The following is a 55,491-nucleotide window of genomic DNA, read 5'->3' on the forward strand; positions in this document are numbered from 1 at the left end:
GGCTGGGGCGGTGGCCCCGGTGGCGGCCAGCAGGGTGGCGGCGCTCCGGCCGAGGACCCGTGGGCGACCGGCGCTCCCGCCGGTGGCAACCAGGGTGGCGGCGGCTGGGGCGGCGGCTCCGGCGGCGGTGGCGGCTACTCGGACGAGCCCCCCTTCTAAGGGCTCGCATCCACACTTCTTGATCACACAGGAGAAACACCATGGCGAAGCCGCCTGTGCGCAAGCCGAAGAAGAAGGTCTGCGCTTTCTGCAAGGACAAGGTCACGTACGTGGACTACAAGGACACGAACATGCTGCGGAAGTTCATTTCCGACCGCGGCAAGATCCGTGCCCGCCGCGTGACCGGCAACTGCACGCAGCACCAGCGTGACGTCGCCACGGCCGTGAAGAACAGCCGTGAGATGGCGCTGCTGCCCTACACGTCCACCGCGCGCTAAGGGAAGGGTGACCAACTCATGAAGATCATCCTCACCCACGAGGTCTCCGGCCTCGGTGCCGCGGGCGACGTCGTCGACGTCAAGGACGGTTACGCTCGCAACTACCTGATCCCGCGGAACTTCGCGATCCGCTGGACCAAGGGTGGCGAGAAGGACGTCGAGCAGATCCGCCGCGCTCGCAAGATCCACGAGATCCAGACCATCGAGCAGGCCAACCAGGTCAAGGCCCAGCTCGAGGGCGTCAAGGTCCGTCTGGCCGTCCGCTCCGGCGACTCCGGCCGTCTCTTCGGTTCCGTCACCCCGGCCGACGTCGCGTCCGCGATCAAGGCTTCCGGTGGCCCCGAGGTCGACAAGCGCCGCATCGAGCTGACCGCTCCGATCAAGACTCTGGGCGCCCACGAGACGTCCGTGCGTCTGCACCCCGAGGTTGCCGCCAAGGTCAACATCGAGGTCGTCGCGGCCTGATCGCTGCGCTCGGTTTGAGCAGCTGAGAGCTTGGCTTGAGCAGCTCTGAAAGGGGCCGCACCGTCGCCGGTGCGGCCCCTTTCGCGTGGCCGGAGCAGGACCGGTGCGGCACCGCGGCATGTTTCACGTGAAACGGTCAGCGGTCACGGGTCAGCGGGTCGCGCCCGTCACGATCCAGCGGCCCGAGCGGGTACGCAGCCACAGGGTCAGCATGCGGACCGTCATCATCAGCGTCATCGCCGCCCACAGCGCGGTGAGTCCGCCGCCGAGTGTGGGCACCAGCAGGGCCACCGGAGCGAACACGGCCAGGGTGACGACCATGGCCCCGGCCAGATACGGCCCGTCGCCCGCGCCCATCAGGACTCCGTCCAGGACGAAGACGATCCCGCAGACGGGCTGGGACAGCGCCACCATCAACAGTGCGGGCAGTGCCGCGTCCTTGACCACGGAGTCGCTCGTGAACAGCGGGAGGAAGAGCGGGCGGGCGGCCACCACGAGCAGGCCCAGCACGACACCGGTGGTGACGCCCCACTGCACCATGCGGCGGCAGGCCTCACGCGCTCCCTGGGCGTCGTCCGCGCCGAGATAGCGGCCGATGATGGCTTGCCCGGCGATCGCTATCGCGTCGAGAGCGAAGGCCAGCAGGCTCCACAGGGACAGAACGATCTGGTGCGCGGCGATGTCGGCGTCGCCGAGATGTGCCGCGACCGCCGTGGCGATCATGAGGATCGCCCGGAGCGACAGCGTGCGCACCAGGAGCGGAACGCCTGCCTGGGCCGAGGCCCGGATACCGACGGTGTCCGGGCGGAGCGAGGTGCCGTGCCGACGGGCTCCCCGGACGACGACGCTCAGATAGACGGCCGCCATGCCGAGCTGGGCGATGACGGTTCCCCAGGCCGAACCGGCGATGCCGAGCCCGGCGCCGTAGACGAGCCCGACGTTGAGGGCGCCGTTGGCGACGAAGCCCGCGATGGCGACGTACAGCGGGGTCCTCGTGTCCTGCAGTCCGCGGAGCACTCCCGTGGCGGCGAGGACGATGAGCATGGCCGGGATGCCCAGCGAGGAGATGCGCAGATACGTCGTGGCGTACGGAGCAGCGGTCGTGGAGGCGCCGAGGAGGTCCACGATGCCAGGGGCCAGGGGAAGGACGACGACGATGACGCCGATGCCGAGCACCAGCGCCAGCCAGATGCCGTCCACGCCCTGCCGGATGGCCGCCGGCAGATCGCCCGCGCCCACACGCCGGGCCACGGCGGCCGTGGTGGCGTAGGCGAGGAAGACGAAGACGCTCACGGCGGTGGTGAGGAGAGCGGAGGCGACGGCGAGACCGGCGAGCTGAGCGGTGCCGAGATGGCCGACAATCGCGCTGTCGGCCATGACGAAGAGAGGCTCGGCGACGAGTGCACCGAAGGCCGGGACGGCCAGCGCGACGATCTCTCGGTCGTGCCGCCGGCGGGTGACCCTGGGTATCTCGGGAGCCTGTGTCATGAGCACTAATCTAATCGTCCACAGGTAAGAGATGCAATTGGTGACTGACCCTTACGTCTCCTTGTGGGGTGTGTCCTTTCGTGTGTCGTTCGAAGCGATCTTGGTCCTACTGGGGAAGTTTTTCTTCTGCACAGCCGGTGGACCGTAAAAGTGCAGGTCAGGCTCTTCCGTCGGGCGAGATAGAGGGCTTGTTCACAGCGCTGTCCACCGGGTCGTGCACAGGTTTCGGCGAGTTCTCCACAGCATCGGGGCCGTCGTCCACATGGCCTGTGGATAACCAGATTGGCTGACGGTGCCGAGAGGCCTACCGTGGTCCGGCGCCCGCTCCTTCCCCCGGCCCGGGAAGCGTCCTTTCCTCGGCCCTGGAATCGTCACAAACCTGACGCGTCCGAACCGGAGTTGGGCCTCTTATTTGTCAGTGTCGTGCCGTACAAAAGAGGACACGGCGAGGTCCGCCGTGCGGACGGGAGGAGGTGGCTCGGTGAGCATTTCCGAGCCCTTGGACGATCCGTGGGCCGACAGCGGACCCAGTGATCGTCTGCCCGCCTCCCGTCGGCGCGGTGAGGGTGGCCGGGGTCGTGGCGAACAGCACGACCGGGGCCGGGAGAACGGCGACTGGGACGGCGGCGGATCGTCCTTCGAGCGGGTGCCGCCGCAGGACCTGGATGCCGAGCAGTCGGTGCTGGGCGGCATGCTGCTGTCCAAGGACGCCATCGCCGACGTCGTCGAGATCCTCAAGGGCCACGACTTCTACAAGCCCGCGCACGAGACGATCTACCAGGCGATCCTGGACGTCTATGCCAAGGGCGAGCCGGCCGACCCGATCACCATCGCCGCCGAGCTCACCAAGCGCGGCGAGATCAACAAGGTCGGCGGTGCGTCGTACCTCCACACCCTCGTCCAGACGGTGCCGACGGCGGCGAACGCCGAGTACTACGCGGAGATCGTCCACGAGCGTGCGGTGCTGCGCCGCCTGGTCGAGGCCGGTACCCGTATCACGCAGATGGGATACGCGGCCGACGACGACGTCGACGAGATCGTCAACCGCGCCCAGGCCGAGATCTACGCCGTCACCGAGCAGCGCACCAGCGAGGACTATCTGCCGCTCGGCGACATCATGGAGGGCGCGCTCGACGAGATCGAGGCGATCGGCTCGCGCAGCGGCGAGATGACGGGTGTGCCGACCGGGTTCACCGACTTCGACTCGCTGACGAACGGTCTGCACCCGGGCCAGATGATCGTCATCGCGGCCCGTCCCGCCATGGGTAAGTCGACGCTCGCGCTGGACTTCGCGCGTGCCGCCTCGATCAAGCACAACCTGCCCAGCGTCATCTTCTCCCTCGAAATGGGCCGCAACGAGATTGCGATGCGTCTGCTGTCCGCCGAGGCCCGCGTCGCCCTGCACCACATGCGGTCCGGCACGATGACCGACGAGGACTGGACCCGGCTCGCCCGCCGTATGCCGGACGTCTCGGCCGCCCCGCTCTACATCGACGACTCCCCGAACCTGTCGATGATGGAGATCCGCGCCAAATGCCGGCGCCTGAAGCAGCGCAACGACCTGAAACTGGTCGTCATCGACTACCTCCAGCTGATGCAGTCCGGCGGTTCCAAGCGCGCCGAGAGCCGTCAGCAGGAGGTCTCGGACATGTCCCGTAACCTCAAGCTGCTCGCCAAGGAGTTGGAGATCCCGGTCATCGCGCTGTCCCAGCTCAACCGTGGCCCCGAGCAGCGCACCGACAAGAAGCCGATGGTCTCCGACCTGCGTGAGTCCGGCTCCATCGAGCAGGACGCCGACATGGTCATCCTGCTGCACCGAGAGGACGCCTACGAGAAGGAGTCCCCTCGCGCGGGCGAGGCCGACCTGATCGTGGCCAAGCACCGAAACGGCCCGACGGCCACGATCACGGTCGCCTTCCAGGGCCACTACTCCCGCTTCGTGGACATGGCCCAGACCTGATTCCGGGCGGACCGGAAGACGGGGAAATGGATTCGACGCCCGCGGCCCGACCAGGTGGACTGTGCGCATGACGACACCTCAGGAAGATCTGCTCCCCGCCACCCGACGCGCCTTGCTGCACCGCGTCGCCGTCGCGCAGGCCGAAGGGAGGGCGCCGTCGCTGGTCGCGGCCGTCGTGCGGGGCGGGCGGGCCGTGTGGCACGGGGCGCGGTCCTCAGTGGACGGGCACGCTCCGGACGAGAATGTGCAGTACCGGATCGGGTCCATCACCAAGACCTTCACCGCGGTTCTGGTGATGCGCCTGCGTGACGAGGGCCTGCTCGACCTGGGTGATCCGCTGGAGAAGCATCTGCCGGACACCGGGGCGGGAGAGGCGACGATCGCCGAACTGCTCGCGCACACCGCCGGGTTGGCGGCCGAGTCGCCCGCGCCCTGGTGGGAACGGACTCCCGGCTCCCTGCGCCCCGACCTGAGCGATGTGCTCGGCGAGCGCCCCCTGCTGCACCCCGTCGGCCGCCGGTTCCACTACTCCAACCCCGGCTACACCCTGCTCGGCGCGCTGGCGGAGAAGCTGCGCGGTGCTCCCTGGGAGGAGGTGCTGCGCGCCGAGATCCTCGAGCCGCTCGGCCTGCACCGTACGAGCGCCCAGCCGCAGCACCCGCATGCGGGCGGATGGGCCGTGCATCCCTGGGCGGACGCGCTGCTGCCCGAGCCGCTGGAGGACCTGGGCCGGATGGCGCCCGCCGGGCAGCTGTGGTCGACCACGGGGGACCTCGCGCGGTTCGCAGCATTTCTGGCCGCGGGGGACGACCGCGTCCTGAGCGCGGAGTCGGTCCGTGAGATGCGGACCCCGGCAGCCCCCGCCGAGGCGACGGACGTACTGGACGGGGTCACGTACGGCCTCGGCATGCAGCTCCAGCGCCGCGACGGCCGGCTCCTCGTCGGTCACTCCGGCTCGCTCCCGGGCTTCCTGGCGAACCTCCTCATCGGCGTGGAGGACGACGTGGCCGCCGTGGTCCTCGCGAACTGCACGAGCGGGCCGTCGCTGGGAGCGGTGGGCGCCGACCTCGTCCGTATCGTCGCCGAGGCGGAACCGCGGATCCCCGAGCCCTGGCGGCCGCTGCGGGAGGTCGACCCGGCCGTCCTGGAGCTGGCGGGCCAGTGGTACTGGGGGACCAACGCCCACGCCCTGCGGGTGACCGCCGACGGCCTGCTCGCCCTGGGCCCCCTGACCGGCAACGGCCGACGGGCCCGCTTCCGCTCGAACGGCGACGGCACCTGGACGGGCCTGGAGGGTTACTACGCCGGGGAACTGCTACGGCCCGTACGGCGCGCGGACGGGACCGTGAGCCACCTTGACCTCGGGTCGTTCGTGTTCACGCGGCAGCCGTACGACATGGAGGCCCCGGTGCCCGGCGGGGTGGACCCCGACGGATGGCGGGGCATCGGCTAGGCCAGAGACGGCCGGGGGTGTGTTTCACGTGAAACACACCCCTGAGTCCCATTCCGGTCCCGGCTTTCAGAGCTTCAGCTTGAAGCCCTCGTGTGAGGCGTTGAAGCCCAGCCGCGCGTAGAAGCGGTGGGCGTCGGTGCGCGTCTTGTCGGACGTCAGCTGCACCATCGCGCACCCGAGCTGCCGGGACGTGTCGATCGCCCACTGGATCAGCAGGCCGCCCAGCCCGCTGCCCCGCTCGTCGGCGTGGATGCGCACGGCCTCGATGAGCGCGCGGGTCGCCCCCTTGTGGGAGAGCCCGGGGATGATCGTGAGCTGGAGGGTGCCGATCACGCGGTCCTCGCGTACGGCGACGACCAGGTGCTGGTTCGGATCGGCCTCCAGGCGCGCCAGCGCGGCACGGTACGGGGTCAGGTCGTCGGGTGACTCGCGCTGGGCGCCCAGTGGATCGTCGGCGAGCATCGCGACGATCGCCGGAAGGTCGTCGGCGGTCGCGTGCCGTATCTCAAGATCTCCCATGCCCGCACCCTACGCGGGCACGTTGAGGGACTCCACGACCCGGACCAACGGGGCCAGTTCGGGGTTCCTGGAGGCGTCGTCCAGGGCCTCGCGCAGGGCGGCGTCGTTGGTGGGCCGCGCCTCCTCCAGCAGGCGCAGACCAGCCTCGGTGACGTTGGTGTAGATGCCGCGCCGGTCGGTGGGGCACAGATAGCGCTCCAGCAGGCCGCGGTCCTCCAGTCGGGTCACCAGGCGGGTGGTGGCGCTCTGGCTGAGTACGACCGCGTCGGCGACCTGCTTCATCTGCAGATGGCCGCCCTCGCCGTCGTGCTGCCGACTGAGCACATCCAGCAGGGAGTACTCGCGCACGCTCAGGTCGTGCTTCGTCTGCAGGGCGCGCTCGATGTGCGCCTCGATCCTTCCGTGCAGCGCAGAGAGGGCGCACCAGCCCTGGGCGAGGGCGGTGAGCGCGGGGTCCGTCGCTGTCATGGGCGTTTTCCTCCGTCCGGAGCGGCTGCCTCAAGGATAGAGCAACCTCGCAATAGTGCGCGCTTGCAATTATCAGGCGTCTGCAACTATTGTGGACGCAGTCAAAGCGCTCCTGCAATCGTCTGGGAAGGTTCACCTCCTCATGCCTCTCGCGCTTCTGGCCCTCGCGATCGGGGCCTTCGGAATCGGAACCACCGAGTTCGTGATCATGGGGCTCCTCCCCGAGGTCGCGAGCGATTTCGGGGTCTCCATCCCCACGGCGGGCCTGCTCGTGACCGGCTACGCGCTCGGCGTGGTCATCGGCGCCCCGCTGATGACCGTGCTCGGCACCAAGGTCGCGCGCAAGCGGATGCTGATGCTGCTGATGGGCCTCTTCATCGCCGGAAACCTGCTCTCCGCGGTGGCCCCCGCCTTCGCGGTCATGCTGATCGGGCGCGTGATCGCCTCGCTCGCCCACGGCGCCTTCTTCGGCATCGGCTCGGTCGTCGCGGCCGGACTGGTGGCACCGCACAAGAAGGCCGGCGCCATCGCCATGATGTTCACCGGCCTGACCGTCGCCAATGTCGTCGGCGTCCCGCTGGGCACGCTCATCGGCCAGCACGTCGGCTGGCGCGTCACCTTCGGCATCGTCGCCGCCCTCGGGGTCGTCGGCCTCGCCGGCATCGCCAAGCTGGTGCCCGAGCTGCCGAAGGCCGAAGGTGTGCACCTGCGGCACGAGCTGGCCGCCTTCAAGAACTCCCAGGTCCTGCTCGCCATGGCGATGACCGTCCTCGGCTTCGGCGGCGTCTTCGCGGCCATCACCTACATCGCGCCGATGATGACCCACATCGCGGGCTTCGCCGACGGCTCGGTCACCTGGCTGCTGGTCCTGTTCGGTCTCGGCATGGTCGGCGGCAACCTCGTCGGCGGGAAGTTCGCCGACCGCGCCCTGATGCCCATGCTGTACGTCTCCCTGGGCGCCCTGGCGGTCGTCCTGGCCCTCTTCACACTCACCGCCCACAACAAGATCGCGGCGGCCGTGACCATCGCCCTGATCGGCGCCCTCGGCTTCGCGACCGTCCCGCCGCTGCAGAAGCGCGTCCTCGACCAGGCACACGGCGCACCGACGCTCGCCTCGGCCGTGAACATCGGCGCCTTCAACCTGGGCAACGCCCTGTCCGCCTGGCTCGGCGGCCTCGTGATCGCGGCCGGCTACGGCTACACGGCCCCCAACTGGGTCGGCGCCGCTCTGGCCGCGGCCGCCCTGGTCCTCGCCGTCCTGTCGTCGGCCCTGGAACGCCGCGGCGGCACGCACAGCACCGTGGTCGCCTCCCGGACACCCGCCGGACAGCAGACCTCGGTCCACCACTGAGCGCCTCGGACCACGGCCGCGGCGACCCCGATAACCCCCCAAGCCCCAGTAACACCGACGACCTATGCACCACCCGAGGTCCCAGCAACACCCAAGGAGGACGCCCCATGAGCACCACCGCCGTCGCCCCGCTGTCCATCGAGGACGCCGAACAGCTCGTCGCCACGGCCCGTCGCGCGGCCGAGGACGCCGGAGTCACCGTCAGCGTCACCGTCCTGGACGCCGGCGGCCATCTGCTCGCCTTCCGCCGGGACGACCGGGCCGTGCTGATCTCGGGCGAGACCAGCACCCGCAAGGCTTACACCGCGCTCCAGCTGAACGCGCCCACCGCAGACCTGGTCGACGCCGTCCAGCCGGGCGGCCTCTTCCATACCCTGCCCACGGCCCTCGACCGTCCCCTGCTGTTCATCGCGGGCGGTGTGCCCCTCCACCGGGACGGCCGGCTGATCGGCGCCATCGGCGTCGGCGGCGGCGCCCCGGAGCAGGACCACGGCTTCGCCACGGCGGCTGTACGGGCGCTTGCCTGATCGCACGGCCGCAGGCCCCCTCCCGGACGGAAAGACGCCGGCTCTGCCACATCGGTGGTGGAGCCGGCGTTCGGCGTATGTCGATGCAGCCGTTTCAGCCCGCCGCCACCGTCAGCGGGGCGAATCGCCGGGTCCAGTCCCCCGGGAGGTCCGGGATGCCGTACGTCATCACGGAGTTGAACGCCACGGAGGCCAGCCCTCGCGCCTTGGCCCAGGCCAGCAGTTCCTCATGGCGTACGTCGATGTCGGTGCGCAGCGGACGGTCCGTACGGGCCGCCAGCGAGGCGATGAGCGCCTGGGCGGTCTCGGTGTCCCGGGCGATCAGCGGACCGACGACATGGGTGTCCATGTTGGGCCACGCGGCCGTGTAGCCGATGATCCGGCCGTTCTCCTCGGCCACCCGCAACTGATCGGCGAAGGCCGGCAGCCGGGTGATGAGGGGGGTGCGGTCGGCGCCGAACACCTCCTCGTCGAGAAGCAGGATCGAGGGGAGGTCCTCCGCGGTGGCGGCACGGGTGAGTACGCCGGATTCCGGCCCGCCGGGAGTGAAGCGGCCCGTCAGCATCTCCGCCCGGCCGGTCACCTTGAAGCCCAGTTCCTCGTACAGGGGACGGCCATAGGGCGTGGCGTGCAGGGTCAGCGGAGTTGCCCCCATGCTCGACACGACATGACGCATCAAGCGGCGCCCGACGCCCTGGCGGGCATGGCGTTCGGCCACCAGGACCATGCCGATCGCGCCGAGGTCCGGACGGCCCCATGCGCCGTACTCCGTGACGACGCACGCGGCGACGAGGCCACCCTGCGGGTCGTCGATGCCGAAGCCCTTTCCGGCCGCGAGGAGAAAGCCCCACTTGTGCTCCTCGCGTGGCCACCCCCGGTCCTCGGACAAGTCGGCGCAGGCGGTGAGATCGCGAAGCGTCAGGCGGCGGATGGGCAGAGCGGCGAGGGAAGGAGTCGGCACGCAGGTCAGGCTGTCCGACGGGCACCCTCGGCGTCCACCCGTTTCGGCGGAGACGTACGTGCTTTTGGCCATGGTGAGGGCCATGCGCCGCCTGTGGACGGCCGCGGAGTGTTTCACGTGAAACATCGACGGCCGGTTAGCCTCGGGCCATGGCGAGACTTCATCTCTTCGATCTCGACGGCACGTTGCTGCATGGCACCACTGCCCCGGTGGAATTTTCCCGCCAGCTGGGGCGGGAAGCCGAGACCGTGGCGCTGGACCGGGCGATCGCGGAAGGGCGGATCGGTCCGCCGGAGTACGCGGCGCAGGTGTACGAATTGTGGGGTGACCTGACCGAGGCCCATGTGCGTGCCGCGTTCGAATCGGCGCCCTGGCTGGCCCGGATCCGCGAGGTCTGGGCAGAGATCAGAAGCGCGGGCGAGTACTGCGCGGTGGTGTCCCTCTCGCCGTCCTTCTTCGTGGAACTCCTGCTGGACTGGGGCGCTCACGCGGCCCACGGATCGCGGTTCCCTGACGTGCCGTTCACCGAGCCGGTCGATCCGGCCGGGGTGCTCAGCGCGGCGGCCAAGGTCACCACCGCGGACCGGCTCTGCGCTGAGTTCGGCGTGGCACGGACGGACTGCGTGGCGTACGGCGACTCGTCATCGGACAAGGATCTGTTTGCTGCCGTACCGGTCTCGGTGGCGGTCAACGCGGACGCCCACCTGGCCGGACTCGCGACCTACTCCTACACGGGACGGGATCTGTGGGATGCCTATGAATTGGTTGTGCGTGCCCGGTAGTTGACGGACCTCACGGTTCGCCTTCTTGCCCGATTCGTGAGGGAGGAAGGGGGGACTTGTGTGCACGGCGACGGCCGGTAGGGTCGACTCCGGTTCACGTCCGGGATGGAGTGCGCGTATCCCGTGCGGGCCGAGAGCAGGGTACGCAGCCTAACGGGACGCAGAGATCGAAAACAGGCGTTTCCGGGTACACGACCGCGGCATCCGATCGGGATGGGACGCTGCGGGGGAGAGTGCTACGGCTGGCCGCCCGCCGGGGGAAAGCATGCATCTTCCCGGGGAGGTGCGCAGACCGACCGAAAGACGTTCGAGGCGAGGGCACACCATGGACGCTCCGACCACCACGTCGGGGGAGAACGGCACATCGGGCGGCGGCTGGTTCACGCCGCGCAAGGTGTCATCGGCTCCGACGCCGGACGGTGCCCAGGAGACGCCCGACGGCGGAGCCGTGAACGCACTCGCCAGGCGGCCGGTGCCGGTGGACGCCCCCGCCGCGCAGCCGGTGGACGGGGCGGCGGCGCAGCCGTACCGCCGCGGCGGCCCCGGAACGGACAGCGTGGACGCCGAGCGCGTGCCGGTGCAGCGGTCGGCGCCGGCCGTCGAGGAGGGGTCTCCGGACGCCATCCTCATCCGCCGCACGATGGCCGAGATAGGCCCGATCGCCGACAAGGTCACGTCCTACTTCTACGCGCTGCTCTTCGTCCGCCACCCCGAGCTGCGCAGCCTGTTCCCGGCCGCGATGGACACCCAGCGGGACCGCCTGCTGAAGGCGCTGCTCACGGCGGCCGAGCACCTGGACAACACCGCGGTCCTCGTCGACTACCTGCAGAACCTGGGCCGGGGCCACCGCAAGTACGGGACGCGCGCCGAGCACTACCCGGCCGTGGGGGAATGCCTGATCGGCGCGTTGAGCAGGTACGCCACCGGCAGCTGGAGCCCTGAGACCGAGGCCGCGTGGGTGCGGGCGTACACGACGATCTCCCAGGTCATGATCGACGCGGCCGCGGCCGACGAACTGCGCTCCCCGGCCTGGTGGCATGCCGAGATCGTCACGCATGACCTCAGGACCCCCGAGGTCGCGATCCTCACCGTCCGCCCGGACCATCCCTACCCCTTTCTGGCGGGCCAGTACGCGAGCCTGGAGACCCCCTGGTGGCCGCGGGTGTGGCGGCACTACTCCTTCGCCTCGGCTCCCCGCTCCGACGGCCTGCTGACGTTCCATGTGAAGGCCGTACCGGCCGGCTGGGTCTCCAACGCGCTGGTGCACCGCGCCCGGCCCGGAGACGTCATACGCCTCGGCCCGCCCGCCGGTTCGATGACCGTCGACCACACCACCGACAGCGGACTGCTCTGCCTGGGCGGCGGCACCGGCATAGCGCCCATCAAGGCCCTGGTGGAGGATGTCGCCGAGCGCGGCGCGCGCCGCCCGGTCGAGGTGTTCTACGGCGCCCGTACCGATCACGACCTGTACGACATCGACACCATGCTCAGGCTCCAGCAGAGTCATCCGTGGCTCTCGGTCCGGGCGATCATCGACCAGCTGGCCCATCTCCAGCTCCCCGACGCGATCAGGGAGTACGGCCCCTGGACCGAGTACGACGCCTATCTCTCGGGCCCGCCCGGAATGATCCGCAGCGGTGTCGACGCGCTGCGGGACAGCGGCATCCCGTCGAACCGCATACGGCACGACTCCGTGGAGGAACTGCTCGTCGTCGGGAACTGAGCGCGCTATCCGAGGTCGGGAGCGTGCATGGCCCGTACGCCCTCGATGTTGCCGTCCAGGTAGTGGCGCAGCGACAGCGGGACGAGGTGGACGGAGGCGATGCCGACGCGGGTGAAGGGGACGCGGACGATCTCGTACTCACCGGCGGGCTCGTCCACTTCGGGGCCGTGCCGCAGGGACGGGTCCATGGACTCCAGGCGGCAGACGAAGAAGTGCTGCACCTTCACGCCGGTCGCGCCGCCGTCTTCGCCGATGTGCTCCACCGTGTCCACGAAGCATGGGACGACATCGGTGATCTTGGCGCCGAGTTCCTCGTACACCTCGCGGTGCAGGGCGTCCACGACGGTCGAATCCCCGGGCTCGACCCCGCCACCGGGAGTGACCCAGTAGGGATCGACACCGGGCTTGGTGCGCTTGATCAGGATCAGGTCGTCACCGTCCAGGAGAACGGCACGGGCGGTGCGCTTGACCACGGGTCGGACGGTCATGGGAGAAATGTGGCCCGGCTGGTTCCACGTGAAACATCGCAAAGCGCCACCGTACGACCGCAGCGCGTGCAACCCCCTGACTGAGGGCGTGCGTATCCCCTGATGGGCAGGTCAGCCCCAGGACGCGGCCGCTCGCTGGAGCCACTCGTGGGCGCGTGCCACATGGGGCATGGCGAGGGTGCCGGTGCGCACCACCAGGAAGTACGTGCGCAGTGGCGGTACCGCCGGGTCGTGCAGCGTCACGATCGTGCCCTGGGTGAGGGCCGGGGCGCACAGATAGCGGGGCAGCACCGCCAGTCCGGCACCGGCGATCGCGCAGGCGAGCACGGCCCGTAGATCCGGGACGATGACGGTGCCCGAGGCGGCCGGGCGTGAGTCGAAGACGGAGGCCCAGTAGTGCGAGACCAGGGGCAGCGACTCGTGGACCTCCACGACGGGCAGGTTCTCCAGCGCCAGCGCCCCCTTCAGGCGCAGTTCCTCCGCACCGATCCGCTCCACCCAGCGGGGAGCGGCGACCAGCACGTGTTCCTCGTCGCAGAGCGGAGTCGCGGTGAGCAGAGCACCGCGCGGCCGGGCCGTACTGATGGCCAGATCATGGTGTCCGGCGGCCAGGCCCTCCAGTGTCTCCTCGGCTGTGCCGAAGGAAGCGCGCAGGGCGAATCCCTGGCCGTCGTCGCCGGTCAGCTCCGTGAGGGCGGGCAGGGCGCGTTCGGCGGTGAACTCGGGCGGGCCGGCGAGGTGCAGGGTTCTCAGCGAGGAGTCGTCGTCCAGGCCGCTCTCGGCTATCTCCACCAGGGCGTCGAGGTGGGGCGCGGCCTTGTGCGCGAGTTCGTCGCCGATGGTCGTCGGGGTCACCCCGCGCGCCTGCCGCAGGAAGAGCGGCTTGCCCAACTGGCGTTCCAGCGTCCGGATCTGCGAGGTCACGGCGGGCTGGGAGAGGCCGAGCAGCGCCGCGGCACGGGTGAAGGAGCCAGCCCGGTGCACGGTGACGAAGGTGCGCAGCAAGGCCAGATCCACGGTTTCCCCTCCCCTGTCCCTGCCCTCCTCCGGCGCCCAGGCAGGCACTAACTATAAATAAGTCGATAGGTCTCTGTCGCTAGCGTGATTGGACACTGACAGAGAGTCAACTAGCCTTGTTCGCGCGGTTCTTCGCGCGCGGAACCGAGGACGGTCCGAGCCACGAGGGGGGAGGCTCGGACCGTCGCGCGACGTCAGGGAGCGGACGCACGGTGGCTCACTCGGCGGATTCGTCCAGGGCTCGCAGCACGTCCGCGATCAGGTCCTCGGGGTCCTCGGCGCCGACGGACATCCGGATGAAGCCCTCCGGGACGTCGTCCCCGCCCCAGCGGCGCCGCCGCTCGGCCGTCGAGCGCACCCCGCCGAAGCTCGTCGCGTCCTCCACCAGCCGCAGGGCCTCGAGAAAACGCTCGGCACGCGCGCGCGTGGGCAGCGTGAAGGAGACCACGCAGCCATAGCGGCGCATCTGCTGCGAGGCGGTCTTGTGCGCGGGGTCGTCGGGCAGCCCGGGATAGCGCAGACCGGACACCTCGGGCCGCTGCCGCAGGGCCTCGGCGACCGCGAGGGCGGTGGCGTTCTGCCGCTCGACGCGCAACTGGAGCGTGGCGATGGACCGGTGCGCGAGCCAGGCCTCCATGGGCCCGGAGATCGCCCCGACGATCTTGCGCCAGCGCCGTACGGCGGTCATCGCCTCGGCGTCCCGCCCCGCGACGTAGCCCAGCAGGATGTCTCCGTGCCCGGTGAGCTGCTTGGTGCCGCTGGCCACCGAGAAGTCGGCGCCCAGCTCCAGCGGGCGCTGCCCGAGCGGGGTGGCGAGGGTGTTGTCGACGGCCACCAGGGCGCCCTGCGCGTGGGCCGCCGCCACCAGCCGCCGGATGTCGCACACGTCCAGTCCCGGGTTCGACGGGGACTCGATCCACAGCAGCCGGGCGCCGTCGAGGACCTCCAGCTGGCCGTCACCGCCGGTGGGCGCCGTGCGCACCTCGATGCCGTACGCCTCCAGCTGGGCGCGGACCAGCGGCAGCACCTGGTAGCCGTCGGAGGGCAGCACGACCGCGTCGCCGGCGCGCAGCTGGGAGAAGAGCACGGAGGAGATCGCCGCCATGCCGGAGGCGAAGACCAGCGTCTCGACGTCGTCCCGCCCGGGCGCCTCCAGCTCGCCGATGGCCCGCTCCAGCAGCGTCCAGGTCGGGTTCTCGTCGCGGCCGTACAGATACGGGCCCGTCGCCTCGCCGGGCAGGTGGAAGTGTGCCGCGAACACCGGTCCGGGCAGGGTCGGCTCGTGCTTGACCGGCCCGGGCAGTCCCGCGCGTACCGCGCGCGTGCCGTCGCCGGACCGACGCGCGTCCCCGGTGACGTCGTTCATGCGGCCCGTCCTTCCAGGTGTTCCCGTACGGCGGCGAGCAGCCCGGTGCTCGCCGCCTCCACCATCTCAAGGCACTCCTCGAAGCCGGCGCGGTGTCCGTAGTACGGATCCGGTACGTCGAGGTCGTCGTCGCCCGCGGCGGGGTCATAAGAGCGCAGCAGGCGTATCTTGCGGGCGTCCTCCTCGGTGGGGGCGAGGCGGCGCAGGGCCTTGAGATGGCCGGTGTCGAGGGCGATCACGAGGTCGAGACGGGCGAACCACGACGGCTGGAACTGCCGTGCGACGTGCCCGCTGTCGTAGCCGTGCTCCTCGAGCACCGAGACGGTGCGCGGGTCGGCGGGGTCACCCTCGTGCCAGCCGCCGGTACCGGCGCTGTCGACCTCCACCCGGTCCTCCAGCCCGGCCTCCGCCACGCGCGCGCGGAAGACGGATTCGGCCATCGGAGAGCGGCAGATGTTGCCGGTGCACACGAAGCAGACGCGGTAGGTCATGGCCGGCTCAGTCCTCGTCCGGCAGGATCATGTGCAGGGCCCAGGAGACGACGGAGACGATCAGACCGCCGAGGACTGCCGTCCAGAAACCCTCCACATGGAAGCTCAGCGAGAGCTTGCCGCACACCCAGGACGTCAGCAGCAGCATCAGCGCGTTCACGACCAGGGTGATCAGACCCAGGGTGAGGATGAACAGCGGGAAGGTGAGCACCTTCACGATCGGCTTGACCAGCGAGTTGACCAGGCCGAAGATCAGCGCGACCACGATCAGCGTGCCGGCCTTCTTGGCCGTGTTGTCACCGGTCAGGGTGATCTTGTCGAGCACCCATACGGCGACCGCGAGGGCGCCCGCGTTGGCGATCGTCTTGACTACGAAATTCTTCATGTGTCTGATCGTGGCAGACCGGATCGGAACCGAGCAGTGAGGCGAGGGCAACAGCGCGATGAAGGCATTCCGGCTGGACGAACTGGAGGCGGAGCGCGCCGCCAACGAGGGGGCCTACCTGCAGTTCCTGCGGGAGCGGAACATGTCGGTCGGGCTGTACGCGCTCAACGCCGGCGAGCACGACCCGCAGAAGCCGCACAACCAGGACGAGGTGTACTTCGTGGTGAGCGGCCGGGCGTCGATCACCGTCGGCCTGGAGACGACCGAGGTGGCCCGGGGCAGCGTCGTGTACGTGCCGGCCGGGGTCGCCCACAAGTTCCACCACATCAGCGAGGATCTGAGGGTTCTCGTCGTCTTCTCTCCGCCCGAGGCGTGAGGCCGGACCCCGGGGTTCCCTAGGGGAAGGGTCAGGGGAGGACAAGGGACGCGAGGCCCCCGTGAAGCCCCCTCGCGGCTCTAGCATCGAATGCGGAACATCAACGACGTACGAACACAAGACGTACGACGACTCCGACGATGAAAAGGACAAGGGCGATGCGAGAGATCTTCGCGGGACTGCCGTGGTGGGTGAAGTGGGTCGCGGTGCCGGTCATCGCCCTGGTCGTGTTCGGCGGTCTGATAGCGACCGTCGTCGGGTTCGTGATCGGCCTGCTGTTCAAGGCGCTGGTCTTCGTCGCGCTGGTCGGCGGACTGATCTACGTCGTGCGCAAGTTCATGTCGAACTCCTCGTCGCGCAGCGACTGGTGACGGGCCGCGGGGACTGGTGAGCGAACGACGCGATCACCGGTCCCGGCCAGGGTGACCGGTTCCCTCGGGGGAGGGAAGTTTCCCCGCGAGGCCGTCTGTATGCGGTGGCGGACGGTTAAAGTCCGGAACTCCCCACGGGGTCCGGCCCCGTGGGCGGCGCAGACCCCTCCGTGCTCTTCCCCGGCACGGGCTGCCCATCGCGTTCCGGGAGTGACCCTTGGCCATGGTTGACACCGCACCGGCGGAATCCCACACACCCCTCACCGCACCGCGCTCCTGCGCACCTCCCACGCGGCACCCGCCCTCCCCGGCCGTGGCCGTGCCCGGCCAGCCGCACGCGGCGGACGTTTCCGGCCAGTCCCGCCCCCCAGCACTCCCCGTCCAGCCGCGCCCCGTCAACTCCCCCGAACCGGCGGCCGCCGCGACGCTCATCGGATCCGTCCAGCGCGCCATGCGCCTGCTGGAGACCGTCGCCGCGCATGTCTACGGCGCCCCCGCCAAGCAACTGGCCCGCGAGACCGGCCTCGCCCTGCCCACGACGTACCACCTGCTGCGCACCCTGGTCCACGAGGGCTATCTGCGCCGTGAGAAAGGGCTGTTCTTCCTCGGTGACGCCGCTGAGCGGCTGGGCAGCAGCGGCGCACAGCAGAAACGTCGCAGCGCGGTGGCGGACACGCTGGCGCACTGGCGCGATTCCATCGGTGTGCCGGTGTACTACGCGATGTATCGGGACGGCGAGATCGAGGTCATGTGCGTCTCCGACTCCCCGGAGGCCCCCGCGGTCGAGGAGTGGGCCGACTTCCGGGCGACCGGTCACGCGCACGCCATCGGGCAGTGCCTGCTCTCCCAGCTGGACGAGGACGCCCGCCGCGACCATCTCGCCCGCTATCCCGTGCAGCCCATCACGCCGTACACGGTCCGGGACAACGACGCCCTGCTGCGGCGGCTGGCCCGGACGCGGCGCATGGAGCCGGTGGTGGAGCGCCAGGAGTACGCGCTCGGGACGGTCTGCGCGGCGGTCCCCATCACGGTCGGCACCACCGTGGCCACGATGGCCATGTCGCTCCCGCTCCACCAGGCCGACCGGCTGCTGCCCGCGGCCCATCGGCTGCAGACGGAGATCGGGCGGCACCTGGGGACGCTCACGCTCTCTATCAGTATCTGAAAACTTACTCCTTGTGATGCGCTGTGTACGTTCAGCAAGATTTGACCACGCTTAGAGGGATCAATCCCAGCCAGTCGATGTCCTACGACGGGGTAGACGATGCGCGAGTCCGTACAGGCAGAAGTCATGATGAGCTTTCTCGTCTCGGAGGAGCTCTCCTTCCGCATTCCGGTGGAGTTGCGCTACGAGACCAGTGATCCCTATGCCGTGCGGCTGACCTTTCATCTGCCCGGTGATGCCCCGGTGACCTGGGCCTTCGGGCGCGAGCTGCTGATCGACGGGGTCGGCCGGCCGTGTGGGGAAGGCGATGTGCACATCGCCCCCGTCGATTCCGAGGTGCTCGGCGAAGTGCTGATCAGGCTTCAGGTCAGCGGCGACCAGGCGCTGTTCCGCTCGTCGGCACCGCCGCTCGTGGCCTTCCTGGACCGTACGGACAAGCTGGTCCCGCTCGGCCAGGAGGGCGCGCTGGCCGACTTCGACGCGCATCTGGACGAGGCCCTGGACCGCATCCTGGCCGAGGAACAGAGCGCCGGCTGAAGCGTTACGGCACGGGCGCCGGGTGCTCCGCGTACCGGGTGGAGCTGTGCAGGAACGCTTCTGCGAAGGGCGGCGAGCAGAGGGCGCTACCGGCGCCCCCGCCTCACCGCTGCCGGCGTCGCCTCGCCCCGCCTCACCGCTGCCGGTGTCGCCTCGCCCCGTCTCACCGCTTCCGGCGCCGGCCCCGGCCGCCGCGGGCCGGGGCGGGCTGGGTGCCGGTGGGGGCCGGGATTCGCTGGGCACCGGCGCGGGCCGGGGCATCCGGTCCGGGCCGGTCGGCCGACACGACGAGCGCGGCGAGCGCGGTGGTGACCGGGACCGAGGCGACCAGGCCGATCGAGCCCACCAGCGTGCGTACGATCTCCTCGGCCACCAGCTCACTGTTGGCTACGGTTCCGACGCTGCTCTGCGCGATCGAGAACAGCAGCAGCAACGGCAGCGCCGCACCGGCGTAGGCGAGGACGAGGGTGTTGACCACGGACGCGATGTGGTCGCGGCCGATGCGGATGCCCGCCCGGTACAGCCCGCGCCAGCCCATCGAGGGGTTGGCCTCGTGCAGCTCCCAGACGGCCGAGGTCTGTGTCACGGTCACGTCGTCCAGGACACCGAGCGAACCGATGATGACGCCGGCGAGCAGCAGACCGCTCATGTCGATCGACGGATACAGGCCGTGGATCAGGCCGGTGTTGTCGTCCGTGTTGCCGGTCAGCGCGGCCCAGCCGATGAACAGCGAGCCGAGCAGGCCGATCAGCGACAGCGAGATCAGCGTGCCGAGCACCGCCACCGACGTACGGGCCGACAGACCGTGGCACATGTACAGGGCGATCAGCATGATGGCGCTCGACCCGACCACCGCCACGAGCAGCGGGTTCGACCCCTGAAGGACGGCGGGCAGGATGAACAGGGTCAGCACCAGGAAGCTCACCGTCAGTGCGACGAGCGCCATGACACCGCGCAGCCGGCCCACCACCACGACGGCGAGCGCGAAGATCCCCGCGAGCAGGTACATGGGGAACGTCCGGTTCACGTCGGCGACCGAGTACTGCAGGTCTTTCGGTGCCGAGGGCTCGTAGGCGACCACGACCTTCTCGCCCTGGTGCAGTTGCCGCGGCTGGTCCGGCTGCACGATCTCGGTGAACGTACGGCCCTTGTCCTTGCCGGTGTCCACCCGGACGGTCGCCTTTTTGCACTTCCCGTTGGCCTGCTGCTGCGCCGAACTGCCCTCGGCGGTGGAGGTGTCGCCGGTCGGGGTGTCGCCGGAGGCGTTCACCGACTGGCAGCTGACCTGGACGACCTGGGTGACCGTGGCCTGCTGGGTCTGCCGGTCGAAGCCGACGCCGGTGCGCTTGTGCGGCGGGGCTGCGCCAGGCCAGAGCACCACCAGACCGACCACGACCGCCGCGGTGAACGGGACCAGGATCGCGGCGATGACCTTGCGCAGATGCTTGGAGACGGGGGTGGCGGGCCCGTGGCTGTGACTGTGGCCGTGCGAGGGGCCATCGTCGTGGTCATGGCCGCGGCCGTGACCGTGGCCGTGACTGTGGCCGTCTGCGAGATCGTGCCGGTGGCCGCCATCGCCGCCGGAATCCCGCGCAGGGCCGTACCCGGCGTCCGGCGCGGTGCCGGCATGGCCGTACCCGGCGTCCGGCGCTGAGCCGTCCCGGTGGTGCGGCTCGGGCGGCTGGTACGGGTACTGCTCCATCCTGGTCACCGCCCGATCATCGCAAGAAGGGCAGGGGCCCACTGTTCAGCACGCCACATATGACGCTAGCGTTGAGGCACCTTTGCACACGCGGGAGCTCGGAGCACCGGGCTGAGAGGACGCTGACCTCCGTATTCGCGATGTTTCACGTGGAACGAAGCCTGTTCCACAGGAAACACCGGCAGACGGAAACCGCTGCGTCGACCGCCGAACCTGTTACCGGGTAATGCCGGCGTAGGGAGTAGGTCTCATGACCAACAAGGACGCACGCACGCCTGTCTCCGTCCAGGGCGAGAAGTCCCAGGAGGCCGGGAAGTCCATCGGCTGGCACAAGGCGTACGTCGAGGGTTCGCGCCCCGACCTGCGCGTGCCGGTCCGTCAGGTGCACCTCACCAACGGGCAGTCGGTCACGTTGTACGACACGTCGGGCCCGTACACCGATCCACTCGTCGACACCGACGTCCGCAGGGGCCTGCCGCCGCTGCGGGAGAACTGGATCATCGCCCGTGGCGACACCGAGGAGTACGCGGGCCGTCCCGTGCGCCCCGAGGACGACGGGATCAAGCACACCTCGCCGCGCGGCGGGCTGCGCAACCTGGACGCGGTCTTCCCGGGGCGGCCGCGCCAGCCGCGCCGGGGCCGCAGCGGTGAGGCGGTGACGCAACTCGCGTACGCCCGCCGGGGCGAGATCACCCCGGAGATGGAGTACGTGGCCGTCCGGGAGAACGTTTCGCCCGAGGTGGTCCGCGAGGAGATCGCGGCGGGTCGCGCGGTGCTGCCGGCCAACGTCAACCACCCGGAGATCGAGCCGATGATCATCGGCAAGCGGTTCCTGGTGAAGGTCAACGCCAACATCGGCAACTCCGCGGTGACCTCCTCCATCGAGGAGGAGGTGGAGAAGATGACCTGGGCGACCCGCTGGGGCGCCGACACGGTCATGGACCTGTCCACCGGCCGCAACATCCACACGACCCGCGAATGGGTGCTGCGCAACTCCCCCGTCCCCATCGGCACGGTCCCGCTCTACCAGGCCCTGGAGAAGGTCGACGGCAGGGCCGAGGAACTGACCTGGGAGATCTACAAGGACACGGTCATCGAGCAGGCTGAGCAGGGCGTGGACTACATGACCGTGCACGCCGGCGTGCGCCTGCCGTACGTGCCGCTCACCGCCAACCGCAAGACGGGCATCGTCTCGCGCGGCGGCTCGATCATGGCCGCGTGGTGCCTGGCGCACCACAAGGAGTCGTTCCTGTACGAGAACTTCGAGGAGCTGTGCGAGATCCTCGCCGCCTACGACGTCACGTACTCGCTGGGCGACGGTCTCAGGCCGGGTTCCATCGCCGATGCCAACGACGAGGCACAGTTCGCGGAATTGCGAACTCTTGGGGAACTCAACCGGATCGCCAAGCGTTTCAATGTGCAGACGATGATCGAGGGCCCCGGTCACGTCCCGATGCACAAGATCAAGGAAAACATCGACCTCCAGCAGGAGATCTGCGATGAAGCCCCGTTCTATACGCTCGGCCCGCTGACCACGGACGTCGCGCCGGCGTACGACCACATCACCTCCGGCATCGGCGCCGCGATGATCGCCTGGTGGGGCACGGCGATGCTCTGCTACGTCACCCCGAAGGAGCACCTGGGCCTGCCCAACCGGGACGACGTCAAGACCGGCGTCATCACCTACAAGATCGCCGCCCACGCGGCCGACCTCGCCAAGGGTCACCCGGGCGCGCAGGAGTGGGACGACGCGCTGTCCGACGCCCGCTTCGAGTTCCGGTGGGAGGACCAGTTCAACCTCGCCCTGGACCCCGACACGGCACGGGAGTTCCACGACGAGACCCTGCCGGCCGAGCCCGCCAAGACGGCCCACTTCTGCTCCATGTGCGGGCCGAAGTTCTGCTCCATGAAGATCTCGCAGGACATCCGCCGTGAACACGGCGGCAGCCGGACCGAGATCGAGGAGGGCATGGCCCAGAAGTCGAAGGAGTTCGCGGCGAGCGGCAACAGGGTGTATCTGCCGATCGCCGACTGAGTCCGGCCTACGGCGGTCCGTGCCACCGGAAATGTGAGCCGCCCGGGGGCACGGACCGACGATCCCAGGAACCGGCCGGTCCGTGAGGGTGATGCTTCGGACCGCCTGGATGGTGGAGCACCCTTCGACTTCTGGTGCTTCCTGGGACTGGAACACCACGGCGGGCCCGGGCTTCGGCTCGTTGTCAGAGACGGGCGTTACGGTGCGTAGCAGCGCAGCAGTCTGTGAAGCGTGGAGGGGATCTGCGATGGCTGACGACGGACGCACCGTGCTGGTGTCATACGCCAAGGGGTGGGACCTGTCCTCGTGCAGCGCCCTGGAACCGCTCTCGCGGTCCGAGCCCGAGGCGCGGGACAGGGCCGCTGAGCGGTATGTGATGGTCCATCGGGTGCCGGGGCGGGCCGTACCGGTCGAGGTGCACCTCGTGGCCTGGGCCGATCACTACGTGGGCGTGTGGGCGTACGACGAGCGGGGCCGCCGTACGCGGGAGCTGGACTGGCGGCTGCTCGAACCGGAGCGCCTGTTCCTGCGCCACCGGTCGGAGTGGCGCTACGCCTCACCGGACCAGGCCGAGTTCGCGAAGGACGTCTGGCGTACGACCACGGACCTCGAACCGGACGGCAGGGGGACCACGGGGTTCCAGCCGCAGGGTGCCCTGGGTTCGTTGCGCCAGGGGCGCGCGGACGTTCCCGAGGCGGACCGTTGGCGGGACCGAGCGGAGTTCGGCGTACGAGGTGTCGGAAGCCCGCTCCTGTCCGAGCCGTCCCGCCGTGGCCGGCATGCGGACGAACCGGAGGCCTCCGCTGCGGAGGGCGCATCCGCGGCTCCGTCCCCCTGGCTGCCGCCGCGCCCGGCCGCTCCGCCACACCTGAGCGAGTTGTTCCGGCCCGGCACGCGCGTGGCGACGGAGGACTGTGCGGAGATGACGGTCAGCGCCGTTCGGGACCTCGCGGTGCTGCGGGTGCCCAGCGGCAGACTCGCCGTCTCCTGCCCGTTGACGACGTCCGACGGCAGGCAACGCGAGCTGCTGGAGCGCATTCCGCCGGGCGCGTACCCGCTGCAGGAAGCCGTCCTCAGCTACGAGATGGAGTACGCGGACGAGGTGTTCCCGGTGGAGGAGGGCTCGGCCGTACGGCTCCTTATCGATCCGGAACCGGCGGTCACCTGGGAGCTGGCGCTCGCCGAGGGCGAGGACGCCAGGCTGCTGCGGGACGGCGAGGGCTACGGCTTCCCCACCGACGCCGCTCTGGGCAGCTTCGCCGACTCGGCTGCCTGGTCCGTGCTCGCGGACAACTACCAGCGCTACGCCATCGAGGGGGAGGAAGACGCCGGAGAGAGGGTCGGCGACGGCAGCTGTGTACGCACGTCGGACAGCGCCACCGGCGGTGATCTCATCCACTTCCCCACCGGTGGCGACGGGGGGTGGCCGGTCTGGCTGGGCCGTTCGGCTTCCGGGAAGCTGGTCTCGGTCGCGGTCGTGTGCGTCTGTCTTCCGGGCCTCAGGATCCTGTGAGCCGCGCGATGAGCTCGACCGGGATGTGGGTGGTCGGTGCCGTACCCGACCGGGCCGCGGTGTCGCTGCCGGAAGAGTTCGTCCATCTCGTCACGGAGAGGGACTTTCGTAAGCCGGACGGCTTCGCGGAGACGCTGGCCTGGTGGAGTGAGGGCTGCGCCGACGAGCCCTTCTTCGCCCGGGACGGGAGCGATCCGGCAGCCCTGTCACCCACCGCGGCGGGGAGACGGTTCGCGGATTTCGTCCATGGTGCCAACCCGGAGACCCCCGCGACGGAGGCGATACGCGACGCGAGCCTGGAGCTGATGCCGGGCGAGGGAGCCGACGGGGTGTTCTGCGTGGTCGCCCGTAAGGCGACTCCGGCCGCCGCGCTGTACTACGGCCTGGGAGCCGAGGCGGCCGCGCTCCTGCCGGGCTGGTTCGGCGACTTCCTGCTCCCCGCCGACGGTGTGCGCGCCGCTCTGCCCGACGCAGAGCGGGCCCTGCGGATCGACGGCGAGCGCCGTGCGGCGGTGCTGAGCCGGATCGGTGACTGGATGGCCGGCATGGGAGACGCACCCGAGTTTGCGGCGGAGAATCTGCTGGATGGTCCGCTCGAGGTGCTGCGCCATGCGGCCGACGCGGGTCTGGGCGTCGCCGCGTTCAGTCGCTGGTACTGAACGGGGCACGCCGCCGACGGCTTCGTACGGCGCCGCTCGGAGTGGTGAACTCGCCACCCCGAGCGCCCCGTTGAGCGCGCAGGTGCGCAGTGCTGGGGCGCGACGCGGACACGGCCGACCGGGAGGGCACCGCCCCGTCGGACGCTCCACCGGTCGGCCGCCCGATCGGCTCCACACTCGCCGGCCCCGAACGGTCACGTGGACCACGGACTCCCGCGACGTCACTCGGGCTGATGCTCCGGCCCCCCGAAGTCCGGGCTCGTGTAGTCCGGGCTGGTGAAGCTCGGGCGGCCGGAGCCGGTGCCGTCGTCGGGGCTGCTGAAGCCGGGGCGGCCGTAGCCCAGGCGGGGCATCCGGCCGGTCGGGGCGGGCGGGGTCGTACGCAGCTGCGCCGGGGCGGGTCCGGGCTCGGCGAGCGCCTCACGCAGGAACGGCAGGATGCCGCGCTCCAGTAGGGCGTTGCGCCAGGCCTCTCTGGCCCGGTCCAGTTCCTGGTGCGCCGCGTCCAGCGCCTGGGCCTGGTCCGAGCTGTTGTTGTGCAGGGCGGTGAGGAGCAGGCCGACGGCGGCGACGAGGATCGTGGCCGCGGTCACGGCGCCGAACACCCAGCCGGCGGTGAGCATGGTCTGGGCGAAGGTCTGGCCGGGGTTCAGCGTCTTCAGGATGTAGCCGATGAGCAGGAATATCGCCGCGGCGGTGCCGGACAGGACCGGAGCCAGCACGGCGATGACCGCGATGGCGCCCGCGCCGGTGTTCTCGGCCGCCTCGCCGAGGGGAGCGGCGGGCCCCGCCGCGGCCGGACCCGGGTCCGTGGCACCGGGATCGCCCGAGGCCGCGGGGGCCATCGCCGGGTGGCGCAGCTCCTCGCGGACCGTGACGTAGTGCTCGTACTCGGCCGCGGCGGCCGCCGTGATCAGGGCGGTGGCGTTGAGTGCCATGGTGCGCAGCTGTTCGGCGTTGAGCCGCTGTCCGACAGCGGCGAGTTCCGGACGGTGTGGTGCGGAGCGCAGCGCCTCATCGAGGAGCCGCTCGAATTCCTGGCGGTCCTCGCTCTGCAGGTGCTGCGGAACGCTGTTCATGTGCATCCCCCGATGCTCCGTAGGGCTGGGGCTCACACGCCGGCGAGCCGTCGGGCAGAAACGGAGGGGAGCCTGCTACGGATATGCCGATGGTAGAGCCGCGACGGCGCGCGGTGACAGGGGGTTGCGAAAATTGCGTCCCAGCCTGCGCGTACGCCGCCGCCGGGACGCTTTCCCGGGGAACGGTCAGTTATCCAGGGGCAGTTGCCGGACCAGCAGCTTTCCGGCCATGGTCACTCCGCCGTCCATGGCGATGGCGAGCCCGTCGGCGTACACATGCGGCCCCTCCACGACCGGGCCGCCGCCCTCCTCGCCGTCCTCGGAGCCGACCTCGCCGAGGAGATAGGGAATCGGGCTGTGGCCGTGAACGATGCGGGTGCCGCCGTACGTATCGAGAAGGGAACGGACGGCGTCTGCACCCCCCTCGTCGCGGAAGGAGAAACGCTTGGTGAACTTGCGGAACAGATCCCAGCACTCGTCCGCGTCATTGCGGGTGAGGGTCTCGCGGACGGTGTCGTTGACCGCCTCGATGGAGTCGCCGTAGTCGAGGTAGGCGGTGGTGTCCGAGTGCACGAGCAGATAGCCGTCGACGAGCTCGACGGCGTCGAGGCGGGCCATCCACTGCAGATGGTGGTCCTGGAGGCGGTCCATGTCGGTCTTCTGGCCGCCGTTGAGCAGCCAGGCCGCCTGGAAGGTGGCGGTGCCCGCGCCGGAGTTGACGGGGGTGTCGCCGAACCGCTTGGCGCCGAGCAGCAGCAGTTCGTGGTTGCCCATGAGCGCCTTGCAGTAGCCGCCCGCAGCGGCGGCCTCGGCGGACAGCCGCATCACGAGGTCGATGACGCCGATGCCGTCGGGCCCGCGGTCGGTGAAGTCGCCGAGGAACCACAGCCGGGCGGTGCCCGCGCACCACTGGCCCGAGGCGTCGATCAGCCCCTGCTCCTGCAGTGCGGTCACCAGTTCGTCGAGGTATCCGTGGACGTCTCCGACGACGAACAGCGGTCCGGGACCGGTCGCGGGCTGTGGCACCGGGGGCGCGGGCGCCGGTTCGACGGGGACCTGGACCGTGTCGGTCCGGCTGATGACCGGAAGGTCGCGCTGCGTCGGCGTGTAGCCCTCGGGGTACGCCTCGTCGGCGGGCGGCACGGTGTCGCCCGGGTGGGCGGTGCGGACGTACGGACCGGTCTCGTGGACGTATGCCGGTACCCGGAAGTCGCGCAGCGTCGCCGTCCGCTCCACCTCGGGTCCCTGACCGGCCCCCTGAGTCATCAGACCCCTCCACCATCGCGCCGCAGCTGCACCGCTTGTGACTGCCTGGTCGCAGCGGTCCGCGGTGTCGTGGGCCCATCATAGGAATGCGCGTCGCGCCGTGTGATGACCCAGGGGTGGTGAATCGGAACAACACTCCGGTTCATCGCGGCTTTCGCCCCGTTTGGGCAGGTGTTCGGCCCGCTGCGGGCCGGCCGGTCGCCGGTCCGCCGGGTCCCCGCCACCGACCGCCGGGAGTACGGGGCGTACGCTCCGCTCTTACGGCGCTGTGTGTCGTCGTTCCTACGGCGTCACGTCTTGCCGCCCCCTACGGCGTCACGTCTCGTCCGGTGTCCGCGGCGGGCTGACCGTCGTGCGCGGAGGGCGTCGCTGGGAGGAGGTGCGCACGATCAGCTCGGTCGGTATCACCTGCTCGACCGGCTGGTCGGAGTCGACGCCCTCGATGGCGTCGATGAGGAGCTGGACCACCGCGGTGCCGATGCGGCGGGGCTTCAGGGAGAGCGTGGTGATGGGCGGCTCGGTGCTCGCGTACACCGTGGACTCGCTGCAGCACACCAGCAGCAGGTCGTCGGGGACGCGCAGCCCGTAGCGGCGGGCGGCGGCGAGCAGGTCGGTGCCGTTGGGGTCGAACAGGCCGTAGACCGCGTCGGGCCGGTCGGGGCGGGCGAGCAGCCGGTCGGCGGCGACGGCGCCCGCGCACGGGTCGTGCGCCGGGTAGGCCTCGTAGACCGGGGCCTGGCCGACCCGCTCGCACCAGCGCAGGTACGCCGTGGTCGACAGGTGGGTGTACGTGTCCGTCGAGGTGCCCGTGAGCAGGCCGATGCGGCGGGCGCCGGCGTCGGCGAGGTGGTCGAGGATGCCGAGTACGGCGGCCTCGTGGTCGTTGTCGACCCAGGCCGTGACCGGCAGCGCGCCGGCCGGGCGGCCGTCGGAGACGACCGGCAGTCCCTGCCGGACCAGCTCGCTGACCACCGGGTCCTGGTCGGAGGGGTCGATGACAACGGTGCCATCGAGCGCGACGTTGGACCACACGTCGTGACGGGAGGTCGCGGGCAGGATGACGAGGGCGTAGCCGCGGGCGAGCGCGGCCGAGGTGGCGGCCCGGGCCATCTCCGCGAAGTAGGCGAACTCCGTGAAGGTGAAAGGTTCATCCCCGTACGTCGTCACGGTCAGGCCGATCAGACCCGACTTGCCGGTACGGAGGGTTCGGGCGGCGGCCGAGGGGCGGTACCCGAGCCGGTCGGCGACCTCGCGGACATGGCGCCGGGTGGCATCCGGGAGCCGGCCCTTGCCGTTGAGGGCGTCGGAGACGGTCGTGATGGAGACTCCGGCGGCGGCGGCCACGTCTCTGATGCCCGCCCGGCCCGGCCGACTGCCTCGACGTGAGGTTTCCGCGCGGCTCACCTGGTGCTTCCCTGCTGCTGTCATGGCGAGCCGATAGTAGGGCTCATGAGGTGGGGTAGTGCGGACGCATATGCACGCGTTGACAGGCACGTTTCTGCATGGTCACACGGCATCAACTGCCTTAGAAATGCAGGTAGTTGAACGATCCTGCAGCAGGACGTGACGTAGTGACGCGTATGGACCTGCCAAGTGCCCGATGTTTCGAAGAGGTCTCAACTCACCTGCACGGGGGATGCGCGCCACGGCGTGAGCCACCGGCGCATAGATATATGTACAGCGCGCCCCCTGAAACGTACGCCTTCGTACGGGGATGCCCTTGATGCCTGCCGAAAGGCCGCGGTTCTCCGGTTGTGGTCGCCACACCTGTACGCACCGGAGCCGAATCCTCTTAAGGTGAGCAGTATTGGAAAGCCGGCGGCGTCGACGGTCCGCCGGTGGTCGTGAGGAGGACTGCGGTGAGCGAGACGAGCCCGAAGCTGCGCGCCGAGCTGGCGGGTATCCCCACCTACAAGCCGGGCAAGCCCGCCGCGGCCGGCGGGCCGGTCGCCTACAAGCTGTCCTCCAACGAGAACCCGTACCCGCCGCTGCCCGGTGTGATGGAGAGCGTGACGGCGGCCGCCGCCGATTTCAACCGCTACCCGGACATGGCCTGCACCGGGCTGATGAACGAGCTCTCGGAGCGCTTCGGCGTCCCGCTCTCCCACCTGGCCACCGGCACCGGCTCGGTGGGCGTCGCCCAGCAGCTCGTCCAGGCCACCAGCGGACCCGGCGACGAGGTGATCTACGCCTGGCGGTCCTTCGAGGCGTACCCGATCATCACGCAGATCAGCGGCGCCCGGGCGGTGCAGGTGCCGCTCACGCCCGGCGATGTGCACGACCTGGACGCGATGGCGGACGCGATCACCGACCGCACGCGGCTGATCTTCGTCTGCAACCCCAACAACCCGACCGGCACGGTGGTGCGGCGGGCCGAGCTGGAGCGGTTCCTCGACCGGGTGCCCGGCGATGTGCTGGTGGTGCTGGACGAGGCCTACCGCGAGTTCATCCGCGACCCCGAGGTACCCGACGGCGTCGAGCTGTACCGGAGTCGGCCCAACGTCTGCGTCCTGCGCACCTTCTCCAAGGCCTATGGGCTCGCCGGGCTGCGCGTCGGTTTCGCGATCGCCCATGAGCCGGTCGCGGCGGCGCTGCGCAAGACCGCGGTGCCGTTCGGGGTGAGCCAGCTGGCGCAGGAGGCGGCGATCGCCTCGCTGCGGGCGGAGGACGAGCTGCTGGGCCGGGTCGGCTCGCTGGTGTGCGAGCGCACGCGCGTGGTCGACGCGCTGCGTGCCCAGGGCTGGACGGTGCCGGAGACGCAGGCGAACTTCGTCTGGCTGCGGCTGGGGGAGCGTACGGTCGCGTTCGCGCAGGCCTGTGAGCAGCACGGGGTGGTGGTCCGGCCGTTCCCGGGCGAGGGCGTGCGGGTGACGGTCGGTGAGACCGAGGCGAACGACATCTTCCTGAAGATGACGGAGGCGTTCCGCAAGGAGCTGTAGCTCGGCTGTGCTCCTACTCGTCGATCAGTTCCACACGGACGGGGTCGCCATCCCGTACGGTCGCCAGAACGCCGGCGTCCCCGTCCAGGCGTCCGAGGATGTTGCACGGGCTCGCGAGGCGGCACTCTCCCCCAAACTCCGTTCGGGGGGACCCCCAGCCTCGCGATATCGGTGTGGGGCCGTAGGGGAGGGCGAGTGCGTCGCCGTCCGTCCAGAAGGCCACGGTGCCCGGCTCCACGACCTGCCGGGCGTCCGTTTCACGTGAAACAGAGACACCTGTGTCGAAATAGACCTCCTCGCCCCAGGTGCGGGCGCTGGAGGTGAGCGGCAGTGCCTTGGCGAGGGCCTGCGCGGTCGGTGTGTCTGCGTGGAGGGTCGCGGTGACGTTTCCCGCGGGCCAGGAGATACGTATCTGCATGGCGCACAATTCAACAAGATGTTGAAGTCGCTGCCAAGGTCTTGACGTCGTGGCACTAGGGCCACCCCGCCCTGTCGGGCTGAAAATCAGTGCGTCATAATGGCTTGTGAATGTGAACGCGTTCACAAGCGTGTCCCGGTTGCTCCCGTGATGTGTGCGACAAACGGGGCAAACCGCCGCTCACCACGGCGGAGTAAGGAGCTGACGACGTGGACTTGGCTTTGGCGCCAGAGACACTGGCGCGCTGGCAGTTCGGCATCACCACCGTCTACCACTTCCTGTTCGTCCCGCTGACGATCTCCCTGGCCGCCCTCACGGCCGGGCTGCAGACGGCCTGGGTACGCACGGAGAACGAGAAGTACCTCAAGGCGACCAAGTTCTGGGGCAAGCTCTTCCTGATCAACATCGCCATGGGCGTGGTCACCGGCATCGTGCAGGAGTTCCAGTTCGGCATGAACTGGTCCGACTACTCGCGCTTCGTCGGCGACATCTTCGGGGCCCCGCTCGCCTTCGAGGCACTGATCGCGTTCTTCTTCGAGTCCACCTTCATCGGCCTGTGGATCTTCGGCTGGGACAAGCTGCCCAAGAAGATCCACCTGGCCTGCATATGGATGGTCTCGATCGGCACGATCCTGTCGGCGTACTTCATCCTCGCGGCCAACTCCTGGATGCAGCACCCGGTCGGCTACAAGATCGACAAGGCCAGGCACCGCGCCGAGCTGACCGACTTCTGGGCCGTGCTGACTCAGAACACCGCGCTCAGCCAGGCCTTCCACACCCTGTCGGCGGCCTTCCTGACCGGTGGCGCCTTCATGGTCGGCATCGCCGCCTACCACCTGGCCCGCAAGAGGCACATCCGTGTGATGAAGACCTCGCTGCGGCTGGGCCTGGTCACCGTGGCCATCGCCGGTCTGCTCACCGCGATCAGCGGCGACACCCTCGGCAAGGTCATGTTCAAGCAGCAGCCGATGAAGATGGCGGCCGCCGAGGCGCTGTGGGACGGGCAGAAGCCGGCTCCCTTCTCGATCTTCGCCTACGGCGACGTGGAGAAGGGCCACAACACGGTGGCGATTGAGGTCCCCGGCCTGCTGTCCTTCCTGGCCGACGACGACTTCAGCTCGTACGTCCCCGGCATCAACGACGTCAACAAGGCCGAGCAGCAGAAGTTCGGCCCCGGTGACTACCGGCCCAACATCCCGGTCGCCTTCTGGGGCTTCCGCTGGATGATCGGCTTCGGCATGGCCTCCTTCGCCATCGGCCTGGCCGGACTGTGGCTGACCCGCAAGAAGTTCATGCTGCCCCAGCACCTGCGGGTCGGTGAGGACGAGGTGCCGCATCTGGTGCTGTTCAGGAACAAGGCGCTCAGCCCGCAGCTGACGCCCTGGTACTGGCGCATCGCGACCTGGACCCTGGCCTTCCCGCTGATAGCCAACTCCTGGGGCTGGATCTTCACCGAGATGGGTCGCCAGCCGTGGGTCGTCTACGGCGTCCTGCAGACCCGCGACGCGGTCTCCCCCGGGGTCTCCCAGGGCGAGGTCCTCACCTCGATGATCGTCTTCGCGTCGCTGTACGCGATCCTCGCCGTGGTCGAGGTCAAGCTGCTCACGAAGTACGTCAAGGCCGGCCCGCCCGAGCTGACCGAGGCCGACCTCAACCCGCCCACGAAGATCGGCGGCGACACCCGTGACGCCGACAAGCCGATGGCCTTCTCTTACTAGGCCGGGGGAACAGTCATGCATCTTCACGACGTCTGGTTCGTCCTGATCGCCGTTCTGTGGACCGGCTACTTCTTCCTGGAGGGCTTCGACTTCGGTGTCGGCATCCTCACCAAGCTGCTGGCCCGCAACCGGCCGGAGCGGCGGGTGCTGATCAACACCATCGGGCCCGTCTGGGACGGCAACGAGGTGTGGCTGCTCACCGCGGGCGGCGCGACCTTCGCCGCCTTCCCGGAGTGGTACGCCACCCTCTTCTCCGGCTTCTACCTTCCTCTGCTTGTCATCCTGGTCTGCCTGATCGTCCGGGGCGTCGCCTTCGAGTACCGGGCGAAGCGGCCCGAGGAGAACTGGCAGCGCAACTGGGAGCACGCGATCTTCTGGACCTCGCTGATCCCGGCGTTCCTGTGGGGCGTGGCCTTCGGGAACATCGTGCATGGCGTGAAGATCGACCAGCACTTCGAGTACGTCGGTACCGTCGGGGACCTGCTCAACCCCTACGCCCTGCTCGGCGGTCTGGTCACGCTCACGCTCTTCACCTTCCACGGGGCGGTGTTCACCGCGCTGAAGACCGTGGGGGACATCCGGGTGCGGGCACGGCAGCTGGCCCTGCGGGTCGGTCTCGTCACGGCCGTCGTGGCGCTCGCCTTCCTGCTGTGGACACAGGCCGACACCGGTAACACCAGGAGCCTGGTGGCCCTGATCGTGGCGGTCGCCGCGCTGGTCGCCGCTCTGGTGGCCAATCAGGCCGGGCGCGAGGGATGGTCGTTCGCCCTGTCCGGCGTCACCATCGTGGCCGCCGTGGCGATGCTCTTCCTGTCGCTCTTCCCGAACGTCATGCCGTCCACCCTCAACGGGGACTGGAGCCTGACGGTCACCAACGCCTCGTCGAGCCCGTACACCCTGAAGATCATGACCTGGTGTGCGGGGATCGCCACCCCGCTCGTCCTGCTCTACCAGGGCTGGACCTACTGGGTGTTCCGCAAGCGGATCGGCACGCAGCACATCGCCGATATCGCGCACTGAGTCCGCCGAGGGTGTGTTTCACGTGAAACACACCCTCTGGACCGAAGGGCACGTTTCACGTGAAACCAATCGATCCACGTCTGCTGCGGTACGCCCGCGCCACCCGGCTCTTCCTCGTGGCGGTCGTCGGCCTGGGAGCCGTCGGTGCGGGGCTGGTCATCGCCCAGGCGATGCTCATCGCCCAGGTCGTCGTCGGCGCCTTCCAGCACGGGCAGTCAGCCTCTGAACTGCGCACTCCCCTGCTGCTGTTGGTGGCCGTCGCCGGTGGCCGTGCGCTGGTCTCCTGGCTCACGGAACTCGCCGCCCACCGGGCGAGCGCGGCGGTGAAGTCCGAACTGCGCCGACGGCTGCTGGACCGGGCGTCGGCGCTCGATCCCGGGTGGCTGAGCGGCCAGCGAACCGGCTCGCTGGTCACCCTGGCCACGCGAGGCGTGGACGCCCTGGACGACTACTTCTCGCGCTATCTGCCGCAGTTGGGGCTCGCGGTGGTCGTGCCGGTGGCGGTGCTGGCGCGGATCGTCACCGAGGACTGGGTCTCGGCGGCGATCATCGTCGGTACTCTGCCGCTCATCCCGCTCTTCATGGTGCTGATCGGCTGGGCCACCCAGTCCCGGACGGACCGTCAGTGGCGGCTGCTGTCCCAGCTGTCCGGTCACTTCCTGGACGTGGTCGCAGGCCTGCCCACGCTGAAGGTGTTCGGCCGGGCCAAGGCGCAGGCCGAGTCCATCCGCCGGATCACCGGCGAGTACCGGCAGGCGACCATGCGGACCCTGCGGATCGCCTTTCTCTCCTCCTTCGCCCTGGAACTGCTCGCCACGCTGTCGGTAGCCCTGGTCGCGGTGACGATCGGCATGCGGCTCGTCCACGGCGACATGGACCTGTACATCGGCCTCGTGATCCTCGTGCTGGCGCCCGAGGCCTACCTTCCGCTGCGCCAGGTCGGCGCGCAGTACCACGCGGCGGCGGAGGGGCTCGCCGCCGCGGAGGAGATCTTCGCGGTACTGGAGACACCGGTCCCGGCGTCCGGCACCGGTGCGGTGCCCGCGGGCGCGGTGGCCTTCGAGGGGGTCACCGTCCGCTACCCCGGCCGCTCCGCCGATGCCGTGACCGACGTGTCCTTCACTGTTGAGCCCGGTGAGACGGTCGCGCTGGTCGGGCCGAGCGGTGTGGGCAAGTCGACGCTGCTGAACGTACTGCTGGGCTTCGTGGAGCCCGCCGTCGGCCGGGTGCGGATCGGTGGCACGGACCTCGCGGGCCTGGACCTGGAGGAGTGGCGGTCGCGGATCGCGTGGGTGCCGCAGCGGCCGCATCTGTACGCCGGGACGATCGCGGAGAACGTACGGCTGGCCCGGCCCGACGCGGACGACGGTGCCGTACGGCGGGCGCTGCGGGACGCGGGGGCGTTGGAGTTCGTGGACGCGCTGCCCGAGGGCGTCGATACGGTGCTCGGTGAGTACGGGGCCGGGTTGTCGGCGGGGCAGCGGCAGCGGCTGGCGTTGGCGCGGGCGTTTCTCGCGGACCGGCCTGTGCTGTTGTTGGACGAGCCGACGGCCGCGCTGGACGGGGAGACCGAGGCGGAGGTCGTGGCGGCGGTGCGGAGGCTTGCCGTCGGCCGTACGGTGCTGCTCGTTGTGCATCGGCCCGCGCTGTTGGATGTGGCTGACCGGGTCGTGCGGCTCACCGACCGTGGGCCCGCCGGGGGGCTCCGCCTTCGCCCGACCACCACCCGAAACCGTCGGCTGGAAGGTGGGCCGACGGGGTCCGGGCCCGGCGGGCTGGAAAGCGATCCGGCAGAGTCTTTGAGTGACCCTGCCGAGCAGGCCCCCGCGCGTTCCCGGCGCGTGCTCGCCCGGGTGCGTGGGCTCGCTGGGCCGCAGCGGGGGCGGCTGGTGCTTGCCCTGGTCCTCGGGGCTCTGGCGCTCGGCAGTGCTGTCGGGCTGATGGCGACGTCCGGGTGGCTCATCTCGCGGGCTTCGCAACAGCCGCCCGTGCTGTATCTGATGGTGGCCGTGACCGCGACGCGGGCCTTCGGGATCGGGCGGGCCGTCTTCCGGTACGCAGAGCGGCTGGTGTCGCACGACGCGGTGCTGCGGATGCTGGCGGACACCCGGGTCGCCGTCTACCGGCGCCTGGAGCGACTGGCACCCGCTGGACTGCGCAGCGCCCGCCGTGGCGATCTGCTGACCCGGCTGGTCGCGGACGTGGACGCGTTCCAGGACTACTGGCTGCGCTGGCTGCTGCCCGCGTCGGTCGCCGTCGCCGTCTCCGCCGCCTCCGTCGGCTTCACCGCCTGGCTGCTGCCCGAGGCCGGGGCGGCCCTCGCGGTGGGCCTCGTGGCGGCCGGTGTCGGTGTCCCGCTGGTCACCGCTGCCGTGGCCCGGCGCGCCGAACGGCGGCTCGCTCCCGCCCGGGGTCTGCTCGCCACCCGCGTCACCGATCTGCTCACCGGCACCGCGGAGCTGACCGTCGCCGGTGCGTTGCCCGCCCGTAAGGACGCGGCCCGGCGTGCCGACGGCACCCTCACCCGGATCGCCTCGCGTGCCGCCGTGGCCACCGCGCTCGGCGACGGGCTCACCGCGCTGGTCTCCGGCCTGACCGTGGCGGCCACCGCGCTGTTCGGCGCCCAGGCAGTGGGCGCGGGCCGGCTGTCCGGCGTGGCGATGGCCGTTGTCGTCCTCACTCCGCTGGCCGCCTTCGAAGCCGTACTGGGGCTGCCGCTCGCCGTGCGCCACCGGCAGCGGGTGCGGCGGAGCGCGGAGCGGGTGTACGAGGTGCTGGACGCCCCGGAGCCCGTACGCGAACCCCAGCAGCCCCGGCAAGCGCCCGCCTCGCCGTTCCCGCTGGTCGTCAGGGGGCTCGCCGCGCGGTACGAGGGGCAGCGGCGGGAGGCGCTGGCCCGGTTCGATCTCACGCTGGAGAAGGGGCGCCGGATCGCCGTGGTCGGGGCCTCGGGTTCCGGCAAGACGACCCTCGCCCAGGTCCTGCTGCGCTTCCTCGACGCGCAGGAGGGCACGTACACGCTCGCCGGTGTCGACGCGTACGCGCTGGCCGGCGACGACGTACGGCGGCTCGTCGGGCTGTGTGCACAGGACGCGCATCTCTTCGACAGCTCGGTGCGCGAGAACCTGCTGCTGGCCAGGAAGGACGCCACCGAGGACGAGCTGCGCCGGGCGCTGGGCCGGGCCCGGCTGCTGGACTGGGTGGACGGGCTGCCCGACGGCCTGGACACCCTCGTCGGCGAGCACGGGGCGCGGCTGTCCGGCGGGCAGCGGCAGCGCCTCGCACTGGCCCGCGCGCTGCTGGCCGACTTCCCCGTCCTGGTCCTCGACGAGCCGGCCGAGCATCTGGACCTGCCGACGGCCGACGCGCTCACCGCCGATCTGCTGGCCGCCACGGAGGGCCGTACGACACTGCTGATCACCCACCGGCTGGCGGGGCTGGAGGCGGTGGACGAGGTGGTCGTGCTCGACGCGGGCCGGGTCGTGCAGCGGGGCGCGTACGCGGAACTGCTCGCGGTGGACGGGCCGTTGCGGGCGATGGCACTGCGGGAGGAGGAGGCGGAGGCGCTGGTGGGGGCCGGGTGACGCCCTGCGCATGCCGCTGCTAGAAGCGTTCCGCCAGCAGCTGCTCGATGACGACGGCCACGCCGTCCTCGTTGTTGGCGACCGTACGGCCCGACGCGGCGGCGAGGACGTCCGGGTGGGCGTTGCCCATCGCGTACGACCGGCCCGCCCAGGTCAGCATCTCCAGGTCGTTCGGCATGTCGCCGAAGGCGACGACCTCCTCGTGCGAGATGCCGCGCTCGGCACAGCACAGGGCGAGCGTGCTGGCCTTGGAGACCTCGGGGCCGCTCAGTTCCAGCAGGGCGCTGGGGCTGGAGCGGGTGACGTTGGCGCGGTCGCCGATCGCGAGCCGGGCGAGCATGAGGAAGGCGTCCGGGTCGAGGTCCGGGTGGTAGGCCAGGATCTTGAGCACGGGCTGGCCGGCGTCCGGGCCGTCGGGGGCGAGGAGCCGCTCGGCGGGCAGGAGGTTGTCCGGTATCTCCATGTGCAGCTTGGGATAGTCGGGCTCCTGGTGGAAGCCGTACGTCTGCTCCACCGCGAACACCGTGCCGGGCGCCGCCGCGCGCAGCCGCCGTACGGCGTCCAGGGCGTTGGTGCGGGCCAGTTCGCGCACCTTGACGAACCGGTGGGCGCCGGGGCCGCCGTGCAGGTCGACCACGGCGGCGCCGTTGCCGCAGATCGCCAGGCCGTGGCCGTGGACGTGGTTGCTGACGACGTCCATCCAGCGGGCCGGGCGGCCGGTGACGAAGAAGACCTCGATGCCCGCTTCCTCGGCGGCGGCCAGCGCGGCCACGGTCCGCGGGGAGACCGACTTGTCGTCACGCAGCAGCGTGCCGTCGAGGTCGGTGGCGATCAGCCGCGGGGGCGCGGCGGCGGCAGGGGTCCCGGGCTGTCTGGTCGCTGAGGTCACCGGCCCATTCTCGCGCATATGCCCGCACGGCCGTGCGCTCCCGCGCACAGATGAGACGCAGATGACGTCAGTTCAGTTGGGCGAGCCCGTCCATGGCGATCTGCTCGAAGGCCTTCTCGTCCGCGGCGAAGTCGGAGTCCGGGATGGGCCAGTGGATCACGATCTCGGTGAAGCCCAGGTCCCGGTGCCGGCCGGCGAAGTCCACGAAGGCGTCCACGGACTGAAGCAGGGTCCCGCGGTCCGGGGTGAAGCCGGTGAGCAGGATCTTGTCCAGCTCGGCCATGTCCCGTCCGACAGCTGCGCAGGCCTCGGACAGCTTGCCCATCTGGCCGCGCAGGGCCTCGACGGACTGCTCCGGGGTGCCCGTCTCGTACAGCTTCGGGTCGCCCGTGGTGACCCACGCCTGTCCGTGCCGCGCGGCGAGCCTGAGGCCGCGGGGGCCGGTGGCCGCCACCGCGAACGGCAGCCGGGGCCGCTGGACACAGCCCGGGATGTTCCGCGCCTCGCCCGCCGAGTAGAACCGGCCCTCGTACGACACCGCGTCCTCGGTGAGCAGCCGGTCGAGCAGGGGCACGAACTCGGCCAAGCGGTCGGCGCGTTCGCGCGGGCTCCACGGCTCCTGGCCGAGCGCCGTGGCGTCGAAGCCGGTGCCGCCCGCGCCGATGCCGAGGGTGATCCGGCCGCCGGAGATGTCGTCGAGGGTGATCAGCTCCTTGGCGAGGGTCACCGGGTGCCGGAAGTTCGGCGAGGTCACCAGCGTGCCGAGACGCAGGCGCTCGGTGACTCCGGCGGCGGCGGTCAGGGTCGGGACCGCGCCGAACCACGGGCCGTCACGGAAGCTGCGCCAGGAAAGGTGGTCGTAGGTGTACGCGGTGTGGAAGCCGAGCTGCTCGGCCCGGGTCCAGGTCGAACGGCCGCCTTCGCTCCAGCGGCGGTAGGGCAGGATCACGGTGCTCAGACGCAGACTCATGCGTTCGAGGGTAAGCGGCCCCACTGACTACGGACGAAACGGTCACCGAACGTTCTGGCTCAGCCACGGTCCGAGCAGGACCATCGGAATGTACTCCGTGTGCGCGCGGTCGCCGGGCAGCGGGACGACCAGACGGTAGCCGGGCGGGAAGCGGCGCGCCCGGACATGGGCGAGGCCCTCGAAGACGGAGCGGAGGAAGGCCGGTACGTCGTCGCGCGCGATGTCGGGGCACTCGACGCCCTCGACGGTGATCAGCGCGTCGTCGTCCGGATAGAGCCGCACGCTCACCCGGGGCACGCCGCCGAACTCGACGTACGCCTCGTGCGGCAGGGAGCCGTCCGGGTCCGTGGTCACCCCGATGCCCGCGGCGCTGCGCCGGGAGGTCTGGTCGGCGCCGATGTCATGGGTCACCTCGATCTCGCGCGCGTAGCGTGCGGCGAGGTCACGCAGGGCGGTGACGGCGGCCTGGGTGGTCGGCAGGTGCTCGCGCTCGGGCAAGTGGTCCATACCACTGATCATGACATCGCCGATCGCCGCGGCCGATCGCTGCGTCGCCGATCGCGACCGCGCGCGCGTGAAGCTCACTGCGGACCGGGAAACCGCAGATAGCGCGCCGGTACGGTCTTCGTCAGCCAGACTCCGTTGGCGCTGACGTGGAACACATGGCCGTCGCGGTGCATGGCGCCCGCGTCGACGGCGAGCACCACGGGGCGGCCGCGACGGGCGCCGACCCGGGTGGCGGTCTCGCGGTCGGCGGAGAGGTGGACGTCGTGCCGGTTCATGGGCCTGAGCCCCTCCGCGCGGATCGCGTCCAGGTTGCGGGCGACGGTCCCGTGGTAGAGGTACGGCGGCGGGGTCACCGGGGGCAGTCCGAGGTCGACCTCGATGCTGTGGCCCTGGCTGGCGCGGATTCTGGTCCCCTCGACCGCGAAACGCTGTTTGTCGTTGGCGGCCACCACGTGGTCCAGCTCCTCGCGCGTGATCGGGAACCCGTGGGCGGCGGCCGCGGCGATCAGGGCGTCGATCTCCACCCAGCCGGCCGGGTCCGGGGCCAGCCCGATCCGCTCCGGCTGGTGGCGCAGGTGCTTGGAGAGGTACTTCGACACCTTCACGGTGCGTCTCTCGTCGATGGGTCTTTCGTTCATGCGTCCAGCGTGCGGGAGAGACGTGGATCACGCAGGTTTTTTTGTTCGCAGGTTTGATCCACAACCAAGTGCCGTTATCCACAGGTGAATTGGCAACTCTGTGGACAAGTGGCGTGCGAATTAGGGTGATTCGCGAAGATCGTTGTCACCAAAGGAGCCTGTGGTCAGCCGGTCCAACGCCCGTGCTCTCACCTCTCGTTCGGCCGCCAGCGCGATGAACTCGGAGACATGCCCGGGACCAACAAGCCTTTCCACGGCGGAGATCGTCTCGGCGGGCAGAGGCACGGAACGGGTGGCGGACGGCTCCGCCGTCGGCATCTCCGTGATCAGGTGCGTGCGCAGGTGCCGAGTGGCCAACGTGCGCATGGCGCGCGCCAGTTCGGCCTCCACCGTCTGCTGGGCCAGGGGCCGCAGGCGACGGACCAGGGAGGCCGCTTCCGCCGCGTGCGCGTCCGTGCGGTGACCTGGATCGTCCAGATAGCGCGCGAAGACGTACTCGGTGGTGAACTCCAGGAAACGGGCCGCGATGTGCTCGACCTGGCCCCTCAACTCCCGCAGGTGGCCGGAGATCGCGGACAGCGGGACCCCGGCCGCGTGCAACTCGACGGCCACGGACAGCTCTTGGGGGCTCGGCACCAGGAACGTGTCCGGGTCGCCGTCGATCCGCTCCAGCACGCCCAGCTCGACCGCCTCCGCCACGGCGTCGTCGTCGGGGGTGCCGCCGAAGCGGACGTCGAGCTCGGTGCGGGTGACGCGGTCGGGGCGCTCGTCGGTCCAGGGGCCCTCGACCTCGTTGACCAGACCGAGCACTCCGCCCAGGCCCCGGCCGGTGTCCCAGGCCTCCAGCAGCTCCTTGATCGAGGCCAGGGTGTAGCCGCGGTCGAGGAGATGGGCGATCTGGTGGAGCCGGGTGACGTGCGCCTCGGAGTAGACGTTGGCCCGCCCCCGGCGCTCGGGCCGGGGGAGCAGACCACGGTCCTGGTAGGCGCGGATGGTTCTCACGGTGGTGTGGGTCCGGTGGGCCAGATCTTCGATGCGGTAGGCGTTCTGGGCCGGGGGGTCGGGCATGGGGCGCTCCTAGCCTGGTGGCCGGGGCGGTTCGCCGGCGCTTGCCGGGTGCCGCTCGGCTTGGGGACGGGCGCCGCTCCAGCGGTACGACTGCCCGCAGTTGCGCGGGTACGACTGCCGCCTCTTGCGCCCCTCACAACCTCGGCTCGACCCGTGCCAGTCTGCGCAGCGTCCCCGGCGCAAACCGTGACAACAGACGGGCGCCCCTTGCCTCCGGGGTCACCGGCACCACGGCCGTGTTGCGGCTCACCGCGTCCAGGATCGCCGCGGCCACCTTCTCCGGCGGGTAGTTGCGCAGGCCGTACAGCCGGGCGGAGTTCTTCTGGCGGCGGCGCTCCTCCGCCTCGTCGACGCCGGCGAAGCGGGCCGTGGAGGTGATGCTGGTGTTGACGAAGCCGGGGCAGATCGCGCTCACCCCGATGCCCTGCCCGGCGAGTTCGGCGCGCAGGCACTCGGAGAGCATCAGCACCGCCGCCTTGGAGGTGCTGTAGGCGGGCAGCGCCCGGGAGGGCTGATAGGCCGCCGCAGAGGTGACGTTGACGATGTGGCCGCCCTGGCCGCGCTCGCTCATCCGCGCGCCGAAGAGCCGGCAGCCGTGGATCACGCCCCACAGGTTCACGTCCAGGACCTTGCGCCAGTCCTCGGTCGTGGTGGCGAAGAACGAGCCGGACAGGCCGATGCCCGCGTTGTTGACCAGCACGTCCAGCACGCCGTACGCGCGGTGCACCTTCTCGGCGAGCTTCTCCATCGCCTCCTCGTCGGAGACGTCGGCGGTCTCCGCCCAGGCCTCGGGTGCGCCGATCAGCCGGGCGAGTTCGGCGGTGCGGGCGGCGGCCTCGGCGTCGCGGTCGACCGCGACCACACGCGCGCCGGCCTCCGCGAAGGCGAACGCCGTGGCCCGGCCGATGCCGCTGCCCGCGCCGGTGACCAGCACCAACTGCCCGCCGAACCGGTCGGCGTGGCGGCCGGTGGCCTTGGGTTCCGGTCGGCCGCCGTCCACGGACATGATGAATTCCTCGATCCAGGACGTGAGTTGGTCGGGCCGCGTGCGCGGCACCCAGTGCTTGGCGGGGAGCGTGCGCCGGGTCAGCCGCGGCACCCACCGCTCCAGGTCGTCGTAGAGCCGCTCGGACAGGAACGCGTCCCCCTGGGGCGTGATGAGCTGCACGGGCGCGTGTGCGTACGCGTCCGGGCGCGGTCTGGTCAGCCGGGCGCGGACGTTGTCCCGGTACAGCCAGGCGCCGTGCGCCGCGTCGGAGGGCAGGGAGGCGGTCGGGTAGTCACCGCCGGGGACCTTCTCGACCCGCTCCAGGATCCTCGGCCAGCGCCTGCCGAGCGGGCCGCGCCAGGCCAGCTCGGGCAGGACGGGCGTGTGCAGCAGGTACACGTACCAGGACTTGGCGCCCTGGCCGAGGAGCTGGCCCACCCGGCGGGGCGTCGGACGCTTCACGCGCGCGTTGATCCAGTGCCCGAAGTGGTCCAGGGACGGGCCCGAGATCGAGGTGAAGGAGGCGATACGGCCCTCCGTGCGGCCCACCGTGACGAACTCCCACGACTGCACCGAGCCCCAGTCGTGCCCGACCAGGTGCACCGGCCGGTCCGGGCTGACCGCGTCCACCACGGTCAGGAAGTCGTCGGTGAGCTTGGCCAGCGTGAAGCCGCCGCGCAGCGGCTTCGGCGCCGTCGACTCGCCGTGGCCCCGGACGTCGTACAGCACCACGTGGAAGCGGTCGGCGAGGCGGGCGGCGACCTCCGACCAGACCTCCTTGCTGTCCGGGTAGCCGTGCACCAGCACCACTGTCGGCTGCTCCGGATCGCCCAGCTCGGCCACGCACAGGTCGACCCCGCCGGTGGCGATGCGGCGCTCCCGCGCACCTTTCAGCGTCACTTCTCCTCCGCCCAGCGCCGCACGTGCGGCAGATCGTCGTCCAGGCAGAACGCGCTCTGTTCGGGGTCCTTGGAGTCGGTGACCACGAGGATCTCCTCGAACTTCGCGCCCGTACCCCGGAAGCCGAGGTGGGGTTCGACCGCCCACAGGCCCGGCTGCGGCGGGTGGTCGGAGAAGCGGTACCGCGACCACAGGGGTGACCAGCCCTCGCGGTGGCCGTGCAGGGCGTCGGCGGCCAGCCCCTTCAGGGACTGCGTGCCGAACCCGAACAGGTGGGGCGAGAAGCGGCGTTGCCTCACCCGGTCCACCTTGTGGGCGATCACACCGAACGGGTACGCGCGATGCCGGTTGGCGTAGCCCTGGCGGACCATGAGCCGGTCCACGTCCTCGTAGATCTCGCGCAGCGGGCGCCGCTCGCGCACCTCGCGCAGGATCAGCTCGCGGTGCGCCTCCAGGTCGGCCATCAGCCGGTCCTGCACCGGGTTGACGCCGAGTGAGCCCGAGTAGCCGATGTCCGCCGTGTATCCCTCGTGGACCGGCGCCATGTCCAGGATGAACGGCATCCCGGGCTCCAGGGCGCGGTCGGTGGGGAAGAACTGCAGGGGTATGCGGAAGTTCACGAACGCCGTGCGGTCGCCGAACCAGGCGAAGGGCAGGTGGAACCAGTCCCGCACCCCGCGCCCGCGCAGCCACTCCCGCTGCATCCGCGCCGCCTCGCGCTCGGTCACGCCCGGCTCCAGGCGCGCCGCGACCGCCTCCGCACACTCGTAGGCGAGGCGTTGCACCCGCCTGAAGCCCCGTAGTTCCACGGAGAGTTCGCTGCTCACTGCCGTCGTCATGCCGCCCCGTCCCGTTGTGCCGCCGATTCGTCCCATCGACTGCGGTACGCGTCCGTAACTTGACACCGGTGAATGTGACAGTTGTTAGAGGCGGCGTCAATAGGAGGGACGGCAGGCTGTGGAAAACCCGCGGTAACCCTTAGGCAGGGCATCCCCTAGGGCCCCGTAATACCTGGGTCTGACGCCAAGACGGCTCTGAAGTCTGACGACCGGCGTGGCCGGAATCACTACGGTCGAAGGCGTGACTGTGATCGCGACCGAAAGCCTGAGCAAGCGGTTCCCCCGGGTGACCGCGCTCGACCGGCTGTCCGTGGACATCGGACCCGGTGTGACCGGACTCGTCGGAGCCAACGGCGCCGGCAAGTCCACCCTGATCAAGATCCTGCTGGGTCTGTCCCCCGCCACGGAGGGCCGCGCCGAGGTGCTCGGCCTCGACGTCGCCACCAACGGCGGCGCCATCCGCGAGCGCGTCGGGTACATGCCGGAGCACGACTGCCTGCCGCCCGACGTCTCGGCCACCGAGTTCGTCGTCCACATGGCACGGATGTCCGGCCTGCCGCCCACCGCCGCGCGTGAGCGCACCGCGGACACCCTGCGCCATGTCGGTCTGTACGAGGAGCGCTACCGCCCCATCGGCGGCTACTCGACAGGCATGAAGCAGCGGGTGAAACTCGCTCAGGCGCTGGTGCACGACCCGCAGCTGGTGTTCCTGGACGAGCCGACCAACGGCCTCGACCCGGTCGGCCGGGACGAGATGCTCGGCCTGATCCGCCGCATCCACACCGACTTCGGCATCTCGGTCCTGGTCACCTCCCATCTGCTGGGCGAACTCGAGCGCACCTGCGACCACGTCGTCGTCATCGACGGCGGCAAGCTGCTGCGCTCCAGCTCCACCACCGACTTCACCCAGACCACGACCACCCTCGCGATCGAGGTCACCGACAGCGAGACCCACCCCGACGGCACCCGCGCGGTCCGCGACGCGCTCCACGCGCGCGGGGTCGACACGCAGAACGAGGGCGCGGGGCTCCCCGGCGCGGGACACATCCTGCTGCTGACCGCCGAGGGCGAGGAGACCTACGACCTCGTCCGGGACGTCGTCGCCGACCTCGGCCTCGGCCTGGTGCGCATGGAGCAGCGCCGGCACCACATCCTGGAAGTCTTCCGGGACAGCGACGAGCAGCGGAAGGAGGCGGCCGTCCATGGCGGTTGAGAACCCCCTGGCCACCCCGGCGGGCGACCAGACCCGCATCCACGACATCGGCTACCGCGGTTACGACGGCCCCCGCCTCGGCCGCGCCTACGCCCGCCGCTCGCTGTACGCGCAGTCGCTGCGCGGCTCCTACGGCCTCGGCCGCTCGGTGAAGTCCAAGGTGCTGCCGATGGTGCTGTTCGCGGTGATGTGCGTGCCCGCCGCCATCATGGTGGCCGTCACCGTCTTCACCAAGGCGCACGAACTGCCCGTGACCTACACCCGGTACGCGATCATCATGCAGGCCGTGATCAGCCTGTACGTCGCCGCGCAGGCACCCCAGTCCGTCTCCCGCGACCTGCGCTTCAAGACCGTACCGCTGTACTTCTCGCGGCCCATCGAGACCGCCGACTACGTCCGCGCCAAGTTCGCGGCGCTCGCCTCGGCGATCTTCATCCTGACCGCCGCTCCCCTGCTCGTGATGTACGTGGGCGCGCTGCTGGCCAAGCTGGGCTTCGCCCACCAGACCAAGGAATTCGCCGAGGGACTGGTGTCCGTGGCGCTGCTCTCCCTGCTCTTCGCCGGCATCGGCCTGGTCATCGCCGCCGTCACCCCGCGCCGGGGCTTCGGCATCGCCGCCGTGATCGCCGTGCTGATCATCTCCTACGGCGCGGTCTCCACACTCCAGGCCATCGCGAACGTGCAGAACCACTCGAGCGTCATCCCGTGGATCGGCCTGTTCTCGCCCGTCACGCTCATCGACGGCGTCCAGTCGGCCTTCCTCGGCGCGACCGCCCGCAACCCCGGAGCGATCAACCCGTCGGCCGGACAGGGCGTGGTCTACGTCCTGGTCGTCCTCGCCCTGATCGCCGGCAGCTACGGCCTCCTCATGCGCCGCTACAGGAAGGTGGGCCTGTGACCACCCTCAGCATCGACCACGTCTCGCGCTGGTTCGGCAACGTGGTCGCCGTCAACGACATCACCATGACCATCGGCCCCGGCGTCACCGGACTGCTCGGTCCCAACGGCGCCGGAAAGTCCACCCTGATCAACATGATGGGCGGCTTCCTCGCCCCCTCCACCGGCACGGTCACCCTCGACGGACAGCCGGTGTGGCGCAACGAGCAGATCTACCGGCACATCGGCATCGTCCCCGAGCGCGAGGCGATGTACGACTTCCTCACCGGCCTCGAGTTCGTCGTCGCCAACGCCGAACTGCACGGACTCGGCGCCAAGGCGGCGCAGAAGGCGCTGGCCACGGTGGAGATGGAGTACGCGCAGGACCGGAAGATCTCCACGTACTCCAAGGGCATGCGCCAGCGCGTGAAGATGGCCAGCGCCCTCGTCCACGAGCCGTCCCTGCTCCTGCTGGACGAGCCGTTCAACGGTATGGACCCACGCCAGCGCATGCAACTGATGGACCTGCTGCGGAAGATGGGCGACGAGGGCCGCACCGTGCTGTTCTCCTCGCACATCCTCGAAGAGGTCGAGCAGCTCGCCCGGCACATCGAGGTCGTCGTCGCGGGCAGGCACGCGGCCAGCGGCGACTTCCGTAGGATCCGCCGCCTGATGACCGACCGCCCGCACCGCTACCTGGTGCGCTCCAGCGACGACCGCGCCCTCGCGGCCGCGCTGATCGCCGACCCCTCCACGGCCGGCATCGAGGTCGACCACAGCGAGGGCGCGCTGCGCGTCCAGGCCGTCGACTTCGGCCGCTTCACCGCCCTGCTGCCGAAGGTCGCCCGGGACCACGGCATCCGGCTCCTCACCGTCTCGCCGTCGGACGAGTCCCTGGAGTCCGTCTTCTCGTACCTGGTCGCGGCGTAGGAGGCCGAAGATGTACGACCCCACCGTCGCCCGGCTCACCTACCGGGCCCTGCTCGGCCGTCGCCGGGCCCTCATCCTCGGCGCGCTGCCGCTGCTGCTGATCGTGCTCTCCATCGCCGTGCGGGCCCTGACCGGAGCCGACGACCAGACCGCGTCCGACGTCCTCGGCGGCTTCGCGATCGCCACGATGGTGCCGATCATCGGCGTCATCGCGGGCACGGGCGCGATCGGTCCCGAGATCGACGACGGCTCCGTCGTCTATCTGCTGTCCAAGCCGCTGAAGCGGCCCACGATCATCTTCACCAAGCTGATCGTCGCCATCGCCGTGACCATGGTCTTCTCGGCGGTGCCGACCCTGATCGCCGGCCTGATCCTCAACGGCAACGGTCAGCAGATCGCCGTCGCCTACACGGTCGCCGCGCTGGTCTCCTCCATCGCCTACGCGGCGCTGTTCCTGCTGCTCGGCACGGTCTCCCGGCACGCGGTGGTCTTCGGGCTCGTGTACGCGCTGGTCTGGGAGGCGCTGTTCGGCTCCCTGGTGCCCGGCGCGCGCACGCTCAGCGTCCAGCAGTGGTCGCTGGCCGTCGCCCACAAGGTCGCCGGCGGGGACCTCGTGACCTCCACCGTGAGCCTGCCGACGGCCACCGTACTGCTGGTGGCGGTCACCGTGCTGGCCACCTGGTACGCCGGCCAGAAGCTGCGGTCGCTGAAGCTCGCGGGCGAGGAGTAGGCCTCCGATGGCTTGACGGGGACCTCACACCGGTCCGGGCACACTGGGACAAAGCGGATGTACGGCTAGGAGGCCGCTGATGGCAGAGGAGATACCCGGGAGCGACGGGCTGGACGGGCTCGTCCTGGACGAGGACTTCATACGGGGCGCCGAGACCTCCGAGCCGTCCGCGCGGGCCCGGATGCTCGCCGCCCGCTGGCGCGCCGAGGAGCCGGAGCCACAGCCGTGGCGCTCCGACGAGCCGCCGGCGGGCTGGTTCTTCAGCAAGGCCCGGCGCCGCAGGTGGCGCCGCCGGTAAATCAGTGGCGTTCAACTCGGCTGCGGGGCACAGTGGTTGTGCCCCGTCCGCCGGGAATGTCCCGGCGCCGTGATCTGGGAGTGGAGGTGGGCGACGCCCATGCACGGCAGTACGCCCAGCTCCCGACAGGACAGCCCGAGGCCGGCTCCGGTGTAGTTACCCCACCGCGGAGCCACAGGAGCTGTCCGGGGCGGCCGCTTCGAGCACGCGATGTCGCTCTCGCGTGGGCCGCCCACCCGGAGGATTGGCCGAGTGGTAAGGCACCGGCTTGCTAAGCCGTGGTCGGGGGACAACCCCGCGCACGTTCGATCCGTGCATCCTCCGCAGAAGAAACCGAAAGCTCAGCCCAGCAACCGCTCGAGCACCACCGCGATCCCGTCCTCCTCGTTGGAGGCCGTCACCTCGTCGGCCACCGCGCGGAGTTCCGCGTGGGCGTTGGCCATGGCCACGCCCCGGGAGGACCAGGCGAACATCGGGATGTCGTTGGGCATGTCGCCGAAGGCGATCGTGTCGGCCGCCTTCAGGCCCAGGCGGCGGGCCGCCAGGGACAGCCCCGTGGCCTTGGACAGGCCGAGCGGCAGGAGTTCCACGATGCCCTCGCCCGCCATGGCCACGGTGACGAAGCCGCCGGCCGCGCGCCGGGCCGCCTCCGCCAGCTCGTCGTCGGACAGCGTCGGGTGCTGTATGTAGATCTTGTTCAGCGGAGCCGTCCAGAGGTCGGACGCGTCCGTGAAAGGGGTCGCGGGCAGTGCGCCCGTGACCGCGTAACCCGGCCCGACCAGCACCTCGCCGTCGAGCCCGTCCCGGCTGGCCGCCAGGTACAGCGGACCCACCTCGGCCTCGATCTTGGCCAGGGCCACGCCCGCCAGCTGACGGTCCAGGGTGACCGAGGTCAGCAGGCGGTGCGCGCCGGCGTCGTAGACCTGTGCGCCCTGGCCGCAGACGGCGAGACCCTCATAGCCGAGGTCGTCCAGGATGTGCCGGGTCCACGGGACCGCGCGGCCGGTGACGACGATGTGGGCCGCGCCCGCCGCGGTGGCCGCGGCGAGCGCCTCACGGGTGCGCTGTGAGACCGACTCGTCGGAGCGCAGGAGCGTTCCGTCGAGGTCGGTGGCGATCAGTCGGTACGGGAACCCGGTCACTTGGCGACCGGCTCCAGGACCTCCCGGCCGCCCAGGTACGGGCGCAGCACCTCGGGGACCCGGACGGAGCCGTCGGCCTGCTGGTGGTTCTCCAGGATCGCCACGATCGTGCGCGGCACTGCGCACAGCGTGCCGTTGAGTGTGGCGAGCGGCTTGACCTGCTTGCCGTCACGCACCCGGATCGACAGGCGGCGGGACTGGAACTCGGTGCAGTCCGAGGTCGAGGTCAGCTCGCGGTACTTGCCCTGGGTCGGGATCCACGCCTCGCAGTCGTACTTGCGGGCGGCCGAGGCGCCGAGGTCGGCGGAGGCGACGTCGATCACGCGGAACGGCAGCTCCAGCGAGGTCAGCCACTGCTTCTCCCACTCCAGCAGGCGCTGGTGCTCGGCCTGGGAGTCCTCGGGGGCGACGTAGGTGAACATCTCGACCTTGTCGAACTGGTGCACCCGGAAGATGCCCCGGGTGTCCTTGCCGTGCGAGCCGGCCTCACGGCGGAAGCAGGGCGAGAAGCCCGCGTAGCGCAGCGGCAGGCGATCGGCATCGATGATCTCGTCCATGTGGTAGGCCGCCAGCGGGACCTCGGAGGTGCCGACCAGGTACAGGTCGTCCTTGTCGAGGTGGTAGACGTCCTGGGCCGCCTGGCCGAGGAAGCCGGTGCCGGCCATGGACTGCGGGCGCACCAGCGCCGGGGTGAGCATCGGCGTGAAGCCGGCCGCGGTCGCCTGGGCGATCGCCGCGTTCACCAGGGCCAGCTCCAGCAGGGCGCCGACGCCGGTGAGGAAGTAGAAGCGGGAGCCGGAGACCTTGGCGCCGCGCTCGACGTCGATGGCGCCGAGCAGCTGACCGAGCTCCAGGTGGTCCTTGGGCTCGAAGCCCTCGGCACCGAAGTCACGGATCGTGCCGTGCGTCTCCAGCGTGACGAAGTCCTCCTCGCCGCCGACGGGCACGTCGGGGTGGACGAGGTTGCCGAGCTGGAGCAGCAGCTCCTGGGTCTCGGCGTCGGCCGCGTCGCGCTCGACGTCGGCGGCCTTGACGTCGGCCTTCAGCTGCTCGGCGCGCTTGAGCAGCTCGGCCTTCTCGTCGCCGGTGGCCTTGGGGATCTGCTTGCCGAGCTGCTTCTGCTCGGCGCGCAGCTCGTCGAAGCGGACGCCGGAGGACCTGCGCCGCTCGTCGGCAGACAGGAGGGAGTCGACGAGCGCGACATCCTCTCCACGGGCGCGCTGGGACGCGCGCACACGGTCGGGGTCCTCACGAAGCAGGCGAAGGTCAATCACGAGGCCAAGGCTACCGGTGCGGACTCGCCGCTCACGAATCACTATTCCGTGGAGTTCCGATGCGCCGCTATTCGTCGCTTACGTTCCGTTATGTGCAAATTGCGCAACGTGTCGGAAGAAGTTCGGAACAAGTCAAGGGAAAGTGTCTCACTCCCTGGGACGGGCCACGCTCCAGGCGCCGGGTTGACCGGATTTCCTTGTGGAGAGCGGGACTTCGCGGCCCCCTTGTCCACAGAAATCCACACCCTCCGAAGAGTTATCCACAGGCTGTGTGGAAGGTCTGTGGACTTCGGAATTGATCACTCCGGAACTTCCCGGCGGACTGAAGAATTCCCAGGGCAAACCTGGGCGACACCCACCTTCGGGTGGAAAGCGGTCGCTCCAAAAGGTGAATCAAAGGAAACGGGTGGACGAAGGGTGAGGTGCGGGCCGGTGGCCGCATCGGGGACACGAGGGGCGATTTGTCGACCGACTCACAGGACCTTGTCGACTTGTCCCCAGGTCGAGAAGATGGCCTGTGGATAACTTCTGTGGATAACGGCGATATGCAGGTAGGACTGGCTAGAACCGGCCGTCCTGGCAGCGCGCCACCCAGTCCGCCGCCGCCATGAACTCCTCGTCCGAGGTCCCCTGCCGGGTCGTCGGGGCCTCGGCCGGGGTGATGTCCGCGCGCGGATAGGAGCCGAGGAAGCGCACCTGGAGACAGATCCGCTTCAGCCCCGTCAGCGCCTCCGCCATCCGCCGGTCGGAGATATGGCCCTCGGCGTCGATGCAGAAGCAGTAGTTGCCGATCCCCGCGCCGGTCGGCCGGGACTGCAGCAGCATGAGGTTGATGCCGCGCGAGGCGAACTCGCCGAGCAGGTCGCGCAGGCCACCCGGGTGGTCGTCGCGCTGCCACAGCACCACCGAGGTCTTGTCGGCGCCGGTCGGCGCGGCGGGCCGGGCCGGGCGGCCGACCAGCACGAACCGGGTCTGCGCGTTCTCCGCGTCGTGGATCCCGGTCTCCAGCGCCTCCAGGCCGTACCGCGCGGCGGCGAACTCACCCGCGAAGGCGGCGTCGTAGCGGCCCTCCTGGACCAGGCGGGCGGCGTCCGCGTTCGAGGCGGCCGACTCCCACAGTGCGTCCGGGAGGTGCTTGCGCAGCCAGTTGCGCACCTGCGGCTGGGCCGCCGGGTGGGCGGAGACGGTCTTGATGTCCGTGAGCTTCGTGCCGGGCCGGACCAGCAGTGCGAAGGTGATCGACAGCAGCACCTCGCGGTAGATGGTCAGCGGCTCGCCTGCGACCAGCTCGTCCAGAGTGGTGGTGATGCCACCCTCGACGGAGTTCTCGATCGGCACGAACGCGGCCTCGGCCTCGCCCGTCCGCACCGCGTCCAGCGCGGACTGCACCGACACGTACGGGATCAGCTCCCGGGTGGCCGCCTCCGGGAGCGTCCGCAGGGCGACTTCGGTGAAGGTGCCCTCGGGGCCGAGATACGCATAGCTCGCTGGCATGTACCTCACCCTAATGGCCGCGCGCCGCCCGGGCGCGGGTGTCTCGCGAGATCCACTCGACCGGGTGGTTTGAACGGGGAAAGCCACAGAAGGGCTGGATTTTCTTTTCGGCGCCGCATCAGCCCGTCAGCCCATCAGCCCTCCAGCAGCCGCTGCCCCACGTACTCACCCTTCGCCGCCCCGCCCGGCACCGCGAACAGCCCGCTCGACTCGTGCCGGATGAACTGCGACAGCGCGTCGCCCCGGTCGAGCTTGCGCTGCACCGGTACGAAGCCGCGCAGCGGGTCCGCCTGCCAGCAGACGAAGAGGAGACCGGCGTCGGGCGTGCCGTCCGGGTCGAAGCCGTCGTGGTAGGAGAACGGGCGCCGCAGCATGGCCGCGCCGCCGTTCTTGTCGGGCCGGGTGATCCGGGCGTGCGCGTTGAGCGGGACGACGTACTGACCCTTGGCGTCCGCCTTCTCCAGGTCCATCGGCGTCGTCTCGTCGCCCCCGGACAGCGGCGCGCCGTTCGACTTCCGCCGCCCGATGACCGCCTCCTGGGCCGGCACCGACAGCTTCTCCCAGTCGTCCAGGAGCATCCGGATCCGGCGCACGACGGCGTAGGAGCCGTTCGCCATCCAGGCGGGCTCGCCCGAGGCGGGCACGAAGATCCGCTGGTCGAAGTCGGAGTCGGCGGGCTTCGGATTGCGGGTGCCGTCGAGCTGGCCCATCAGGTTGCGGGCTGTCATGGGGTGCGCGGTGGCGCCCGGGGTGCGGTTGAAGCCGTTCATCTGCCAGCGCAGCCGGGCCGCGCCGCCCGCGTCCCTCTGGATCGCGCGCAGGGCGTGGAAGGCGACCAGGGCGTCGTTCGCGCCGATCTGCACCCACAGATCGCCGTCGCTGCGCGCCTTGTCCAGATGGTCGGAGGAGAAGTCCGGCAGCGGGTCCAGCGCGCTCGGCCGCTGCTTGTCCAGGCCGGTCCTGCCGAAGAATCCATGCCCGAAGCCGAAGGTGATCGTCAGCGCGGAGGGGCCCGCGTCACGGGCCACGTCGGTGTCGTCGTGCGGCGCGGCCTCGCCCGCCATCAGCTGCTCGGCCGTCGTCGACCAGCGGCGCAGCAGGGCCGTCGCCTCCTTGCGGCCCGCGCCCGCCGCCAGGTCGAAGGCGACGAGATGGCCGCGCGCCTGGAGGCCCTCGGTGATGCCGGGCTGATGTTTCCCGTGAAACATCGCCCGGTCGGAGCCCACCGAGGTCAGCGGGGTGGCCTGGGCGGGCGCGGCGGCGTAGCCCATGGCCGCGCCGGCCGCGCCGAGAACGAGCCCGGTGGCTCCGGCGGTGCCGAGCAGCGCGCGCCGGGAGACGCCGTGGCCGCCGCCCGCGGACTCGGGCGCCTCCGCGGCCTCGGCGGAGGTACGGGCCTGGGGGATGGACTGGTCGGGCATGGTGTGGTTCAGCCGATCTGCGCGTTCTTGGAGACGGTCACCTGGTCGATGTCGGAGGTCCGCACGGTGACGTCGATCTTCCAGTCGCCGGCCATGGGGATCTGCACTCCGCTCGCCGACCAGTGGCCGGTCGTGATGTGGTCGGGGGCCACGGGGAGCGGGCCGATCTTCTTGGCCTCGAGGGTGAAGGCGACCTTGACCTCGGGGATGTCGTAGGGCTGCCCGTCGGGCTTCTGGACGTAGACGTGCATCTCGTTGGCGCCCACGCCCGCGGGGTCGAGGTCGACGCTGACCACGCCCTTGCCGTTGGTGCCGCCGGTGTCGAAGGGCATGTCCAGGGTCAGCGCGCCGTTCGAGGGCGCCGTGGCCGAGTTCGAGGACGAGGTGGCGGCCTTGGCCTCCAGCTCGGTGCGGGCCGGCTCGGTCTGGGTCAGCCAGGTGGTCACGGCGAGCAGTACGACCGCGACGCCCGCCTCGGTGAGGACCGAGCGGCGCAGTCCGAAGCGGTGAGTGTCGCCGTCGCGCAGCCGCTTCTGCCGGGCGGTGTCCATCGCGGCCCGCTGCCGGGCGAGTTGGGCGGCCCGCTGGGAGTCGCCGGTGCCGGATGTCTTCGGTGTGCCGTCGGCCGTCGTACCGGCTTCGGCGGCCTTCGACGCGGAGACCGACGCCTTCTCGGCCTCCTCGGCGGCACCGTCCGCGGCCTCGTCGGCCACCGCGTCCGTGCCGGTGCCGTCGGCGAGCCGCCGGGTCCAACGCCTGGACACCGACCCGATGGCGACCAGCACCGCCACCAGGCCGATCTTGACCAGCAGCAACTGTCCGTACCGGGTGTCGGTGAAGGCCGACCAGGAGCCGAGCTGGCGCCAGGACTGGTAGGTGCCGGTCGCGACGAGTGTGAGGACGGCGCCGAAGGCCAGCCGGGAGAAGCGGCGGGCGGCGGCGGCTTCCACCGGCGTCTCGGCGGGCGCCCGGTACAGGGCGGTCAGCAGGGCGGTGAGCCCGCCCAGCCAGGCGGCGACGGCGAGCAGGTGGACGACGTCGACGGGCATGGCGATGCCCGCCTGGAGCCCGACCGAGGCGTGCTCGGCCATGGCCCAGCTGGTCGCGAGCCCGGCCGCGACGACCACTCCGCCGATCGCGAGCCCGAAGGTCAGATCACGCTTCTCCTGGCCTTCCTCCCGCTTGGTGTAGGCGCCGAAGAGGACGGTGACGAACAGCGCGGCGGCGGCGAGCAGCAGCAGCCGGGAGACCAGGGCCGCGCCGGTCTTGGTCTGGAGCACCTGGCCGAGCAGCCCGAGGTCGAAGACGTCGCCGAACTTCCCCGAGGTGGTGTACGAGCCGCGCAGGAGCAGCAGCCACAGGGTGGCCGCGGTGAGCGTGAGCCAGCCGCCGACGATCAGCCGCTGCACAGCCTGTACACCGGCGCCGCGCTGCCAGCAGGCGAGGACGAAGGCCGCGCCGCCCACGAGCACGATGAAGCCGGCGTACGACGCGTACCGCCCGAGCGCGTAGAGCATGCCCACGGTTCCGCCGCCCGCGGTCGGTCCGGTGCCGGAGACGACCGTCTGCGAGGGCGCCCCGATGGAGAAGGTGTAGGCGCCGGAGACGGGGTGGCTGTCGGCCGAGACGACCTGGTAGGTGACCGTGTAGGTGCCCTTGCCGAGGCCGCTCTTGAGCTGCACGGCGTACGTCGTCCCGCTCACGTTGGCGGGTTTGCCGGTCTGGACCGGCTTGCCCCGCGGGTCGAGGACGCGCAGGGAGTCGTCGTTCATCGCCACCTTCTCGGAGAAGGTGAGCGACACCTGGGTGGGCGCCTGTTTGACCACCACCCCCTGCGCGGGGTCGCTTCCGGTCAGTGCGGCGTGCGCGGAGGCCGGTGTGGCGCCCGCGAGCAGCACTGCGGCGACGGCGAACAGCAGCAGTACCAGGCTGCGCAGGCTGCTGTTCCTCCCCGTGGGGGTGATGGTCCGCGTCACAGTGGTCCCTCCCTCAGTGGCCGGTCGACGGGTTGTACGTCGCGGACTTCACCGGCATCTCGACGGTGAGGGGCCCGGACGTGGCGAACGTGAGTTTCACGGTGACCGTCTGGCCCTGCTTCGGCTGTCGCTTCAGCTTCTCGAACATCAGATGGTTGCCACCGCTTTTGAACACGAGTTGACCATGGGCGGGCAGGGCGAAGGAGCCCTGCTCCCGCATGGCGCCGCCCATGGTGCTGTGCATGGTGACCTGCCCGGCGATGTCGCTGGTCACCGAGGTCAGCTCGTCCTTGGCGCCGCCCTTGTTGGTGATCGTCAGAAAGCCGGCGGCCATGTCGGCGGAGACCGGCTGCGGCATGTACGGCCCGCTCACCGACAGCTGCGCCTTCGAGGACCCGGACCCGGAGTCCGAGCAGCCCGCGAGGGCCAGGGTGCCGGCGAGGGCGGCGGCGGTCAGGGCGGTCCGGCGCGTCACGGACGGGCTCACGGGTTGGCCCCCTTGACGAGCTTGGGCAGGTCCTTGGTGTAGTCGTCGACCGTGGCGTCCTCGCCGTAGAGGACGTAACCGCCGTTCGTCTTCGGCGAGAACACGATGACCTGGGTGCCGTGGACGGAGACGAGCTTGCCGTTCTTGTCCTTGGACGTCGGCTCCACGGAGATGCCGAGCGAGCGGGCGCCGGCCTGGATGGTGGCGAAGTCGCCGGTCAGGCCGATGAACTGCGGGTCGATGCCCTTGAGCCACTTGCCCAGTTCGGTGGGGGTGTCGCGGCCGGGGTCGGTGGTGACGAAGACGACCCTGAGGTCGTTCTGCCCGGCCTTGGGCAGCTTCGACTTGGCGACGGCGATGTTGCTCATCGTCGCCGGGCAGACGTCGGGGCAGTGCGTGTAGCCGAAGTAGACCAGGGTTGGATGGCCCTGGGTCTCCTTGCGCAGGTCGTACTTCTTGCCGTGCGTGTCGGTGAGGACCAGGTCCGGCTTGGCGAAGGGCTGGTCGAGGACCGTGCCGGCCTTGCCCGAGTCGGACTCCTGGGAGACCACGGTGACCGGTGACGTGCTGTCATCGCCGCTGCCGCAG

The 55,491-nt window shown here is 70.3% G+C and carries 53 protein-coding genes, 1 tRNA gene and 1 riboswitch (2 of these 55 only partly in view); of the genes, 26 read left to right on the plus strand and 28 right to left on the minus strand.

Annotated elements, in window-relative coordinates; translation table 11 throughout:
* The 3 genes in view from ACH47Z_RS14705 to rplI are tightly spaced (at most 41 nt apart) and all read left to right on the plus strand, a layout consistent with a single transcriptional unit that may run on beyond the window.
* A protein-coding gene (locus tag ACH47Z_RS14705; RefSeq protein WP_399073606.1) for a single-stranded DNA-binding protein crosses the window boundary here: on the plus strand, window positions 1-159 show its end. The gene continues 420 nt to the left of window position 1, outside the view; 159 of the gene's 579 nt are visible here — the last part of the coding sequence; its start codon lies off the left edge, out of view; it ends in the stop codon at window positions 157-159.
* Between the two features lie 41 nt (window positions 160-200).
* Window positions 201-437, plus strand: a complete 237-nt coding sequence (rpsR, locus tag ACH47Z_RS14710) for a 30S ribosomal protein S18 (protein WP_003949403.1) — start codon at window positions 201-203, stop codon at window positions 435-437.
* 18 nt (window positions 438-455) lie between these two features.
* Window positions 456-902 (plus strand): 50S ribosomal protein L9, encoded by a 447-nt coding sequence (gene rplI, locus ACH47Z_RS14715; protein WP_399073607.1) that lies wholly within the window; start codon window positions 456-458, stop codon window positions 900-902.
* A 150-nt stretch (window positions 903-1,052) separates the two neighbouring features.
* Here the strand turns inward: rplI and ACH47Z_RS14720 are convergent, their stop codons facing one another.
* Window positions 1,053-2,390: an MATE family efflux transporter gene (locus ACH47Z_RS14720; protein ID WP_399073608.1), complete on the minus strand. Its 1,338-nt coding sequence runs from the start codon at window positions 2,388-2,390 to the stop codon at window positions 1,053-1,055.
* 481 nt (window positions 2,391-2,871) lie between these two features.
* Here ACH47Z_RS14720 and dnaB point away from each other — a divergent pair, with 481 nt between their 5' ends.
* Together dnaB and ACH47Z_RS14730 are read left to right on the plus strand one after the other, a co-directional pair.
* Window positions 2,872-4,350: a replicative DNA helicase gene (gene dnaB / locus ACH47Z_RS14725; protein ID WP_399073609.1), complete on the plus strand. Its 1,479-nt coding sequence runs from the start codon at window positions 2,872-2,874 to the stop codon at window positions 4,348-4,350.
* 67 nt (window positions 4,351-4,417) lie between these two features.
* Window positions 4,418-5,803 carry a serine hydrolase domain-containing protein gene (locus ACH47Z_RS14730; RefSeq protein WP_399073610.1) on the plus strand — a complete coding sequence of 462 codons (1,386 nt, stop codon included), beginning with the start codon at window positions 4,418-4,420 and terminating at the stop codon, window positions 5,801-5,803.
* Window positions 5,804-5,869: 66 nt separating this feature from the next.
* Here the strand turns inward: ACH47Z_RS14730 and ACH47Z_RS14735 are convergent, their stop codons facing one another.
* Both ACH47Z_RS14735 and ACH47Z_RS14740 read right to left on the minus strand, forming a co-directional pair.
* On the minus strand, window positions 5,870-6,322 hold the full coding sequence (locus ACH47Z_RS14735; RefSeq protein ID WP_399073611.1) for a GNAT family N-acetyltransferase: 453 nt from the start codon (window positions 6,320-6,322) through the stop codon (window positions 5,870-5,872).
* A gap of 9 nt (window positions 6,323-6,331) precedes the next feature.
* Complete coding sequence (locus ACH47Z_RS14740; protein ID WP_399073612.1) at window positions 6,332-6,790, minus strand: MarR family winged helix-turn-helix transcriptional regulator; 459 nt, start codon at window positions 6,788-6,790, stop codon at window positions 6,332-6,334.
* Window positions 6,791-6,932: 142 nt separating this feature from the next.
* Here ACH47Z_RS14740 and ACH47Z_RS14745 point away from each other — a divergent pair, with 142 nt between their 5' ends.
* Both ACH47Z_RS14745 and ACH47Z_RS14750 read left to right on the plus strand, forming a co-directional pair.
* Window positions 6,933-8,141 (plus strand): MFS transporter, encoded by a 1,209-nt coding sequence (locus ACH47Z_RS14745; RefSeq protein WP_399073613.1) that lies wholly within the window; start codon window positions 6,933-6,935, stop codon window positions 8,139-8,141.
* Between the two features lie 107 nt (window positions 8,142-8,248).
* A complete protein-coding gene (locus ACH47Z_RS14750) occupies window positions 8,249-8,668 on the plus strand; it encodes a heme-binding protein (protein ID WP_399073614.1) in 420 nt (139 codons plus the stop codon).
* Window positions 8,669-8,762: 94 nt separating this feature from the next.
* Here the strand turns inward: ACH47Z_RS14750 and ACH47Z_RS14755 are convergent, their stop codons facing one another.
* Entirely contained in the window at window positions 8,763-9,629 is an 867-nt protein-coding gene (locus ACH47Z_RS14755) for a GNAT family N-acetyltransferase (protein ID WP_399073615.1), read from the minus strand.
* 149 nt (window positions 9,630-9,778) lie between these two features.
* Here ACH47Z_RS14755 and ACH47Z_RS14760 point away from each other — a divergent pair, with 149 nt between their 5' ends.
* Together ACH47Z_RS14760 and ACH47Z_RS14765 are read left to right on the plus strand one after the other, a co-directional pair.
* Window positions 9,779-10,411 carry an HAD family hydrolase gene (locus tag ACH47Z_RS14760; RefSeq protein ID WP_399073616.1) on the plus strand — a complete coding sequence of 211 codons (633 nt, stop codon included), beginning with the start codon at window positions 9,779-9,781 and terminating at the stop codon, window positions 10,409-10,411.
* Window positions 10,412-10,736: 325 nt separating this feature from the next.
* Window positions 10,737-12,134 carry a globin domain-containing protein gene (locus tag ACH47Z_RS14765; RefSeq protein ID WP_399073617.1) on the plus strand — a complete coding sequence of 466 codons (1,398 nt, stop codon included), beginning with the start codon at window positions 10,737-10,739 and terminating at the stop codon, window positions 12,132-12,134.
* A 5-nt stretch (window positions 12,135-12,139) separates the two neighbouring features.
* On the opposite strand, the gene ACH47Z_RS14770 is transcribed toward ACH47Z_RS14765, so the two are convergent.
* The 5 genes from ACH47Z_RS14770 to ACH47Z_RS14790 all read right to left on the minus strand — a co-directional run bounded on the left by ACH47Z_RS14770 (window position 12,140) and on the right by ACH47Z_RS14790 (window position 15,881).
* The gene (locus ACH47Z_RS14770; protein WP_059250007.1) at window positions 12,140-12,622 is read right to left on the minus strand and encodes an NUDIX domain-containing protein; all 483 of its coding nucleotides are present in this window, start codon (window positions 12,620-12,622) and stop codon (window positions 12,140-12,142) included.
* A 111-nt stretch (window positions 12,623-12,733) separates the two neighbouring features.
* The gene (locus tag ACH47Z_RS14775) at window positions 12,734-13,639 is read right to left on the minus strand and encodes a LysR family transcriptional regulator (protein WP_399073618.1); all 906 of its coding nucleotides are present in this window, start codon (window positions 13,637-13,639) and stop codon (window positions 12,734-12,736) included.
* A 217-nt stretch (window positions 13,640-13,856) separates the two neighbouring features.
* Complete coding sequence (locus ACH47Z_RS14780; protein ID WP_399073619.1) at window positions 13,857-15,005, minus strand: cystathionine gamma-lyase; 1,149 nt, start codon at window positions 15,003-15,005, stop codon at window positions 13,857-13,859.
* Window positions 15,002-15,496, minus strand: a complete 495-nt coding sequence (locus ACH47Z_RS14785) for a low molecular weight protein-tyrosine-phosphatase (protein ID WP_399073620.1) — start codon at window positions 15,494-15,496, stop codon at window positions 15,002-15,004. Before ACH47Z_RS14785 ends, ACH47Z_RS14780 begins: the two co-directional genes overlap by 4 nt.
* A gap of 7 nt (window positions 15,497-15,503) precedes the next feature.
* On the minus strand, window positions 15,504-15,881 hold the full coding sequence (locus ACH47Z_RS14790) for a phage holin family protein (protein WP_399073621.1): 378 nt from the start codon (window positions 15,879-15,881) through the stop codon (window positions 15,504-15,506).
* A 58-nt stretch (window positions 15,882-15,939) separates the two neighbouring features.
* On the opposite strand from ACH47Z_RS14790, the gene ACH47Z_RS14795 reads away from it, so the two are divergent.
* From ACH47Z_RS14795 to ACH47Z_RS14810, 4 genes are all read left to right on the plus strand, one after another.
* Complete coding sequence (locus ACH47Z_RS14795) at window positions 15,940-16,257, plus strand: cupin domain-containing protein (RefSeq protein WP_023548672.1); 318 nt, start codon at window positions 15,940-15,942, stop codon at window positions 16,255-16,257.
* Between the two features lie 158 nt (window positions 16,258-16,415).
* Window positions 16,416-16,628, plus strand: a complete 213-nt coding sequence (locus ACH47Z_RS14800; protein ID WP_020941063.1) for a DUF5326 family protein — start codon at window positions 16,416-16,418, stop codon at window positions 16,626-16,628.
* Window positions 16,629-17,058: 430 nt separating this feature from the next.
* Window positions 17,059-17,793 carry an IclR family transcriptional regulator gene (locus ACH47Z_RS14805; RefSeq protein ID WP_399073734.1) on the plus strand — a complete coding sequence of 245 codons (735 nt, stop codon included), beginning with the start codon at window positions 17,059-17,061 and terminating at the stop codon, window positions 17,791-17,793.
* Between the two features lie 99 nt (window positions 17,794-17,892).
* A complete protein-coding gene (locus ACH47Z_RS14810; protein WP_399073622.1) occupies window positions 17,893-18,330 on the plus strand; it encodes an SsgA family sporulation/cell division regulator in 438 nt (145 codons plus the stop codon).
* Between the two features lie 163 nt (window positions 18,331-18,493).
* Here the strand turns inward: ACH47Z_RS14810 and ACH47Z_RS14815 are convergent, their stop codons facing one another.
* Entirely contained in the window at window positions 18,494-20,032 is a 1,539-nt protein-coding gene (locus ACH47Z_RS14815) for a YibE/F family protein (RefSeq protein WP_399073735.1), read from the minus strand.
* 80 nt (window positions 20,033-20,112) lie between these two features.
* Window positions 20,113-20,290: riboswitch (TPP riboswitch) on the plus strand.
* On the opposite strand from ACH47Z_RS14815, the gene thiC reads away from it, so the two are divergent.
* The 3 genes from thiC (at window position 20,283) to ACH47Z_RS14830 (ending at window position 24,239) form a co-directional block, all read left to right on the plus strand.
* Complete coding sequence (thiC, locus tag ACH47Z_RS14820) at window positions 20,283-22,067, plus strand: phosphomethylpyrimidine synthase ThiC (protein ID WP_399073623.1); 1,785 nt, start codon at window positions 20,283-20,285, stop codon at window positions 22,065-22,067. It overlaps the preceding riboswitch by 8 nt.
* Before the next feature lie 247 nt (window positions 22,068-22,314).
* Window positions 22,315-23,580, plus strand: a complete 1,266-nt coding sequence (locus ACH47Z_RS14825) for a DUF4241 domain-containing protein (protein WP_399073624.1) — start codon at window positions 22,315-22,317, stop codon at window positions 23,578-23,580.
* An 8-nt stretch (window positions 23,581-23,588) separates the two neighbouring features.
* On the plus strand, window positions 23,589-24,239 hold the full coding sequence (locus tag ACH47Z_RS14830) for a hypothetical protein (RefSeq protein WP_399073625.1): 651 nt from the start codon (window positions 23,589-23,591) through the stop codon (window positions 24,237-24,239).
* A 221-nt stretch (window positions 24,240-24,460) separates the two neighbouring features.
* Here ACH47Z_RS14830 and ACH47Z_RS14835 read toward each other — a convergent pair whose 3' ends face one another.
* The 3 genes from ACH47Z_RS14835 to ACH47Z_RS14845 form a co-directional block, all read right to left on the minus strand.
* Window positions 24,461-25,324, minus strand: a complete 864-nt coding sequence (locus ACH47Z_RS14835; RefSeq protein WP_399073626.1) for a hypothetical protein — start codon at window positions 25,322-25,324, stop codon at window positions 24,461-24,463.
* Between the two features lie 180 nt (window positions 25,325-25,504).
* Window positions 25,505-26,584, minus strand: a complete 1,080-nt coding sequence (locus tag ACH47Z_RS14840) for a metallophosphoesterase (protein ID WP_399073627.1) — start codon at window positions 26,582-26,584, stop codon at window positions 25,505-25,507.
* A gap of 315 nt (window positions 26,585-26,899) precedes the next feature.
* Window positions 26,900-28,012 (minus strand): LacI family DNA-binding transcriptional regulator, encoded by a 1,113-nt coding sequence (locus ACH47Z_RS14845; protein WP_399073628.1) that lies wholly within the window; start codon window positions 28,010-28,012, stop codon window positions 26,900-26,902.
* A 431-nt stretch (window positions 28,013-28,443) separates the two neighbouring features.
* On the opposite strand from ACH47Z_RS14845, the gene hisC reads away from it, so the two are divergent.
* Window positions 28,444-29,523: a histidinol-phosphate transaminase gene (gene hisC / locus ACH47Z_RS14850; protein WP_399073629.1), complete on the plus strand. Its 1,080-nt coding sequence runs from the start codon at window positions 28,444-28,446 to the stop codon at window positions 29,521-29,523.
* Between the two features lie 13 nt (window positions 29,524-29,536).
* Here hisC and ACH47Z_RS14855 read toward each other — a convergent pair whose 3' ends face one another.
* Window positions 29,537-29,941: a cyclophilin-like fold protein gene (locus ACH47Z_RS14855; RefSeq protein WP_399073630.1), complete on the minus strand. Its 405-nt coding sequence runs from the start codon at window positions 29,939-29,941 to the stop codon at window positions 29,537-29,539.
* Between the two features lie 209 nt (window positions 29,942-30,150).
* Between ACH47Z_RS14855 and ACH47Z_RS14860 the strand changes: the two genes are divergently transcribed.
* The 3 genes from ACH47Z_RS14860 to cydD are packed head-to-tail and all read left to right on the plus strand — an operon-like array spanning window position 30,151 to window position 36,263.
* Window positions 30,151-31,659, plus strand: a complete 1,509-nt coding sequence (locus ACH47Z_RS14860) for a cytochrome ubiquinol oxidase subunit I (RefSeq protein ID WP_399073631.1) — start codon at window positions 30,151-30,153, stop codon at window positions 31,657-31,659.
* A 15-nt stretch (window positions 31,660-31,674) separates the two neighbouring features.
* On the plus strand, window positions 31,675-32,679 hold the full coding sequence (cydB, locus tag ACH47Z_RS14865; RefSeq protein ID WP_399073632.1) for a cytochrome d ubiquinol oxidase subunit II: 1,005 nt from the start codon (window positions 31,675-31,677) through the stop codon (window positions 32,677-32,679).
* 59 nt (window positions 32,680-32,738) lie between these two features.
* Entirely contained in the window at window positions 32,739-36,263 is a 3,525-nt protein-coding gene (gene cydD, locus ACH47Z_RS14870) for a thiol reductant ABC exporter subunit CydD (protein WP_399073633.1), read from the plus strand.
* A 19-nt stretch (window positions 36,264-36,282) separates the two neighbouring features.
* Here cydD and ACH47Z_RS14875 read toward each other — a convergent pair whose 3' ends face one another.
* The 7 genes from ACH47Z_RS14875 to ACH47Z_RS14905 form a co-directional block, all read right to left on the minus strand.
* Window positions 36,283-37,170 (minus strand): HAD-IIB family hydrolase, encoded by an 888-nt coding sequence (locus tag ACH47Z_RS14875; RefSeq protein ID WP_399073634.1) that lies wholly within the window; start codon window positions 37,168-37,170, stop codon window positions 36,283-36,285.
* Window positions 37,171-37,219: 49 nt separating this feature from the next.
* The gene (locus ACH47Z_RS14880; protein ID WP_399073635.1) at window positions 37,220-38,122 is read right to left on the minus strand and encodes an LLM class flavin-dependent oxidoreductase; all 903 of its coding nucleotides are present in this window, start codon (window positions 38,120-38,122) and stop codon (window positions 37,220-37,222) included.
* A 42-nt stretch (window positions 38,123-38,164) separates the two neighbouring features.
* Complete coding sequence (locus ACH47Z_RS14885; protein ID WP_399073636.1) at window positions 38,165-38,641, minus strand: hypothetical protein; 477 nt, start codon at window positions 38,639-38,641, stop codon at window positions 38,165-38,167.
* 62 nt (window positions 38,642-38,703) lie between these two features.
* The gene (locus tag ACH47Z_RS14890; protein ID WP_399073736.1) at window positions 38,704-39,252 is read right to left on the minus strand and encodes an RNA 2'-phosphotransferase; all 549 of its coding nucleotides are present in this window, start codon (window positions 39,250-39,252) and stop codon (window positions 38,704-38,706) included.
* A 135-nt stretch (window positions 39,253-39,387) separates the two neighbouring features.
* The gene (locus tag ACH47Z_RS14895; protein WP_399073637.1) at window positions 39,388-40,335 is read right to left on the minus strand and encodes a MerR family transcriptional regulator; all 948 of its coding nucleotides are present in this window, start codon (window positions 40,333-40,335) and stop codon (window positions 39,388-39,390) included.
* A gap of 133 nt (window positions 40,336-40,468) precedes the next feature.
* Window positions 40,469-42,223 (minus strand): SDR family oxidoreductase, encoded by a 1,755-nt coding sequence (locus tag ACH47Z_RS14900; protein ID WP_399073638.1) that lies wholly within the window; start codon window positions 42,221-42,223, stop codon window positions 40,469-40,471.
* Window positions 42,220-43,062 (minus strand): M24 family metallopeptidase, encoded by an 843-nt coding sequence (locus ACH47Z_RS14905; protein ID WP_399073639.1) that lies wholly within the window; start codon window positions 43,060-43,062, stop codon window positions 42,220-42,222. The genes ACH47Z_RS14900 and ACH47Z_RS14905 overlap by 4 nt, the downstream gene beginning before the upstream one ends.
* 247 nt (window positions 43,063-43,309) lie before the next feature.
* Here ACH47Z_RS14905 and ACH47Z_RS14910 point away from each other — a divergent pair, with 247 nt between their 5' ends.
* The 6 genes from ACH47Z_RS14910 (at window position 43,310) to ACH47Z_RS14935 (ending at window position 47,433) form a co-directional block, all read left to right on the plus strand.
* Complete coding sequence (locus ACH47Z_RS14910; RefSeq protein ID WP_399073737.1) at window positions 43,310-44,275, plus strand: ABC transporter ATP-binding protein; 966 nt, start codon at window positions 43,310-43,312, stop codon at window positions 44,273-44,275.
* Entirely contained in the window at window positions 44,265-45,173 is a 909-nt protein-coding gene (locus tag ACH47Z_RS14915) for an ABC transporter permease (protein WP_399073640.1), read from the plus strand. The genes ACH47Z_RS14910 and ACH47Z_RS14915 overlap by 11 nt, the downstream gene beginning before the upstream one ends.
* Window positions 45,170-46,081: an ABC transporter ATP-binding protein gene (locus ACH47Z_RS14920; protein WP_399073641.1), complete on the plus strand. Its 912-nt coding sequence runs from the start codon at window positions 45,170-45,172 to the stop codon at window positions 46,079-46,081. Before ACH47Z_RS14915 ends, ACH47Z_RS14920 begins: the two co-directional genes overlap by 4 nt.
* A gap of 10 nt (window positions 46,082-46,091) precedes the next feature.
* Window positions 46,092-46,811, plus strand: coding sequence for an ABC transporter permease subunit (locus ACH47Z_RS14925; protein WP_399073642.1), 720 nt, complete (start codon window positions 46,092-46,094; stop codon window positions 46,809-46,811).
* 79 nt (window positions 46,812-46,890) lie between these two features.
* Window positions 46,891-47,109 (plus strand): hypothetical protein, encoded by a 219-nt coding sequence (locus tag ACH47Z_RS14930; protein ID WP_399073643.1) that lies wholly within the window; start codon window positions 46,891-46,893, stop codon window positions 47,107-47,109.
* A 238-nt stretch (window positions 47,110-47,347) separates the two neighbouring features.
* A tRNA-Ser gene (locus ACH47Z_RS14935) sits at window positions 47,348-47,433 on the plus strand.
* Window positions 47,434-47,450: 17 nt separating this feature from the next.
* Here ACH47Z_RS14935 and ACH47Z_RS14940 read toward each other — a convergent pair.
* The 7 genes from ACH47Z_RS14940 to ACH47Z_RS14970 all read right to left on the minus strand — a co-directional run.
* Complete coding sequence (locus tag ACH47Z_RS14940) at window positions 47,451-48,251, minus strand: HAD family hydrolase (protein ID WP_399073644.1); 801 nt, start codon at window positions 48,249-48,251, stop codon at window positions 47,451-47,453.
* On the minus strand, window positions 48,248-49,525 hold the full coding sequence (gene serS, locus ACH47Z_RS14945; RefSeq protein WP_399073645.1) for a serine--tRNA ligase: 1,278 nt from the start codon (window positions 49,523-49,525) through the stop codon (window positions 48,248-48,250). Before serS ends, ACH47Z_RS14940 begins: the two co-directional genes overlap by 4 nt.
* A 561-nt stretch (window positions 49,526-50,086) precedes the next feature.
* A complete protein-coding gene (gene pheA, locus ACH47Z_RS14950) occupies window positions 50,087-51,019 on the minus strand; it encodes a prephenate dehydratase (RefSeq protein WP_399073646.1) in 933 nt (310 codons plus the stop codon).
* Window positions 51,020-51,153: 134 nt separating this feature from the next.
* A complete protein-coding gene (gene efeB / locus ACH47Z_RS14955) occupies window positions 51,154-52,440 on the minus strand; it encodes an iron uptake transporter deferrochelatase/peroxidase subunit (protein WP_399073647.1) in 1,287 nt (428 codons plus the stop codon).
* 8 nt (window positions 52,441-52,448) lie between these two features.
* On the minus strand, window positions 52,449-54,416 hold the full coding sequence (locus ACH47Z_RS14960) for a copper resistance CopC/CopD family protein (RefSeq protein ID WP_399073648.1): 1,968 nt from the start codon (window positions 54,414-54,416) through the stop codon (window positions 52,449-52,451).
* Between the two features lie 13 nt (window positions 54,417-54,429).
* Window positions 54,430-54,891, minus strand: a complete 462-nt coding sequence (locus tag ACH47Z_RS14965) for a copper chaperone PCu(A)C (protein WP_399073738.1) — start codon at window positions 54,889-54,891, stop codon at window positions 54,430-54,432.
* 8 nt (window positions 54,892-54,899) lie between these two features.
* Window positions 54,900-55,491, minus strand: the 3' portion of a protein-coding gene (locus ACH47Z_RS14970) for an SCO family protein (RefSeq protein ID WP_399073649.1). 62 nt of this gene lie beyond the right edge of the window; only the last 592 of its 654 coding nucleotides appear in the window; the start codon falls outside the window, past its right edge — the gene reads right to left on this strand; its stop codon occupies window positions 54,900-54,902.

This window comes from Streptomyces sp. NPDC020192 (assembly GCF_044388685.1).
Lineage (GTDB): Bacteria > Actinomycetota > Actinomycetes > Streptomycetales > Streptomycetaceae > Streptomyces.

Excerpts from the sequence above, each read along its gene's own strand:
- rpsR (WP_003949403.1), top strand. The coding sequence starts at position 201 with ATGGCGAAGCCGCCTGTGCGCAAGCCGAAGAAGAAGGTCTGCGCTTTC.
- rplI (WP_399073607.1), top strand. The coding sequence starts at position 456 with ATGAAGATCATCCTCACCCACGAGGTCTCCGGCCTCGGTGCCGCGGGC.
- ACH47Z_RS14720 (WP_399073608.1), bottom strand. The coding sequence starts at position 2,390 with ATGACACAGGCTCCCGAGATACCCAGGGTCACCCGCCGGCGGCACGAC.
- ACH47Z_RS14730 (WP_399073610.1), top strand. The coding sequence starts at position 4,418 with ATGACGACACCTCAGGAAGATCTGCTCCCCGCCACCCGACGCGCCTTG.
- ACH47Z_RS14735 (WP_399073611.1), bottom strand. The coding sequence starts at position 6,322 with ATGGGAGATCTTGAGATACGGCACGCGACCGCCGACGACCTTCCGGCG.
- ACH47Z_RS14740 (WP_399073612.1), bottom strand. The coding sequence starts at position 6,790 with ATGACAGCGACGGACCCCGCGCTCACCGCCCTCGCCCAGGGCTGGTGC.
- ACH47Z_RS14745 (WP_399073613.1), top strand. The coding sequence starts at position 6,933 with ATGCCTCTCGCGCTTCTGGCCCTCGCGATCGGGGCCTTCGGAATCGGA.
- ACH47Z_RS14750 (WP_399073614.1), top strand. The coding sequence starts at position 8,249 with ATGAGCACCACCGCCGTCGCCCCGCTGTCCATCGAGGACGCCGAACAG.
- ACH47Z_RS14760 (WP_399073616.1), top strand. The coding sequence starts at position 9,779 with ATGGCGAGACTTCATCTCTTCGATCTCGACGGCACGTTGCTGCATGGC.
- ACH47Z_RS14765 (WP_399073617.1), top strand. The coding sequence starts at position 10,737 with ATGGACGCTCCGACCACCACGTCGGGGGAGAACGGCACATCGGGCGGC.
- ACH47Z_RS14770 (WP_059250007.1), bottom strand. The coding sequence starts at position 12,622 with ATGACCGTCCGACCCGTGGTCAAGCGCACCGCCCGTGCCGTTCTCCTG.
- ACH47Z_RS14780 (WP_399073619.1), bottom strand. The coding sequence starts at position 15,005 with ATGAACGACGTCACCGGGGACGCGCGTCGGTCCGGCGACGGCACGCGC.
- ACH47Z_RS14785 (WP_399073620.1), bottom strand. The coding sequence starts at position 15,496 with ATGACCTACCGCGTCTGCTTCGTGTGCACCGGCAACATCTGCCGCTCT.
- ACH47Z_RS14790 (WP_399073621.1), bottom strand. The coding sequence starts at position 15,881 with ATGAAGAATTTCGTAGTCAAGACGATCGCCAACGCGGGCGCCCTCGCG.
- ACH47Z_RS14795 (WP_023548672.1), top strand. The coding sequence starts at position 15,940 with ATGAAGGCATTCCGGCTGGACGAACTGGAGGCGGAGCGCGCCGCCAAC.
- ACH47Z_RS14800 (WP_020941063.1), top strand. The coding sequence starts at position 16,416 with ATGCGAGAGATCTTCGCGGGACTGCCGTGGTGGGTGAAGTGGGTCGCG.
- ACH47Z_RS14810 (WP_399073622.1), top strand. The coding sequence starts at position 17,893 with ATGCGCGAGTCCGTACAGGCAGAAGTCATGATGAGCTTTCTCGTCTCG.
- ACH47Z_RS14815 (WP_399073735.1), bottom strand. The coding sequence starts at position 20,032 with ATGGAGCAGTACCCGTACCAGCCGCCCGAGCCGCACCACCGGGACGGC.
- thiC (WP_399073623.1), top strand. The coding sequence starts at position 20,283 with ATGACCAACAAGGACGCACGCACGCCTGTCTCCGTCCAGGGCGAGAAG.
- ACH47Z_RS14825 (WP_399073624.1), top strand. The coding sequence starts at position 22,315 with ATGGCTGACGACGGACGCACCGTGCTGGTGTCATACGCCAAGGGGTGG.
- ACH47Z_RS14830 (WP_399073625.1), top strand. The coding sequence starts at position 23,589 with ATGAGCTCGACCGGGATGTGGGTGGTCGGTGCCGTACCCGACCGGGCC.
- ACH47Z_RS14835 (WP_399073626.1), bottom strand. The coding sequence starts at position 25,324 with ATGCACATGAACAGCGTTCCGCAGCACCTGCAGAGCGAGGACCGCCAG.
- ACH47Z_RS14840 (WP_399073627.1), bottom strand. The coding sequence starts at position 26,584 with ATGACTCAGGGGGCCGGTCAGGGACCCGAGGTGGAGCGGACGGCGACG.
- ACH47Z_RS14845 (WP_399073628.1), bottom strand. The coding sequence starts at position 28,012 with ATGACAGCAGCAGGGAAGCACCAGGTGAGCCGCGCGGAAACCTCACGT.
- ACH47Z_RS14855 (WP_399073630.1), bottom strand. The coding sequence starts at position 29,941 with ATGCAGATACGTATCTCCTGGCCCGCGGGAAACGTCACCGCGACCCTC.
- cydB (WP_399073632.1), top strand. The coding sequence starts at position 31,675 with ATGCATCTTCACGACGTCTGGTTCGTCCTGATCGCCGTTCTGTGGACC.
- ACH47Z_RS14875 (WP_399073634.1), bottom strand. The coding sequence starts at position 37,170 with ATGCGCGAGAATGGGCCGGTGACCTCAGCGACCAGACAGCCCGGGACC.
- ACH47Z_RS14880 (WP_399073635.1), bottom strand. The coding sequence starts at position 38,122 with ATGAGTCTGCGTCTGAGCACCGTGATCCTGCCCTACCGCCGCTGGAGC.
- ACH47Z_RS14885 (WP_399073636.1), bottom strand. The coding sequence starts at position 38,641 with ATGATCAGTGGTATGGACCACTTGCCCGAGCGCGAGCACCTGCCGACC.
- ACH47Z_RS14895 (WP_399073637.1), bottom strand. The coding sequence starts at position 40,335 with ATGCCCGACCCCCCGGCCCAGAACGCCTACCGCATCGAAGATCTGGCC.
- ACH47Z_RS14905 (WP_399073639.1), bottom strand. The coding sequence starts at position 43,062 with ATGACGACGGCAGTGAGCAGCGAACTCTCCGTGGAACTACGGGGCTTC.
- ACH47Z_RS14915 (WP_399073640.1), top strand. The coding sequence starts at position 44,265 with ATGGCGGTTGAGAACCCCCTGGCCACCCCGGCGGGCGACCAGACCCGC.
- ACH47Z_RS14925 (WP_399073642.1), top strand. The coding sequence starts at position 46,092 with ATGTACGACCCCACCGTCGCCCGGCTCACCTACCGGGCCCTGCTCGGC.
- ACH47Z_RS14930 (WP_399073643.1), top strand. The coding sequence starts at position 46,891 with ATGGCAGAGGAGATACCCGGGAGCGACGGGCTGGACGGGCTCGTCCTG.
- pheA (WP_399073646.1), bottom strand. The coding sequence starts at position 51,019 with ATGCCAGCGAGCTATGCGTATCTCGGCCCCGAGGGCACCTTCACCGAA.
- efeB (WP_399073647.1), bottom strand. The coding sequence starts at position 52,440 with ATGCCCGACCAGTCCATCCCCCAGGCCCGTACCTCCGCCGAGGCCGCG.